Below are 56,882 nucleotides of genomic sequence, written 5' to 3'. Positions count from 1 at the left end.
GTTAGTTCGAAAGAAATAGCCCAGGCCACCGGAAAGAAAAACATGGCGTCTCATTGGTTCGGGGCTAGCCAGTGGCAGTTGCCGAACGAAGTTGATTACCAAAAGCTGCAGGCGTTGTTCACGCGGATTGCTATTCAAAAGCATCAGCAGCAAAAATTAGAGCATCCTCATCATCAGTTGGTCGCCACCTACCAGTCATTGAATCGTAAATATTCGGAATTGCTGGAAGAATATAAAACGCTTCGCCGCTGCTTCTCTGTTTCTGCCGCCGTTCCGTATACCGACGTATGGACTCACAAGCCGGTGCAGTTTTACCCGGGCAAACATCCATGCGAAAAGCCAGCCGACATGCTGAAGCAAATTATCAGCGCCAGCAGCAGGCCGGGCGATATTGTTGCTGATTTCTTTATGGGCTCAGGTTCGTCGGTGAAAGCCGCTATAGAGCTAGGGCGTCGCGCGATCGGCGTTGAGCTTGAAACAGAGCGATTTACACAGACGGTCAATGAAATTCAGCAGCTCAACAGAACATAACGGACACCTGGCGTTTAGCTGCTGTGGTGTCTTTCAAATTCAGGCTCCGGTAACCCTCACCGATGAGCTTCATCGTTAAATTCACACCGAGAGCCTGAAACTCACAGCCGCAGAAGCGGCATTTCTTCCCCTCATCTTTGAGAGGAGTTACATCGATAAGAGGGGGCTAAATGTCCGCAGAACCGATATCTGCAACAATCACTGCTGGCGTCGCAGCGGGAACTACAGGTGTCACTTTCGCTACTTTATTTCCGGAGGCAACGCCCGCGGTAATGATCTGTTCTCTTGCCGGAGCCGCACTCTATATCCTCAGTTCCGAGGACCACAGAATCTGGAAGCAACTTCTGTTTGCGCTGATTTCATTCATTGGTGGAATTTATTGCGCTGGTACTGCATCCGAGATTATTGCTGCGCTTATCAATGCAGGCCTGAACAAACTCAGCCCGCCGGTAACTATTCAGGTGTCTCCTGCAATTGGCGCGCTGGCAGCCTCCACGGTTTCCGTCACCATTCTGCTGCGCGTTCTCGCCCGGTCAAAGACGGGGAGTTTGCCCGGACTGAAGGAGGAAAAATGACGTGGCTATTGCAGAACCTGACCTGGTTCCTGCTTCAACTTAACGCGGTCGCTTGCATCATGATTTCGCTGCGACTGATGTTTTTCCGTAAACGTAGTATGCGCCGCCGGCGTTTAATGGAATTGCTGGCCTACGGGCTAATACTCGCTCCGGCATATACAGCTTTTCGTATCTGGCATGGCGACTATGCCCAATTAGATTACGGAGAGCTGATTATCAACGTCGTCCTGTGCATCGCTATATGGCGAGCTCGCGGCAATATTTCTCGGATTGCTGGAGAGACTACAGCTTGAAACAATCACAATTTCAACAGGCGGCTGGTATTAGCGCCGGACTGGCTGCGCGCTGGTTTCCGCATATTGATGCGGAGATGAAAAAATTCGGCATTAACGCGCCTCTGGATCAGGCGATGTTCATCGCTCAGATGGGGCACGAAAGTACCGGATTCACCCGGGTGGTGGAAAACCTCAACTATGCCGCTGAAAACCTTGTTCCCTTCTTTGGTATGCATCGTATCACTGCGCAGCAGGCTGCAGCCCTCGGCAGAACGGCGACGCACCCGGCAAACCAGCAGGCTATCGCAAATCTCGTCTACGGCGGTGAGTGGGGCAAAAAGAACCTCGGCAATCAGGTAGCAGGCGATGGCTGGAAATATCGCGGTCGCGGGCTGAAGCAGGTTACCGGCCTGAGTAATTACCGAAGTTGCGGACAGGCATTGAAGCTGGATCTTGTTACACATCCTGAGCTGCTGGAACAGGATGAATACGCTGCGCGTTCCGCCGCATGGTTTTACGTCTCCCGCGGCTGCTTGCTTTATTCCGGTGACGTTGAACGCGTCACGTTGATCATCAACGGCGGGCGGAATGGGCTGGATAAGCGCCGTGCGCTGTTTAATCAGGCTAAATCTGTGCTGGTGTGAGACGTTTATGGGCGTAATCGAATTAATCATTGGCGCGGTTTGCGCGGTGCTGGCTGCCGCAGTTGGTGGCTTTGGTATTGGGCATATTCGCGGAACCAGCAAAGCCGAAGCGAAGGCAGACCAGCAGCGCACCGAAGAGAACGCAGCGGCAACCGTTGCGGTAGCAGAACGTAAAGCTGAAGTCACTAAAGAGGCCAGTAATGTTCAGCAGACTGTTAATCACATGCCTAATGACGATGTTGATCGCGAGCTGCGCGAAAACTTCACCCGCCCCGGTCGTGGTTGATACGGGCTGTTTGTGGACACGGATTATCTATCTGACCAACAACGATATCGACGTGCTGGATAAGCAGACGAAGCGCGACATCCTGGCGCATAACAAAGCGTGGCAGGCGAACTGCCAGAAGGAGAAAGCCGATTTGAAGTAGCAAAGCGGTTAGACCGCAGTCGAAAGGCAATGTAGCAGTTATGATGCTGCCCCGAGTCGCGTAATGGCGAGCCTGTGCAGTGATGGGTAAGGGTCATAGATCAAAATAAGCTCCGGTAAAGCAGCGTGAACGCCAGACACGCACCGGTTATCAGCGGCAATGATGCGCCAGCACCTCAAGGGCATGAGCGTGGCCACTACGGTTAGTGGCAGCCATTACAAAGCTCATCTGCTGGTGGGCTTGAAAATGGTTACCCCCGCAAGAGGATAAGGGAAGACTAATACCCCGTATGGGATAAGTGAGTGATTGAGTACAAAAAAAGCCCCACAGAGGGTGGGGCGAGAACGTCTATGCTTACGTTGTTATTGTCAAAAAATCCTTCCATCCTGGAGGAGACTTTTTGGCTTTGGACACCATAGCATTGTTATGGTAGTTAGCCATACGTAATGCATCGATAGGAAAGAGTTTTACGCTTGATATAAAATTATTGACTATTACACAATTTAAAATGAAATATCATGATTGATTTTTATACAGATACATGGCCAGTCTTGTGCATACTGTTATTAGGGCTGGCGATGATTACTTACGGGAATGGTTATAAAAAAACTATGTGGATGGTTATATTCTCCGCAATAGTGGTTTTTGTAACAGGTTACGCAATAACGTAAAGAGTTCATGCTAGACATAGCCTCGCAATCGCGGGGCTTTTTTATGCGCATCGCACGCGCACATCGTAGAAAGTCTTTCAGTTGTGAGCCTGGACAAACCGTTAACTTTCGGCGGCTTTGCCGTGCGACAGGCTCACGTCTAAAAGGAAATACAATGTCCAATACCTATCAAATTTGTGAGGTAACAGTAACGCTTCCTTCTTTAGGAACCATCACTACTGACATCTCCGGTAACCAGATTAAGCATGGCGACAAATGCCGTGTGTACCTTTATGCGGTTCAGCCTGATTGGCGTTCTGGCGGAACCTTTGAGGGGTTTACTGTTGGGTGGTTAACGTATGAGGGGTATAGCGAATCGCCCTTAAATCGGAGCCAAAAAATCATTATGCCAGATGGCTACAAATTGATTGCTCTGCGCGTTGATGAGTGTGGAATCCCGACGTCGTGGGACAGTCTGCCAGTACATTTCTCCGGCGGTTACATCAGTAAGGGGCTCGCTGATTTATCTCCATTTGCCATGAATGACGGACAGGTATTTATCAAGGATGCTTTTATTGATAAGTCCATAGCATCTGCGGACTACAGCATGAAGGTGGGCGTGAAGCGTAATGGCGAGAAGTATGTTGCTGGTATGCCTTTAAGCGTTGAAAAACATTCAACTGAGCGCGAAAAGGTTCAAGCGGTCGTTTCCAAATATCTCAAGGGTGAAGCTACTGAATACACTGATGAGCTGGTGGATGAATTAATGAGCCTATGTCGTTCAGCTATCAGCATAGAGCATGAAGTTAAGCCATCCTCTGTAGAGTTCAATGCAGACGTAATCGCAAAAACGATCAAGGACGAGATAGCTCGACAGTTGCGTCCTGGCGGGCTTATCTGGCGTCAGATTGGCAACCAATACGGTATCTGAAAATGACCTTCATTCTTATTTTCTCATTGTATGCGTCAGCATGGGCTGATAACGATTTTGCAAGTATTCGCTCTCAGGAGTTTTCGTCGTTTGAAACGTGCGAAGCTGCAAAAGCTGAATTTCTCAAGAATTTTGAAACTGCTCGATCCACAAACACCCAGGCTATCTGTGTGAAAAAATAAAAGGCGGCCACAATGGCAAAACCGGACTGGGGCGAGCTTCAGAAGCGGTTCCTGTCCGAGCATGCCAAATCAGGCGTATCACCGAAAGACTGGTGTGAAGCGCAGGGACTGAACTACGCCACCGCCCGCCGATATATCAAAAAACCAACTGCGCAAAGTGCGCAAAAATCTGCGCAGAAGAAAGTGCGCACTGCGCAAGTTGAAAAGAGCGCCGAAGAGCTGGTGGACAGTAAGCTGAGTCCAAAGATAAAGCTCTTCATCGCTGAATATCTGAAAGACCAGAATGCGACTGCCGCCGCAGAGCGTGCAGGATATAGCGATTCGAATTATGGTCGTCAGCTCATAGCGAATCCTAACGTTGCGCAGGCTATTGCGCAGCAGCAGAAAGCCTCCATTGCACGCACGCTGGCAGATGCCGATGAAGTGCTGGCGCAGATGTGGCAGCTCGCCACCTTCGATGCAAACCAACTCTCACAATACCGCCGGGGCGCTTGTCGTTACTGCTGGGGCTTCGGTCATCATTACCAGTGGCGCGATGCGGTCGAGTTCGATGAGGAAACGGCAAAGGTTGAGGGGCGAGAAGGGGCCAAACAACCCGAAGACACTGGCGGCTATGGCTACGATCACAACAGGGAGCCAAATCCAGAATGCCCTCGCTGCAATGGCGATGGGATAGGTCGTCCTCACTTTCCTGATTCACGATTCCTTCCTCCGACTGCCGCGCTGGCATATTCCGGCGTGAAGGTGGGTAAGAACGGCGTGGAAATCACTTCAATCAGCAGAGAGAAGATGTTCGAGGCGGTAATGAAGCGGCTTGGCCTGGCTGATAGTGAGTTCGCGCAGCGTCTGCAGCAGATTGAAATTGACCGCCGCCGGCTGGAGGTTGAGAAACTCCGTAAAGAGCTGGCCGGTGATGGCGAGGATGACGAACCAACGCCAGTTGCAATCAATATCAACGTAGTAGACGCGAGGGCGGACGATGGGGATCAGCCCGACACTTAACATCCCGCAGGCGCGCTTCCTCGCGATGCAGCACAAGTTCAAAGCCTATGTTGCCGGGTTCGGTTCCGGTAAGACGTGGGTAGGTTGTGGCGGTATCTGTAAAGGGATGTGGGAGCACCCGAAAATAAATCAGGGGTACTTTGCGCCGACGTATCCGCAGATTCGCGACATCTTCTATCCGACGATTGAAGAGGTGGCCTTCGACTGGGGCCTGAGCGTCAAAATCAACGAGGGGAACAAAGAGGTTCACTTCTACGAGGGGCGACGTTACCGCGGGACAACCATCTGCCGCTCGATGGAGAAGCCCGGCTCTATAGTCGGGTTCAAAATTGGCAATGCAATGGTCGATGAGCTTGATGTGATGGCGGCAGCCAAAGCGCAGCAGGCATGGCGAAAAATCATCGCCCGTATGCGTTACAAGGTTGACGGGCTGCGTAACGGTATCGATGTCACCACGACGCCGGAAGGCTTCAAGTTCGTTTATCAGCAGTTTGTGAAGGCTGTGCGTGAAAAGCCTGAACTGGCGACGCTGTACGGTTTAATTCAGGCCAGTACGTTTGACAACGCGAAGAACCTGCCTGCCGATTACATTCCCTCGCTTCTGAGTTCTTACCCTGATGAACTGATTCAGGCATATCTGCGCGGGAAGTTCACCAACCTTAACAGCGGCACGATTTATCACACCTTCAACCGCAAGCTGAATAACTGTACTGACGAGATTCAGGACAATGACGCCCTGTTTATAGGCATGGACTTTAACGTGGGGAAAATGGCCGCGATTGTTCACGTAAAACGTAATGGCTTGCCGCGTGCTGTTCGCGAACTGGTCAAGGTTTACGACACTCCGGCGATGATTAAGCGAATTCAGGAGGAGTTCTGGCGCTATGAAGATGGTCGCTATGTGAAAAACCGTGAGATTTACATCTATCCAGATGCTTCCGGCGATTCACGTAAATCCCAGAACGCCAGCAAGACCGATATCGCGCAACTGAGCGATGCCGGATTCAGCGTTATTGTTGATGACGCTAACCCGCCAGTTAAAGACCGTATCAACTCGATGAACGCTATGTTCTGCAACGCCAACGGCGAGCGCCGCTATCTGGTGAACGTGCAGAACTGCCCGGTTTATACAGAAAGCCTCGAACAACAAATCTGGGCGGCCAACGGCGAACCGGATAAATCAGCGGACAACGATCACCCCAATGATGCTGGTGGGTACTTCATCGTGAAGGATTACCCCATCGTGAAGCCGGCATACTCAATCACCATGGATACCACTTTCTGATATGGCAAACGACGACATCACCTGGGTTCGACCAGAACACCGGGCGGCTTCTGCTGCCTGGAAGAAATACCGGGATTTCTGCAAAGGAGTGGAGGCCGTGAAGGCTGCGGGTAATAAATACCTGCCTTTACTCGACCCTACCGATAAATCCACACGCAACCGCAAACGCAATGAGGACTATCTAAGCCGCGCAATTTTCTACGCCATTGCCGGTAATACGAAGATTGGCATGCTTGGCATGGCGTATCGAAAAGACCCCACGTTCAATGGACCGGAGAAGCTGAAATACCTGTTAGATAATGCAGACGGAGCCGGTACCAGTATCTATCAGCAGTCGCAGCTTGTGGCAGAGAACGTGTTGGAGGTTGCGCGAGAAGGCATTTATGTCGATTACGCTGAAGTGACCAGCGAAGCGATCATCCTCCGCTATCCGGCAGAGAATGTCATCAACTGGCGAACAAAGCGCATTAACGGACGCGATCAACTGGTGCTGGTGGTGCTGCGCGAATGTGTGGAAGAGCCGGACGGTTATGCTTACAAGGACGAGATTCAGTATCGTGAGCTGGCGCTGGAGGACGGTAAATTTGTTTGCCGTGTATGGCGCCGTTCAGGAGGAACGGAAAGCGGAACCTATACCGTCGATAGCGAATACCATCCTAAGCCAAAAGGAATGGATTACTGGGACGAAATCCCGTTCACGTTTGTAGGCGCCCAAAACAACGATCCGACAATTGATGATTCACCACTGGCTGCGCTGGTGGAAATTAACCATGGGCATTACCGCAACAGCGCAGATTATGAAGATAGCGTCTGGTTCTGCGGACAGGTCCAGCCCTACATAACCGGTCTTGATACCAACTGGCGCGATCACCTCGAAAAGAAAGGCGTCAAAATCGGTTCCCGCTCACCACTTCTATTGCCTAAAGAGGGCTCTTTTGGCTATGCCCAGGCGCAGCCGAACATGCTGGCTAAAGAGGCAATGGACAGTAAGCGCGACTACATGGTGCAGCTTGGCGCGCGGCTGATTGAGCAGAACGCCACGGCGAAAACGGCGACGCAGGCCAGCGGTGAGCAGAGCGCATCAACGTCAGTACTGGGTATCTGCGTTTCCAACGTTTCCGAGGCTTACACGCTGGCACTGGGCTGGTGCGCAAAGTACCTGGGGATTAAAGGCGATGAACCTGCCTACACCATCAACCAGGAATTCATCGCTAAAGTTGCCGAATCTGGCATGGTAACCGCTATTGTGAACGCCTGGCAGTCCGGCGCGCTGCGCGATAGTGACTTGATTCGGGCGCTGCAGAAGCTCGACCTCATCGACCCGGCAGACAGACCGGATGATGTGATTGATGAGCTTCGCAATCAGGCTCCCACGCTGACCGGGGGCTGATATGGCAACCGTAAACGAAAGCCTGCGGGACGAGGCCATTGCGCATTCCGTCTGGATTAGCCGTTATGCGACGGGCGTGGCTAACCGGATGGTTAAGCTGCTGAACGAAACAGACGCTGACCTGTCGGCGCGTCTGCTGGATGCGCTGGACAAGTTGCCGCCTGAAAGCTTCACCGTTACGCGTCTTGAAAGTCTGCTGGGCAGCGTGCGCGAGCTTAACCAGCAGGCCGTTGCATCGATGCACACTGGTTTACAGGATGAGCTGCTGACGCTGGCAAAGAACGAGGCCAGTTATCAGATGAGCCTGTTCGACTCCCTTCTGCCATCACAGGTTCTTTCCCGCTATCCGATGCAGGGAATTACCGCCGATATGGTTTACGCCGCCGCGATGTCTCAGCCCTTTCAGGGGCGACTGCTGAGTGAGTGGGCGAGTAATCTGGAGTCGGACAGGCTGGCGCGCATCACGAACGCCATACGCCGCGGATATCTGGCCGGCGATACGGTGGAAGCCATCGCGCGCAATGTGCGAGGGCACGCCAACAAAGATTACCGTGACGGCGCGCTGCAAATGAGCAGGGCCAACGCGGCGAGCATTGCAAAGACGGCTGTGAATCATCTGGCCGCTACCGCGCGGAACAGCTTCACTGCCTCCAACAGCGATATTGTGAAGGGTAAACAGTGGCTGTCTACGCTGGACAACAAAACCAGCCACGACTGCATTATCCGCGACCTGCTGCGCTACACGCTGGAGAACAAGCCGATAGGGCACAAGGTGCCGTATTTGCAGGGCCCCGGAAAAATTCATTTCTGCTGTCGCTCAACCGAAACGCTGATTTTGAAGTCGTGGCGGGAACTGGGCATCGATATTGATGAGATGGACGAAGGCACGCGCGCCAGCATGGACGGACAGGTTCCGGCGAAGACAACGTATCTCGAATGGCTGAGGCGCCAGTCGCCGCAGCGTCAGGATCAGGTTCTGGGCTCTGAGCGTGGCCGGATGTTCCGCGCAGGGGAAATCGACCTGGGGGAAATGTTCACGGATAAAGGCGAGTGGCTCTCACTCGAGGAACTCAGACAGCTATCAGCGACTGACAGCTAATATTCATCACCTGATTCACGCCCTGGCAACCGCCGGGGCTTTTTTATGGGCGAGGCCCGACAAAATCCCGAGGGGAAATTATGTTAATTCGACAAATGCTTCTGAAATATTACGCGCCTGAAGGCAATGGCGAAGGTGCTGGTGGCGGTGGTGATATTGAAATCACCCCTGAAATCCAGAAGCTGATTGATGAGCGCGTGAACAGCGAAGTCACGGGCCTGAAAACGAAAAATAGCGAACTGCTGGGCACCATTAAACAGCAGAAAGAAAACCTTTCCCGCTATGACGGTATCGACCCGGACGCTGTTCGCGGCATTCTCCAGCGTTTTTCTGACGACGAAGAGGTAAAGCTTATCGCAGCCGGAAAAATTGACGAGGTGCTGGATAAGCGCACCGAGCGCATGCGTGCTGATGTCGATAAGCAAATCAAAGCAGCAAATGAACGCGCGGATAAAGCCGAAGCGTTCTCCAATAAATTCCGGGATCGCGTCCTGGGTGATGCAATCCGAGCAGCCGCCGCGAAGACGGGCGCGCTGCCGGAAGCATCTGACGATCTGATTTTACGTGCCAAAGGCACATTCCAGCTCAACGACGAAGGCGAGGCCGTAGCAGTTGATGCAAATGGCGATGTTCTGTTCGGCAAAGATGGCAAAACCCCACTTAGCCCCCTCGAATGGGCGGAGTCTCTTAAGGAGACGGCTCCGCACCTGTTCCCGCGCGCCGAAGGTACTGGCGCTGGTGGACATAAGCCGGGTGGCGGTGGCGGCAACCTGAAACGTTCCGAAATGAGCGCCAGCGATAAAGCGGATTACCTCCGCAAACACGGCCAGAAGGCCTTCCTCAAACTTCCGAAATAAGGGATTTAAACCATGGCTACGACTGTTAATACCGACCTGGTTATTTATGACGACCTGGCGCAGACCTCGTTCCTCGAGCGTCGTCAGGACAATCTGGATGTGTTCAACGCTTCCTCCAATGGTGCGATTCTGCTGGATAACGAACTGATTGAGGGCGACTTCCGTAAGCGCGCCTTCTACAAAGTCGGCGGCTCCATCGAATCGCGTGATGTGAACTCTGTCGATAAAGTTACAGGGAAAAAAATCGGTGCCGGTGAAGCGGTATCCGTTAAAGCGCCGTGGAAATACGGTCCGTATGAAACCACGGAAGAGGCCTTCAAACGTCGTGGTCGCTCCGTTGATGAATTCTCCGAAGTGATCGGCGTTGATGTGGCAGATGCCACCCTGGAAGGCTACGTGAAATATGGCCTGAAAGCGCTGACTGCGGCGATTGGTGCTAATGCCGACATGGTGGTAACCGCCGACATTGAGACCGACGGTAAAAAGACGCTGACGCGTGGCCTGCGCAAATACGGCGACAAGTTTAACCGCGTGGTTCTGTTCGTGATGCACTCCGCGACCTACTTCGACATTGTGGATGAGGCGATTGCCAACAAAATCTACGAAGAAGCGGGCGTGGTGGTTTACGGCGGGCAGCCGGGCACGCTGGGTAAACCAGTGCTGGTGACCGATACCATGGATGCTGATGCCATCCTTGGGCTGGTGGCCGGTGCTGTAACCGTCACTGAGTCTCAGGCTCCGGGCTTCCGTTCCTACGATATCAACGACCAGGAAAACCTTGCGGTTGGCTATCGCGCTGAAGGCGTGGTGAACGTTGATTTGCTGGGTTATAGCTGGGATACCGCCAAAGGTGATAACCCTGACCTGACCGCGATCGGCACTGCGGGCAACTGGAAGAAGCACTTCACCAGTAACAAATCCACGGCTGGCGTGCTGATCAAACTGGAATCTGCGGTGGGGGAGTAACGCTGTCAGCGGATAAAACGTCCGCAACTGCTGACAGCACTGACGCGGTAACGGTGTCCCTGAAGTACACGCTGAACGGTTCCGGTGTATCCGGTAAAACTGTCGCGTGGACCTCCACAGGCGGCACGCTCAGCACGGCCAGTTCTCAAACCGGCTCTGCTGGTGGTGCAACGGTGAAACTCACATCAGACGCGGCTGGCACCTTCACGGTAACCGGTACGGTTGATGGTGTGGCTAAAACCACTGAAGACATCACCTTCACAGCGCCTTCCGGTGATTAACGCATGGGGCGAAAGCCCCATAACTGGATGACTCGATGATCAATACCGATATCACTTCCCCGGATGCCAACAGCTATGCCACTGAAGCCGATTTAACCGCATTCGGCGCGCTACGCGGCATAACGTTGCCGGACAGCCTTATACCGCTGCTGATTAAAGCGATGGACTACCTGGAAGGGCTGGACTGGATTGGTTCAAAAACTGACCCAAGCCAGCCGCTGGCATGGCCACGCGTAAATGTCATTCTGGACGATCATGATTTTCCGCCGGATGAAGTCCCGCGGCAGGTGATTACCGCGCAGTGCATGCTGGCAGTAGAGGCAATCGACGGCGATTTACTTTCCAGCGTGCGCGAGGCTGCGGTGAAAACTGAGCGTGTGGAAGGCGCTGTCACTATGACCTATGCGGTCGCAGATGGCGAAGTCTTCACCCCGTCTTATCCTGCTGTCATGGCGCTGCTGGGCGACCTCGCTGGTGGTCGTGGCTACGCCATCAATGCATTTGCTGAGAGGGCATGATATGCCGGACCTGAAAGTTATTAACCTGACGAGCAGAAAAGATGCCGGTCTGGAACATAACCGAGCCGAGGTTATAAGGCTTCTGGAAGAGGCACTTCATGCTGCTCGCGAAGGCAACTATCGCAGCATGGCGATTTTGCTCATTGAAGATGGTGGTGCGGTTATGGATGCCTGGCATAGCGGTGGTTTGCCGTACGTTATGGTGGGCGCTATCGAATCACTCAAATCTGACTTTATAAATCTGCAAATCGAGAGGCGCTGACAAATGCCTATTGATTACCAACGTATGCAGGCCAGAACAACCCGCATGCTCAGGCAGAACGGAGCATCATACAACGTCACCCGCAAGGGCTCAGTAACGGTTGTCGGCGGCGTTGAGCATAAAACTGATGCGGTACAGTTCTTCGCAGTGGGCGTGAAGACCGAATACGCGCCGGGCGAAATTGATGGAACGGTCATCGTTAACGGCGACGTACGGATCGTTTTTACGGCAGAGCAGGAAATTAAAATCGGCGATGTTGTCGATATTGACGGCACCGCATACCGTGTTGTCAAACCGAACCCGGCAAAACCTGCTGCTCTGGTGCTCTGCTACAAAGCGCAACTGAGGGCATAACATGGGCGAGAACGCCGCTTTCGTGGCTGAAATCACGGCTTTCGTGAATAAGGCCAAAGCCAATCAGGAAGCAGTGGTGCGTGCTGTCGGCATTAAAATACTTAACCAACTGGTGATGATGTCGCCTGTAGGCAATCCGGAGTTGTGGGAAGTTAACCAGACAGCCGTTTCCTATAATCGTGCTGTTTACGACCATAACGAGGCGCAACGCGCGAACCCTGACAACCTCACCAAAACCGGGCGACTGAAGAAAAAGGCCCGGCTGGTGGATGGTATGGATATCTCTGCGCCACCAGGTTACACCGGCGGGCGTTTTCGCGGTAACTGGCAGGTATCGTTTGATGCACCGACAACAGACGAAACCGGGCGAATTGATAAGACCGGCGACCTGACAAAAGCAGCTGGCAACTATACGCTGTCACTGTTCAAGGTCGGCATGAAATCCATCTACTTCTGCAACAACGTCCCGTATGCATACCCGCTTGAAATGGGGCACTCCACGCAGGCACCCGGTGGGATGGTGCGGATCACCGCAGCAGAATTCCAGCGTTTCTTTGAAGAAGCTGTCAGGGAGGTGCCGAAGTGATTCCTGATATTGCGTCGGCAATGGCCGCCAGGCTGGGAAACTGGGCAGATGCATCGAACATCACCGTCGCGTGGGAAAATATCGAATTCACGCCGCCAGCTACCGGAATTTATCTTGCGGTTCACGATATGCCAGCAACGCCCCGGACACTTGATCTTGGCCTGAATTGCCGGGTTTATTCCGGTGTGTACCAGATTAATGTTGTGACCCCCGCCGGAACCGGGCGAACGGATGCTGTAGCGCTGGCGCGTCAGGTTGCAGCGCTATTTCCTGAAGGGCAGGAGATAGCGGGCGATGGCTTTACCTGTTGGCTCACCAGCGCGCCCGCAATCTTTCGCGGCATCCCGACCGATGTTTCCTACTCCATCCCCGTCAGCCTGAACTACCGGGCTGACATCATTAACTGACCCCAGTCAAAACCACCGGCCATCGTGCCGGTTTTCTTATTTCACAGGAGTAACCATTATGGGCTTCGCACTGCCTAACGGCGCACACGTCTATCTGGCGTCGGGCTATGGCTCCGCCATCCCCTTCACTGGCGCAACGAATGCAGAGCACGCGGTGATCACCGTCAGCGCGGCGGACGAAATCGCAGTTGGTGATATTGTTCACGTGAGCTGCGACTGGACGGGTATAGATAACGTCATCGCGAAAATCGATGCGATTGCGCAGAACGCTGTCACCCTTCGCAACATCAATACCACGAACAAAAACAAATACGCCGCGGGCGGCGGTTCTGGCTCTATTCGCAAGATTGAGGAGTGGACCGAGCTTCCGCAAATCACAGAGGTATCGAAATCCGGTGGTGACCAGAACACCACGCAGATTCAGTTTCTCAGCGACGATCGGCAGCGCAACCTGAATACCTACAAATCTGCGGTCTCCCAGACCTACTCTATCGCGCATGATTCCACGCTTCCGGTCTATCCGCTGCTGCGCCAGCTGGACGAAGACGAAGAGACCGTGGCGGCTTATATGTACGTGCCGAAAGCGAAAGAAAATCGCTACTGGGCGGCTACGGCGTCGTTTGACGACACGCCGACCACGGCGGTGAACGAAGTCGAAACAGTAAGCGTTGTGCTGAACCTGCAATCGCCAGCTATGACCTTCTACAAGGTCACTGATGCCGCGGCGTAAGCCGGGGATAACAATAATCCAGGCCTCCCATGTGGAGGCTTATTCGCTAAGAGGCAATGATGGCGACTAAATTCACTCTCCAGCCCAAACCGATTTTCAAGGCCAACGTCACTATCCCGCGCGCCGGTGATGAAGATGGCGTGTTGACCTTTACGTTCAACCATAAGCCCCTAAAGGAACTGGCAGACCTGGAAAAACTTGAAGGTAAAACCGCGACCGATTTCCTGCTGGAAATTATCGCCGGCTGGGCTCTGCCAGATAAATTTAACGCCGATAACCTGGCTGAACTCATCGAAAACTACCCGGCGGCTATGAAGTCCATCACCGAGACCTACTATCGCGAACTGCTGGGCCAGCGTGAAAAAAACTGATAGCGGTTGCCTCGGCGTTTTATACGCCTGAACCCACGGCGGAAGACATGGCGCCCTATGGACTCACGCCGGATGACTACGACGATAAAATTGTGGATGTCTGGCCCGATGTCTGGCCTGCGTTCCGTGTCTTTCAGGCAGTCAGCACGCAGTGGCGTACAGGCATGGGGGGCGCAACCGGGATTGATTACAACGTCCTGCCCTGGGTAATGCGACTCCATACCGTCGACGACGAGGCAACCGCACTTTCCGATCTCCAGATAATGGAGCGAACCGCGCTTAAAATAATGCATAAAGAGAGGACCGGATGAGTAACGACATCGCCACTATTTCTCTGCGAGTGAATACCGGCGAACTGGAGCGCGGTAACCAGGAACTGGACCGTTTCCAGCGTACTGCTACCGGGGCGGCAGAGAAAGCGGACGATTTAAACAGTACGTTCCGAACCGGTATCGACAACCAGAAGAAAAATACCGAGAGCCTGAAGCAGCAGCGCCAGGAGCTTCAGACTCTGCTCAACAAGATCAGCCCGGTTAACAAAGCGCTGGATGAACTCGATACCATTCAGGAGAGCCTGTCTAAGTTTCGTGGTAAAGGGCTGGTGGATGATGAAGACTTTACGCGTTACAACAGCGTGCTGGAGACAACCCGCGCTAAATTAGCCCAGGTTATGGAGTCAGAAACAGCAGAAGGCCGGGCCCGTCTTGAACAGGCGCAGGCAGCACAGCGCGCTGCGGCTTCGGCGAAAACATTCATTTCTTCACTGGAGGACCAAACCGCGGCGATTGGTAAAACCCGTGCCGAACTGCTTGAATTGAAGGCTGCCCAGCTTGGTGTTTCAGACCAGGCCGCCCCGATGATTGCAAAGCTCAAAGAGCAGGAAAACGCCTGGAAGACAGGTTCTATCAGTGCCGGACAATATCGCAACGCCATGCGTTACCTGCCAATGCAAATGACGGATATTGTGACATCCCTGGCATCGGGCATGCCTGTATACATGGTTGCCATTCAGCAGGGTGGTCAGCTGCGCGACTCGTTCGGTGGTATTGGTAATGCCATGAAAGCGATGCTGTCGATGGTGACGCCTGCGCGCGTTGCGATTGGAGGCCTGGCCGGTGCAGCTCTCCTTGCCGCGAAGGCAGGATCTGATTACTTCACAGCCTATGACGAAATCAATAAAGCTATCATCCGCACCGGGAACATTGCCGGCACGTCAGCGTTACAGATTATGGCTTCGTCCCAGACAATCTCTGATTCAACCGGGGCCACGGTGGGCACTGTCCAGGGGCTTATGACAGAGCTGGTTGGTATCGGCTCAATGACTCAGCAACAGCTTGAGAAAGCCACCAAAGCGACAGTGCTGGCTGTCGAGACCGGCATAGTCTCCGCACAGGACATTACAAAGGCGTATCAGGATATTGAAAAAGATCCGGTAAAGGCGCTTCAGACCCTGAACGAACAGTATAACTTCCTGACGGTGTCGCAGCTTAAGCACATCGATGATCTGGTGAAGCAGAAGGACCAGACGGCAGCGGTCACGCAGGCCATGGATTTGTTTGGCAGCACAATGGCGGAGCGTGGAGAGCAGGCATATGACTCCCTGACGCCGTTTGGGCGTCTTTGGCTTGATATCAAAGGTTGGGCTTCAGATGCAATGCAGAGTATAGGCCAGTGGGTGGCTGAACTTGCATCGAACACCCTGAAAGAATTCAACGCTATTTACTACAGCGTTGCTATGGTCTTTCAGAAACTGAACCAGATCATCTCATCGTCGATTGCCACTGCGATTAACCTGATCCCCGACTGGGCGAAAACGGACACGCTCAAGGGATGGCAGGATTACAACGAACAGATGGCTGGCGCGTATGGCGACAGCGTGGAACAGCTTAAAAAAGACTGGGACGCAGCGGACATCAGCGCATCTAAGTATCTGGACACAACGCGCAAGGTTGGGAGTTCAACGACGCAGAAAGACAGGGCTGAAGTTGCGGCCTTCGGTAAAAAAGGCACAGGTGGAAAACAACCGAAAACTGCTGTCTCAACTGGAGACCGTACAGCCGATTCGGAGCAGGCAGAACTGCTGGCGCTTCAGTCTCAGCTTCGCGCTCTCCAGCAGCATAAAGATTTGAACGATACCATCAGCCAGCAACGGAAGGCGCTATGGACTACAGAGGCGAAGTTCCAGGTGCTGGAGGAGGCATCGAGAACCCGCTCACTGACAAAACAAGAGCAATCATTGCTGGCAAGCAAGGATCAGGTTCTGCAACTGGCTAGGCAGAAAGCACTACTGGGTGACCAGATTACCGCGCAGGAACAACTGAATAAGCGGATGGATACCGCTCAGAAGTATGTTACCCAGATGTCAGAGAAACAGGCTGCGCTTAATAGCGGTGCTGGTATGAGTGATCGACAGGCGCAGCGTGAACTGGCAAAGAGCCAGCTTGCTTCTGGATGGATTAACTCCGGCGGTACGCTTGCCGATGAGGGCTATCAGAAGCAGCTTAAAGCAGCGAATGATTATTATGATGCTGAAGACCGCCTGCGCGGTGACTGGCTTACCGGCGCGCAAAAGGGATGGGCCGAGTTTGAAGACAGTGCGACTGATGTTTATGGCCAGATGCAAAGCTTGTCGACCAATGCGTTTACGGGAATGGCTTCGACGCTCACCGATTATTTTACAACTGGCAAAGCCAGCTTCACTGAATTCCTGACAACGTTCCTGAAGGGCACCGCCCAAATGCTTACACAGTTGGCATTGGTAAACGGAATGAAATCGGCGTTCGGTGGTACGGCGGTCGGGAATTTCTTCGGCATACAGGCATGGTCTGGTGGTTATATTCCTGAATTTGATGTCGGTGGATATACCGGGGACGGCGGCAAATACCAGCCGAAAGGCGTAGTGCATGGTGGCGAATTTGTTTTCACCAAAGAAGCTACCAGCGCGCTGGGGATTGGCAACCTTTACGCTTTAATGCGAGGTGCGCAGGGTTACGCAAACGGCGGATATGTTGGTACCGCGCCAATGTATGGATTGCAATCCGCTGGCGCAGGCAATGTTACTGTTCAAACTTCTGTTATGGTGCATAACCAGAACTCTCAGCAACAATCGACGGCTGGTAGCGATGCGATGTCCAGAGCCTATAAACAAACCATCGACCAATCTGTACGCGAAGGAATTGCAAAGCAATTGAGTCCTGGAGGACTGATCTGGAACGCAACAAAATCACGATGATCTTGCCAGATTGTTTTGTCATCCCTCCATCCCTGATAGGATTGTTCTGAACAATTACAGAGGGATCAGTATGAGAAAGCTAGCCGTTGTGTGTTTTGTTTCTACATTATTTCTCGGGGGGTGCGGGCCTCAGGAACTTACTTCAGAACAAAAACAGCAAGTGGAAGATTTAAAAACAGAATTATCACAGGTAAAAGTTGATATTGATAATGCAAAAAGTGAGGACCAGAAGTACACATCAGGCCTAATTAAAAGCTTAATTAAAGCAAAGCTTGAGGTTTTGGAAACTAACAAGGCTCTTTTACAACAGAGAGTAAATGCGATTGAATCCGGCGCTAAAATTGACACAGTCGTTTCAGCAGTAAAGCCTGATTTGAATAATGCGGCCTCCTTACTAAAAGAGATTGAAAGTCTTAAATCGGAAATTTCTTCAGCAAAACAAGATGCTTCACAGTATAGTGGAGGGTTGGTTCTTTCAATGAAACTTGTTGCCATAGCCACACAAGAACAAACCCTTGCATTATTACAACAAAAATATCTCTCAGCTAAGTATGGGCTGGCAGAAGTTAAAGCTCCCCCTTTATCAGATTTAAATGTTAAGAAGGAAAATTCGGATCCAAGTGTAAAACAACCGTCTTCAAATTTACTGCTGCCACCTGCGGATGGGCCATTTGGCTTACAAGCTGGACTGACTAAGAAGAATATTGAGGATATGACTGGTGAGACACTTAAACCGGTTGAAGGGCAGGTGGACTTGTTTGTATTAAACTCTGCGCCTAAGAAAAACCCTGATTTTGAAAGTTTTGGATTGCTAATTTCACCAAAGGTTGGTTTATGCCAAATACGTGCCTTGGGTAAAGATATTAAAACTGACTCTTACGGTATATCTCTTAAAAGTAAGTTCCAAGAGATTGCTGATACTTTAAGTTCTATATATGGTGAAGGAAAGAAAACAGATTCGCTTCTATCTGGCTCAATCTGGAAAGAACCAAATGATTGGATGATGGCCTTGAATAAAGGTGAGCGTGTTCTAATTATTGAATGGAAAGATGTCAATGATGCAATGCAAAAAAACAAACTGAGTGAAGTTGGAATGGCTGCGAGAACAAATAATATATCATCTGGTTATGTGCTCCTCCAATATACATTTTCAAACAACTCTGTTTGCGAAGCAGAAATAAAAAGTGAAAAGAAAAGTTCATTATAAGTAGACACTTTGAATTGTAATCTTAACCCGCTTCGGCGGGTTTTTTATGCCCGGAGAAAGCATGACAATCGAAACATTCACCTGGCGAACGCAGATTCAGGCGGGAATGGAGGGAACGTTCAGCCATAAAACCCGCACCGCAACCTTTGGCGACGGCTATGAGCAAATAGCCGGGGAAGGCATCAACCCTGAAAAACAGTCATGGCCCGTCACACTGACAGGGAAGAAAGCGGACATGCTTAAGGCACTGAAATTCTTTCGTTCTCACGTCACGAAGTCATTCATCTGGACATCCCCACCTGGCGAAACCGGACTCTACAGGATTGAGGCCGAATCAATTAAGTCGCAGCCCTTATCCAGCAAAGTCATGACCATTTCCGCAACATTCAAACAGGCGTATGCACCATGATCACAGCTGACTATCAAAGCCTTGAACCCGGTAATAAAGTTCGGCTTATCGAAGTGGATGGCTCCACATTCGGCGTGGATGATGTGCTGCGATTCCACGCCTACAACCTTCCGCACACGGAAGTAGAAATCGCCGCTGCTGGTGGCGATGAATCAAAGCTGAAGGCGAAAAGCATCTGGTGGCAGGGGGAAGAATATGCCTCCTGGCCGTATCAAATTGAAGGGCTGGAAGCCTCAACTGACGGCAGCAGCGCCCAGCCAACGCTGACCGTTGCCAATATCGATAGTTCAATTACGGCTTTGTGCCTGGCCTATGACGACATGTTGCAGGCGAAAGTCACTATCCATGATACCTACTCGCATTATCTCGACGCGAAGAACTTCCCGGAAGGTAATGCAGCAGCTGATCCAACGCAGGTCAGAAAGCGCGTTTTCTACATTGATGGGAAAAATAGTGAACTTCCTGGCGAGAGTATCGAATTCGTGCTCGATAGCCCAATGTCGTTACAGGGTAAAATGATCCCCACACGCCAGCTTCATTCCCTGTGTACATGGTGCATGCGCAATAAGTACCGAACCGGTGACGGTTGCGATTATGCCGGAACCAGATACTTCGATAACAACAATAACCCTGTCGATGATCCCTCGCTCGATGTCTGTAACGGCACGCTCACGGCGTGCAAGTTGCGCTTCGGTGAGAATGAAGAACTGCCGTTCGGTGGTTTCCCTGGTACTTCACTAATCAGGAGCTGATATGCGCCAGAAAATTATCGACGCCATCATGGCGCATGCCGCCGCAGAGTCCCCGAAAGAGTGCTGCGGTGTACTGGCGCAGAAGGGCCGAGTTCAACGCTATTTCCCATGCCGTAATCAGGCAGGGGAACCGACCGAGCAGTTCCAGCTGGCGCCAGAAGATTATGCATGCGCTGAAGACTGGGGATCGATAACCGCCATTGTGCATAGCCATCCTGACGCCACCACACAGCCCAGCGAACTGGATAAAGCGCAATGCGACGCCACGCTTTTACCCTGGCATATTGTGAGCTGGCCGGAAGGTGATCTGCGCACTATCCAGCCACGGGGAGAGTTACCGCTGATAGGCCGCCCGTTTGTTCTCGGCGTTTACGATTGCTGGGGGCTGGTGATGAGCTATTACCGCCAAACGCACGGGATCGAGTTACATGATTATCGCGTTAACTATCCATGGTGGGAGAACGACCACCCGGACAACTTCTATCAGGATTGCTGGTATGAATGCGGATTCCGTGAATTCGACGGGACACCGAAACCGGGCGATATGGTGATCATGCAGGTCCAGGCTGATAAGTGGAATCATGCCGGCATCCTGCTGGAAGGCAACATGCTACTGCATCACCTTTATGGACACCTGAGCCAGCGCGTACCTTACGGCGGTTACTGGCGTGAGCGCACAATGAAAATACTTCGCTTTAAAGACTGTTTTTGATAACCGCCGTGGCGGTTTTTTTATGGGGGGAATATGGCTGCATTACTCAACATGGAGCCGGTCCGTACTGTTCGATTATACGGCGTGCTTGGAGCTACCTTCGGGCGTGAATATCGTTTATCAGTCGACTCGCCCAAAGAGGCAATTCGCGCACTGAGCGTTATTGTGCCGGGATTTGAGCGTTTCATGAATACCAGTAAACAACGTGGATTAACGTATGCGGTTTTCAGCGGAAAACGGAATCTTTGTGATGACGAACTCAGCATGGATAGAGGCGCAGAAGATATTCGCATAGCGCCGGTGATCATCGGCAGTAAACGAGCCGGCGTTTTTCAGACAATCCTCGGCGTTGCTCTTGTAGCCGTTGCTGCATTCATGACGGGCGGGGCGGCGATAGGGATCGGCGGTACAGCGTTTGCTGGTGGCTGGGGGGCGGTAGCGGGCGTCGGGGCTTCAATGGCTATCGGCGGTGTTGTTCAGATGCTTTCCCCACAGACTACCGGGCTTGCCAGCAAGCAATCTGCAGATAACCAGGCCAGTTATGCCTTCGGTGGTGTCACGAACACAACCTCTCAGGGAAACCCTGTACCCGTTCTCTATGGTAAGCGGCGAATAGGCGGTGCTGTTGCCTCTGCCGGGATTTACGTAGAAGACCAGCAATAAAAACCATTAATTAACCAGGCCACCTTCGGGTGGCTTTTTTTATGGGTGCGATATGGCGAAAACAATTACCGGACGTAAAGGCGGTAGCTCGAGTTCCCGCACACCTGTTGAGCAGCCCGACGACCTCCAGTCCGTGGCGAAAGCGAAAATCCTGATGGTTCTCGGTGAAGGGGAATTTGCGGGTGGGCTTACCGCGAAGGATATCTATCTGGACGGCACGCCATTACAAAATTCTGATGGTTCCGAGAACTTCAGCGGTGTCGTGTGGGAGTTTCGCTCGGGTACGCAGGCGCAGGACTACATTCAGGGGATACCTGGTACAGAAAATGAAATAAGCGTTGGTACCGAAGTATCCAGCGACACAGCATGGACGCATACCTTCACCAACACGCAGCTGTCGGCGGTTCGCCTGCGTCTGAAGTGGCCGTCGCTTTTCAAACAGCAGGATAACGGGGATTTGGTGGGATACTCCATCAACTATGTGGTGGAGCTTCAGACGGACGGCGGTAGCTGGCAAAAGGTCCTTGATACCAATGTGACCGGGAAAACCACATCGGGTTATGAACGCAGCCACCGCATCGATTTACCGAAAGCCGGCAGCACCTGGACAATCCGTCTGCGAAAAATCACTGCTGACGCAAACAGTGCCAAAATCGGCGACACGATGACGCTTCAAAGTTACACGGAGGTCATTGACGCCAAACTGCGCTACCCAAACACAGCGCTGTTGTACATTGAGTTTGATTCCAGCCAGTTCAATGGTTCTATACCGCAGATTGCCTGTGAACCACGTGGACGAGTCATCCGCGTGCCAGATACTTACGATCCGGAAACAAGGACTTATAGCGGTACGTGGACCGGGACATTCAAATGGGCATGGACAGATAACCCAGCGTGGATTTTCTATGATCTGGTGATTAGCGACCGCTTCGGGCTGGGCGATCGTCTCACAACAGCGAACATAGACAAATGGACGCTCTACCAGGTTGCACAGTACTGTGATCAGATGGTACCAGACGGCAAAGGGGGCAACGGTACCGAACCACGTTATACTTGCAACGTGTACATTCAGGACCGGAACGACGCCTACACAGTCCTGCGTGATTTCGCTGCCATCTTCCGTGGTATGACCTACTGGGGAGACGATCAGATTGTGGCGCTGGCGGATATGCCGCGGGATGTCGATTTCACATACACGCATGCGAACGTTATTGATGGCCGGTTTTCCTATTCGAGCAGCACCACAAAGAATCGTTATACCAATGCGCTGGTGTCATGGTCCGATCCTGATAACGCTTATTCTGACGCCATGGAGCCTGTTTTTGAGCAGGCGCTGGTGGCGCGCTATGGCTTTAACCAGCTTGAGATAACCGCGATTGGTTGTACCCGGCAGTCGGAGGCGAACCGAAAAGGGCGCTGGGGCATTCTTACCAATAACAAAGATCGCGTTGTTACTTTCGATGTAGGGGAAGACGGTAACATTCCACAGCCTGGCTATGTCATTGCGGTCGCTGACCGTAATCTCTCAGGGCGCGACCTTGGAGGTCGTATCTCTGCTGTGAATGGTCGTGTCGTGACGCTGGACAGGTCACCCGGCGCATCAGCAGGCGACAGGATGATTGTCAATCTACCTTCCGGTGTCGCGCTGTCACGTACCATTCAGGCGGTAACCGGCAACAAGGTAACCGTCACGACCGCATATAGCGAAACGCCAGCGGTTCAGGCTGTATGGGTAATCGAATCCGATGAACTTTATGCGCAGCAGTATCGTGTTATTACAGTGACGGATAACAACGACGGCACGTTCACAATCACTGGCGCAAATCACGACCCGGATAAATATGCCCGTATCGATACCGGAGCCATCATTGACCAGCGGCCAGTGAGCGTGATCCCGTCCGGCAATCAGTCGCCGCCCGCCAACATCGTTATCAGTTCTTTTTCAGTTGTTCAGCAGAACATCAGCGTCGAAACAATGCGCGTGAGCTGGGACCAGGCGCAGAACGCTATCGCCTATGAAGCGCAATGGCGCCGCAACGACGGGAACTGGATTAACGTGCCGCGCAGCTCCACCACGTCATTCGACGTTCAGGGTATTTATGCCGGACGCTACCTGGTGCGCGTACGCGCTATCAATGCCGCAGAAATATCGTCCGGATGGGGCTATTCGGAAGAGAAAACGCTGACGGGGAAGGTAGGCAATCCACCGAAGCCAGTTGGCTTCACCGCTTCTGAAAACGTGGTATTCGGTATTGAGTTGAACTGGGGATACCCGGAGAACACCGATGACACGCTGAAGACGGAAATTCAGTACAGCCTGACCGGAACAGAAGACGATGCGATGCTTCTGGCCGACGTGCCTTACCCGCAGCGCAAGTATCAGCAGATGGGCCTGAAGGCGGGGCAAATATTCTGGTACCGCGCGCAGCTGGTAGATCGAACAGGCAATGAGTCTGGCTTTACGGATTTTGTCCGCGGGCAGGCGAGCGTCGATGTTTCCGATATCACGGATTCCATCCTGGAGGATATGAAAGACTCCGAGGTGTTTAAGGACCTGATTGAGAATGCCGTCGACACCAGTGAGAAAGTCGCTGGCATGGCTGATGATATTAAACAGGCTGTCGATGACCTTGAGCAACAGGCCAAAGATATTCAGGAGAACGCTGACGGGCTGGCGCAAGCCACAGTTAAAATCGATGAAATCGCGCTAAGTATGGACGGCGTGACCGGGCAGGTGAAGAACTCCTCCATCGCGATTATTCAGAGCAATCTGGCGCAGGTCGCCACGCGGAAAACGCTCTCAGCGACGGTTGCCGGAAACAGTGCGCAACTGGACCGCATCGATCAGGTTATCGTCGATGAGAAGCAGGCTACTGCTGAATCTCTGCTGAGCCTGGAGACGGACGTCGCTGGTAACAAAGCTTCCATTAACAGCCTGAGCCAGACGGTATCGAATTACCAGCAGGCGACGGCGACACAAATCAACGCCATCACCGCAACGGTGGAAGGGCATACGTCCTCCATTACTACAAACGCTAATGCGATTGCTGATGTGAACGGCAAAATGTCTGCGATGTATTCAATCAAAGTTGGTCTGGCCAGCAACGGACAATACTACGCGGCGGGTATGGGGATAGGCGTTGAGAATACGCCCAGCGGCATGCAGTCGCAGGTTGTTTTCCTCGCGGATCGCTTTGCAGTGACCACTGCTGTAGGCGGCGTGACGACGTTACCGTTCGTTATTCAGAATGGGCAGACGATAATCCGGGATACGGTAATCGGTGATGGAACTATCAGCAATGCCAAAATCGGTAACTACATTCAGTCCAATAACTATGTCGCGAACACCACCGGCTGGCACATCAATAAAGCCGGAACATTTTATATAAATGGCAGCGCGGGAACCGGTCGGATGGTTATCAGTAATACATTGATTCAGATTTACGATAACAACAACGTGCTGCGCGTTCGTATGGGCTTATGGTAAGGAGTTGATTATGCCTCAAGGGGTACAATGCTGGGATGCATCAGGCAATCTTGTCGCTGACATTGGAGATTATAATTGTCGTTATGTGGGCTCTCTGGTTATTTCAGTCCCTGCAAGTGCGACGGTCGTTACCACAAGTTATGCAGGTGCAACAGCAGCTGGTTACTTTGCGGTGCCAGTATCGGTATCAGCGGGCCGTGAAATTGGATATTACTACTGTCGGGCATACGATGGAGGGATAAGAACATTTATTCTTTTAAAATATGCTTATGCCCATACAGTGACTGTTAATGTGTACGCATTCATATGAGCGGATTCCAGTCCTTTAATACAGCAGGTGCGAAGGTGGTCGACTCTGACTTTTACGGTACTTATTATCGTGATTCAAAAGTTTACTCGACCATTTCCGATACTGGCTATTTCGAAATTTCAACGCCACTTGGAAACGGTACGGATATGGGGTTTGCAATAAATCCATTTCCTTACAATAACGATTTGCAGTGGTTCAAGTTCAATAACAATGCGAAGGTTATCTTCGGTTATCCCTACATGACGGCTAATGCGGGAACAATGGCTCGTACTGGCTATGATGTCACAACCACAAGTGGCTATGTCGATGTGTTCAACGCACAGGGAAAGCTTGTCTGGTCAGCCGTGACAGCTGCAAAAATACCGCGCGTGACAGGCTTCTTTGAAATACCTGCAAATTATGATTTAGATAACACAGCCTATTCACAGAGCATTGGAACGAACAGCTGGTTACTGGCCAGCGATTGTCCGGGGAATCTCAATACTGACGGTACAGTTTCAGGGTATTCAGGTTTATTTTTTAAATTCTCGGGAGGAACATTGCAGGCTGTCTGGATAAATCGAAATCAGGTGTCGTGGGCAAATACCTTAAAGCCATACGGCCTAAAGATCCCATTCGCTATTCTACCGAATCTTTAACGATATAGTCAGTTCATACATTTATTAAACTTCAAACCCGCTCCGGCGGGTTTTTTTATGCCTGGAGTAAATATGATTTATAACACCGGAACCATCAGCATCAACGGGAATACCGCAATCGGCACCGGAACGAACTGGACAGCAGCGGCGAGCCAGATTCGCGTGAGTCAGACCATTATTGTGCTTTCAAACCCGGTGCAGATGTTCCAGATTACCGCTATCAACAGTGGCACATCATTAACCGTTACCCCGGCTGCGTCACCGGCACTGAGTGGACAGAAGTACGGCATCCTCGTAACAGACAGCCTCTCAGTCGATGGCCTGGCGCAGAGTATGTCTCAGCTCATTAATGAGTACGACGAGAATATCGGAGCATGGGAGACTTTCGCCAGCACCTCAGCGAACCAGCTGGTCACTGTGACAATCAACGGCACCAGCCTCAGCATTCCGGCTATTGGTGGTCTCGCCCGGAAAGGGGCAAATAGCGATATCACAGAGCTGAAAGGACTGACGACCCCGTTAAGTTTGAAGCAGGGAGGGCTCGGCGCAAACAACGCCGCAGACGCTCGCACAAACCTCGGTTTAGGAAGTAGCGACTCTGTAGCCTTCAAAACGATCACAGTATCCGGGCGAGTTGAAACCTCTGTAGGTAATCCTGGCTTCCAGATATCCACAGCAGCAAACCAGTCGGGTTTCGTTAGGCACATGGTCGATGGGGTATCTCACTGGTATGTTGGGAAAGGAGACCCAAGCAGTGATAATATCTATTTCTCATTGCAGAAAATAGGGAACTTCATCTCACTGGGATCTGATGGAGGTATTAATTTATATAGTCAGGCAGCAAGCAAGCCTGTAAATATTAGTTCTCCCACAGTTAATATCAATGCTTCTTCTGGGCCATCATTATCATTATCAAATACGGGGACAGCATCTAGTAATCTGGTAACCCGTCTTTGGGGGCAAAGTAGCCGACCAACCGTAATCGAGTATGGAACACCTAACGGTTATATTTTTTATGCACAAGAAAATACCGATGGTTCAAGGGTTGTTAATGTAAACGGAACCATAGTCGCATCAAATGTGACAGGCTCAGACAGAGATTTGAAAGATAAAATAGAACCAATTACTAATGCTCTTGAAAAGATTGGAAAAATTAACGGTTGCACTTACGTTATGAAAGATACGTTGATGCCAGATGCCGGCGTTATTGCACAAGAAATCCTAGAGGTTCTTCCAGAGGCCGTATCCTCATTCGTAAAATTGCCTGAAGGTGTCGAGTTAGGGTCACTGAGTGCAGATGAAGAAAATAAATATCGTTTCTATGCCGTGAACTATGACGCAGTGACGGGCCTTGCCATTCAGGCAATTAAAGAGCTATCTATTCAACTTAATGAATTAATTACTGATATTAATCATTTGAGGGAGCAAGTTATTTCATTTTCTAATGAGGAAGCGAAAAGTTCATGATTCATTTGTACGCGTACTGAAATATACTGATCCCCTGGAATATCAACAGGGTCACCATCCAGCAGACCGGGAATTTCATTACGAGCGAACGCTGGTGCTGTCTGGTGCGTTCGGTGATATGTTTTTACCAGAATTGATCCCTCGGCATTTACTTCATAATCAAGCCAAACCAGTGGCTGTTTGTTACGGTCTGTAGGAATATCAAAGCCACCTCCGATGCCGCCCCATGCAGCATCGGCATTTAATCCCATACAACCTTCAATGAGGTATTCTCCGACGCTCAGGCGCGTTACAGTACAGCCTTTTGATTCATCGTTTAACTGGTAATCACCGTCTTTAAATATCTGAACAATAGGTGATGCTGCTTTCAGAGTACCGTCGCTGGCTTTTGTGGTATTTCCTGTGCTGTAAAATTCGATAAGTTGCCCATTATAAGTCGCATCACTACTCAACGTTCTTAAGTACAACTTGGGCTTTGTGGCGATAATAGTTGGGATGATTAACTGATACATGGTGTTGGCATCATACGGCACTTCGATCAACGAAACGTTATTGCCTACGCCACCAAGTAACATTAATGCTCGATAGAACCCAGCCCCTACGCGGTCATCTTGACTAATCCTATTCATACCATTGCTGCCGACCCCGAAATCTCCGACTGCGAGCATTGAACCAGAAGTGCTATACGCGTCACGAGTAGCGCTACTTCCTAAACCGACCTTTCTTCACCTTCATCGGTAGCCATGGCATTCTCGCCAGCTCTCATTCTTTGGCTGTATAAAGAATCGGCAGGCATTTCGACACGAACGGATAAAAACTGGTCATCCGAAATGTCTACGGGGTCGCCTTCATTTACACCCTGAAGCTCATTTCTGGCGAAGGCCGGAGCCATTGGATGTGTGCGATGATACGTTTTTACCAGCACCGAGCCGTCAGCATTCACTTCATAATCCAACCAGATCAATGGTTGTTTATTGCGATCAGTCGGAATGTCAAAGCCACCGTCTATGCCACCCCATGCAGCATCGGCATTGAGTCCTGTACAGCCCTCAATAAGATATTCTCCAGTTCCCAGTCGTGTAACGATACAACCTTCTGATTCATCATTTAATTCATATGAGCCATCAGCAAATATTTGCACTATTGGAGATGCCGCTTTCAGCGTTCCATCGCTAGTTTTTGTTGTATTTGCAGCCGTATACAATTCAGTCCAGCCACCGCTACTGGTGCCATAACGATTCAGGATAAATGCCCTTGGTTTTCCCTCGGAATATTTAAGCGAAAGTTGTGCTCGATAATAACTGGAAGCAGCAAGAACCAAATGACACCACCCTGAATCAGAAGTCGGCTGAGATACTCCCGCATTTCCCGGTGTATAAAACATATTTGTAATCGTGTCTGAATAAGGTGCTGTTGGCAGCGTGGAACCTAGCCCAAAATCCCCCACCGATAGGATATAGCCGGAAGCGCTTAAGACATCTCTTGTAGCACTACTTCCTAAACCGACCTTTGAAAGCAACCGCCTACCTTACTGATTTAACAGCTCACGCAATTCTTTAATCTCGTTTTTGATGTTCAATATTTCCTCACTTTTTGATTCATCTCTCACCCGCAAAGCCTTGATTGCTGCCAGTGCGTCCAGTAGCAAAGGGGTTTGATCGAGGTGCAATAAATCACCAATCTTTTTCACATACTGCCGATCAATAGTCATAATTTGCTGTGACATTACACCTCGGCGTTTTGGCGCTTCCTGTGCTATAGATTCACCAGTTTCGCGGTCTATTCTGGTTTTATCCCCATTGAAAATAAAATTCCAGAATTCCATATTATTTATATTTCCGAGAGCAACTTCTAAGTCTAATTTACCTTCCTTAGTTTTTACCGTTTCATCCGATACGGCAGAAGTAGTGATTTCTTTCCATGGGCTAAAGACATTAGCAACAGTGCATCTTAAAAATGCTCTGCCATTCCCTGAGTCAGTCGTGGCAATCTGCCCCCTATAGTTCCAGCTATTGCCCGGCATCTGAATTATCCCCATGCCTGCCCCAGAACTTGCCGGATTACCAACATTGTCTGAAGTCGCCCAATAGCACCCCGTTTTAAGCTGCGTACCGTTATTGTTACCTGCGGGCATTTCGCTAACTTGATTTGCTCCCCAGCCACTATTTGCAGGGGTGGTAACTTCCTCAACATATGCAACGTTTCGGCTAACTCCAGCAGGTGGCATTAGTACAGTGACTGTGGCTTGGCCTGTGGTAACTGCTCTTTGTCTCCATATAAAAGTAAAATTTTTATTGGTTGGGTTTGTTTCGAGGTTAATCCTTGCCCCATTCTCTGTATCAGGAACCGCGGTATTAAATAGAGCCAGTCCTGGGTATCCACCCGATTCAACGTTGATAAGTTTAAATGTTGGTGTAGCACTACTTCCTAAACCGACGTTTTATAGGTTGCCGATTTGGAGCATGATCGATACCGTCGCAAGATTTTTGGAAGAAAAAAAGCGGTGAAAAAACATGCAAATTGGCTATGTCAGGGTGTCAACAAATGACCAAAACACAGACCTTCAAAGAAATGCTTTAGAACGAGCAGGATGTGAGCAGATATTTGAAGAAAAAATGAGCGGAACGGTCGCTAACCGACCTGCACTGAAAAAGCTACTACGAACCCTCAGTGAGGGTGATACCCTGGTGGTGTGGAAACTTGACCGCCTGGGGCGGAGCATGCGGAACCTGGTACTGCTGGTAGACGAACTGCGCCAGCGCGGGATTCACTTTAAGAGCCTAACAGACAGCATTGATACCTCTAGCCCGATGGGGCGGTTTATCTTCCACATAATGTCTGCGCTGGCCGAAATGGAGCGTGAACTAATTGTAGAGCGCACCCGCGCAGGATTAGCAGCGGCGAGAGCGAAAGGGCGTATCGGTGGGCGCAGACCGAAGCTATCGGCGGAGCAATGGGCTCAGGCCGGACGTTTGATTGAGAATGGCCTCGACCGCAAGCAGGTGGCGATAATCTATGATGTTGCGGTTTGCACGCTATATAAAAAATTCCCTGTAGGGGGGCCTCATAGTTTATGAGTTTTGGTTGTGCCATAAACGTGACACACCTATGACAGCAAACTACAGTAAGTTACTTTTTGTGCCATCAGCATTGGCTGTGTGAATGCGGTCAATGCTATTTAAAACAGTAAGTTATAGACGGTGCTTCTGATTCGTAATGCGAAGGTCGTAGGTTCGACTCCTATTATCGGCACCATTTCAAAGTATTCCTAAGTCTACCGAAACCAACTTAAAGCCTGTACACTGCGGTTTCTGGCGTTATTGCTGTTTGGTATCACATACCTATTGGGCTTGCATGGAAAGCGCATAAAGTCATGAAAGGCCGGTAGATGTCTCACAGCGTTTTTGTCACGTTGCCACTGATTAAAAGTATGCCCACGCTTGGCATCTTTAATTGCCTGGGTTGTCAGACTAATGGTATTAATCTTTCTCATCGTGAAACCCCAGGGTGTTTCACGATGAGCGTACTCCCACACAAGCCCACACCGGGCCGTACAGCACATCACATCACTGCTTCAGCAAACGCGGCAGCTGGTTATCCTGCTCAAGCAGGCAGTTCTTCATAAAGCTTTCGGTTTGAGTGGTCACTTTTTGGTAATTATTTGCACTCCAGTCGCTCAGTGGCGCTTCAACAGGCGTAGGGGCGCATTCCGCAACCGTGAATGCAGAGAACATATTTCCGCTTTCCGGGCGTTTATAGAATAGGACTTTATATTTCAGCTGAAAGAGAGGTGGGGTCGCGATGGCGTCTTTATAGATCAGCGCCCAGGTTGCTTTACCAATATAGAGTGGCTGTTTGTAAACGTGGCCATTGCCCTTTTCGTTCAGCCATTTGCTGATGGTTTGTTTTGCTTTAGGGACAAACCAGCTGTTCGCTGGATTTTGCAGGGTTTCAATGGATGTCCCTTTATAGTTCTCTTTATCAAAGTCACCAGAGCTAATGTTACCGGTTAACGCGCCAGGAACGGCAAGCCCCATACCTGTTGTGGCATGCGTCGGGGTCACTTCACGTAGTGTGTTATCGGCAATACGGTTGTCATTCAGTTCCGGTAGTGCAGAAACGCTTTAAATCTCAATTCCCAGAAGACGAACTTTCATTTTCTCTCCATGAGACAATTTTACTCAGGTGGCCGCGTGGATGACCCTGAGCAAAAAGGGCCGTTAATATTGCCCGGAGTTGTTGCCAGCCTGCGAAACAGGCTGACAAGTATCCTGATAAACATCGACCACATAGCCCTGTTCTTTAGTCAGCCAGCCATCTTCCTTTGACCCGCATCAATAATGTTGTCCTCTTCAGGGTTTCTGAGGCGGCTTACCGCCTTTCGCCATGCTGGCAAAAACCGCGTCCCGGTAGATCCATGCATGAACGAGTGCAGCAGAAAGATGGACCAGCACCACCGCAAAAAGTACCCAGGCCAGAAGACTATGGGCGTCATGGCACCACGCATAAACAGCAGGACTGGCTGGAACGATAGGCGGCAGGTTGAATCCCTCAAACATCACGATGGGGACTCCCGCTGCCGACAGCTGTGCCCAGCCCAGTAGCGGCATGGTCAGCATTAACGCGTACAGCACCCAGTGCGACGCTTTGGCTGCAAAGACCTGCCATACGGTCAAATCGGCCGGGAGAGGGGGCGTCCGGCTAAACACACGGTTGACCAGACGAATCACCGCCAGCAGTAAAATGGCGATACCCAGGGGCCGGTGCAGGTCAATTAACCAAATCCGATGATGTAATGACGTCATCATGGCGGCGCCGATGAACAGCATGGCCAGGATCATCGCCGCCATCAGCCAGTGCAGGCTTCGTGCCAGGGTGTTGAAATGCTGTGGCGCGTGCTCTCGCATACCTTTATTTGTGTTCATTTAACCTCCTGCTTTTGCACGGCTTCGGTTGCTTTGCCGTAGCCGATTTCCCGCTCACGGCGACTAAATGAGTGCGAATAGGCAGCGGAACGCGCGTTTAAGATGGGATCATTCGATACCGCCACACCCGCAGGAACGATCGAGGGGTCAAAGTTAACGTCGCGGCACGCACCCTGGGATTGCGCTTCAACGCGAGTCACTTCCAGCGTGCCGGCCACGAGCTGCTTACGATCGTTCGGCCAGGGCTGTGAAGGGTCATCCACCGGATCGCCCGGTTGCGCGAGCTGTAGAACGTAATCCCAGTAAAGGGGCTTCTGATCCAGCCTCTGTTGCAGGTTTTCAAACAGGAAGTTGTCATCGGCTTTCTGCCGTTGTTCATCGCTCAACGACATGAAAGGATCGTGCGGGCGCATCATCCAGCGAACCGGTTGTCGATCCCCCTGCGAGTTCACCAGGTAGAAGGCGTTGATGCTGTAAAATGTCGCACCGGCGAAGCTGCCGGGTACGGGTTTTTGTGCCGCCCATTTAAGGTATTTTTCCGCTTCCGGGTACGCTTGCAAAAAGTCTGCGATACGTTTCGGATCCGGCTTGCCGGTGGCCGCGTCAACAGCGGTTGCTTTGCGCAAGGCAAGGAATCCTTCCGGGTTGTGGGTGGCGAAGTAAGGCTCGTTGTTCATCGCCATCCGCCATTGCTGTTTATCGTCCGTCTTCAGCAGCAGTGCCATGCTCAGGGTTTTCGTCGTGCTATCCGGAGCATGGGGATCGCCAGTACCAATGGAGAATCGTCCCACCACGGGAACTTCCTGCTGCGAGAAGAGGCGAGAGGATGACAGCGAAACTGCGGAACCATTCGGAACGAACGTTCCGGCAAAACAGATACCTTTGCCATGTGCGCGGCGAAAGCCTGGCGGAAATGGCGTTGGTGTTTCACCGACCAGTGCCTGACTGACAGTACGTGATCCAAACCATCCTGCTGTCCACGCAAATGCGCCTGCCAGTGTGCCAGCGACAACGGCGATCGACGCCAACGCTCCCCAGGTTTTTTTGGACTTCAAATCCAGTTTCGACATAGACGTTTTCCATTGCAAAACAGTAATGCACGCCACGCGCATATTACGTGTGTGCGCAACAGTAATTAAATTAAGGATGAAAGATGAGACGATTATTTTTATCTCATCGCGGCAGGACTAACCCAGTATTAATACCCGTCATGGAGGGTAATGGATTTAACGCGTGCGTCAGACCAGGTTAATTTGATTATATAAGACGTGTGCGTTAACAAAAGAATATCACGAAAAGTTTATCTTTTTTGCCTGGCTTCCGATATAGCGGCCTCACGGCACACATCCTGGACGGTCCGTCCGGCTTCGACGGACTTCAGACGGCAATGATCTGGTGTTCAGTGAATCGGATCTTGCGCATAGCGATAACCTCGGAGGGCAGGGGCAGGATTCTTCGAGAGGATTTAGGGAGCAGGCCAGGATATGTGCGGCAGTAAATTGACGCTGCCGTGTAAGGAAGCCTGCATCCCAGTGAATCACACATCTTGTATAAGCTCAAAACTGCATATGGCTGATAAGTCCCCTTTTGCGAGTTTATGCTTACCTTTGTAGAAAAGATGTGTCGATTGTCTCCTCGATAATCGTTTCGTAGTTTATTTTTGCATCATGCCGTCATGTTTCATTGCGTCTTTCTGCATCATGCCGTCATGTTTCATTGCGTCTTTCTGCATCATGCCGTCGTGTTTCATTGCATCTTTCTGCATCATGCCGTCATGTTTCATTGCGTCTTTTTTCATCATGCCGTCATGTTTCATTGCGTCTTTCTTCATCATACCGTCATGTTTCATTGCGTCTTTCTGCATCATGCCGTCGTGTTTTATTGCGTCTTTCTGCATCATACTGTCGTGTTTCATAGCATCTTTCTGCATCATGCCGTCATGTGACATGGTATCAGCCGCAAATGCGGAGCCTGCCATAATGAACATAGAGCTAGCCAGTACTGCGATGATGTGTTTTTTCATTATTTTCTCCTGAATATTACGAGTAGTGTTGATAAGTCAAAGTATGTGAAGCTATTTAGCTACCACCAAACCAGTTATATCCCTGGTCCTCCCAATAACCACCAGGAAAGCGGTTTGTAACCTCTATCACTCTGATGTGTTTTGGATTTTTATAGCCTAGCTTTGTGGGGATACGTAATTTAATGGGATAGCCATATTGTGGCGGTAATGTTTTTCCGTCATAACCAAGTGCAAGTAATGTTTGTGGATGAAGGGCTGTTGCCATATCGATGCTAGTGTAATAGTCATCTGCACATTTAAAACTTATATATTTAGCTGAAAGATCGGCACCTATCGCCTTAAGGAAATCCTTGAAGGGCACCCCATCCCAGCGCCCAATAGCACTCCAGCCTTCTACACATATATGCCGTGTTATCTGGCTGACCTGTTTCAAATTATGCAACTGTGGCAACGTCCATGGGCGCTTATCCTGGATTAACCCGGACAATTCCAGTTGATAACTATCACCATTTATATCCGGAATTTCATCCTCGCCATAAAAAGCATTAAAAGGAAATGGACGGGTAATCTGGCTCTCGTTATAAACGGGAGCTAATCGGGTTTGACTAAACAGCATCCCCTGAAGACGATCATTCATTCGCGACATGCGATTAAGTACTTCCTCCGCCTGACTGTTGTCGCTGAGATCGCAACCGGTCAACAGCGCGATTCCTCCCAACGTCAGCCCCATTTTAATAAAATGTCGACGACTTTCACCTGTCAGGCGATGCTCAAGAATATTTGTTGCTTCGTTTAACAAGTCACTTTTTTCGACTTGAGTGATGCTTTTTTTAATTCTGGACATGATCATCCCTCAGCGACCGCGAATCATAGCAATTAACGTTTTGGGTACCAGCACCACCATCAACAAGTGGATGGCAATAAAGAACAGAACTAATGACATACAGCTAAAATGAATAAGGCGCGCCTGTTCATACCCGCCCATTAATTCGCGTAACAGAGGGAATTGTACCGACTTCCATATTACCAGCCCTGACAAGACCGTCAAAATACAGAGCAATATGACACCAGAATAAGCGAATTTTTGTATCATGTTGTATTGACTTAATTCCTGGTGACTCAATTTGCCCCGCAGCGTTAGAGTTATATCCTGTAATAATGATTTCAGGGAAAGTGGCCAATACATCCGGTATAGACGGCCCGTAAAAATATTACAGGTTAAATAGAAGATGCCATTCAATACAAACAGCCACATCGCCGCGAAATGCCATTGCAATGCTCCGCCAAGCCATCCACCCAGGGTTAAATCATCAGGAAAAACAAAATGAAACAGTGGCGATGCATTGTAAATTCGCCACCCACTGGTGATCATAATCAGCATAGCTAATGCGTTGATCCAATGAGAGATTCTCAGCCATAGCGGATGAATGATTTTCAACGGATTCTCTTTAGAATTTGTCATCTCATTCTTGCCTTAATTTTCCGGTCTCTGATCTGCCCAATGGCACAATTAACACTTGCTAACCTACCATCTGGTAGGTAGGATGTTTGAATCCTAGTCTGCCTGTCACAGGGTGTCAAGAAAGAAAATGGATAGCGCAGAGATATTCACCGTTAAAATCGGGTGCCTCTATCAGAGATTGATTGATGGAATGTGGTTCGAAGGAAGATGCTGGTAAAGTACAAGCGCACGTTTAACAAGGGCTAACTGCGAGTTGATATATGACGACATACGATAAACTTATCCAACTGGCTGATACCTGTATTCAGCGAGATGGGTTTCATGGCTTCAGCTTTTCTGACCTTGCAGAGGGTGTCGGTATCAGAAAGGCCAGTATTCATCATCACTTCCCGACCAAAATAGACCTTGGGATAGCGTATTGTGAGTATAAAAACGCGCTCTTTATGCAGTTGAATGAACACTTGCAGACGATCCCAGCGGGTAAGCAAAGGCTCACGGGTTATCTTGAGGCCTTTTCAAACTGTGCGAAGCAGGGAGAAATGTGCGGTATCTATGCCATGCTTTCAGACAGCCACACTTTTCCTCCTGAACTACAGCAGGCGGTTGGTCGACTGGTACAAACTGAACTGGATATCCTTGAAGCTTTGCTTCTCTCCGGCGTGAAATGCGGCGACTTAACGTTAAACCGTCTTTCGGCCCAGGAGCAAGCCATCATTGTCAGCACAACGCTCAAAGGTGCATTAATGCTTAATCGCTTACCTCCTCATGATGCATACAGGAAAACGTCAGCCGCCTTGCTAAAAACATTAAGCGCAGGTTCTGAGTAACACGTTGTTCGTTCAGAAGAATATTTTATTGTCAGCCATAGTAAGGGGATTTAGCGTGAACACCGATAACTTTTATGCGGATCTTTATCGCGATTTTAAGGCCCTGATGTCAGGTGAAACCGATTTTCTCGTCATGATGGCGAATACCAGCGCATTGCTCAATGAGCGCCTCAATGACATTAACTGGATTGGATTTTACCTCGTTAAAGGAGACAGGCTTACTCTGGGTCCTTTCCAGGGGAAAATCGCCTGTACGCAAATTCCCTGGGGCGTTGGTGTTTGCGGTAGCGCCATAGCGCAAAACAAAATTCAGCGTATAGATGATGTTCATACCTTCGATGGGCATATTGCCTGCGACACAGCAAGTAATTCGGAACTGGTTCTGCCTATCATTGTTAAGAATCAAAAAGTGGGCGTTTTGGATATCGACAGCCCATCGTTTTCACGTTTTAAAGAAGAAGATGAACAGGGGATGTCTCTGTTAGTGAAGGCGTTTTCAGCATTAGCTGAAGAAACAGATTACATTAAATATTTTAGCACTCACGTAAGCTAAATCACGAAGAGCATTATATTTTATCCTGAAAGTGTAATTATAAGGCTATAACATTCGAGGAACCTAAGATGAAAAATGTAAAAGTCGTTCTTATTACCGGCGCATTATCAGGTATCGGTAAAGCAACTGCGGAACTCTTTGCAAATAAAGGGTATAAGCTGGTTATTTCTGGCAGGCGTCAATCAGCTGGAGAAGAGCTTGAAAAGCAACTGCAAAAAATTAATCCACTTACGCGATATAAAAACGCGGATATGAGCAATGAAGAAGATATCAAAGCGCTTATCGACTTTACTGTTGCTGAGTTCGGCTCATTGGATATCGCCATAAATGCTGCAGGTTTAGAAGGTATTCAGCAGAGTATTGTTGACGTGACTATGGATAATATTAAGTCAGTTTTCGATACCAATGTCTATGGTGTGGCAATTGCTATGAAGTATGAAGTTGCCGCAATGCTATCTGCCAGGAGTGGCAGCATTGTTAACGTTTCCTCTGTCGCTGGACACAAAGGCATGCCGAATTCCAGTGTTTATGCTGCGAGTAAACATGCTGTTGAAGGATTCACAAAATCTGTTGCACTTGAGGTTGCTGCGCAAGGTATTCGAATCAACGCTGTTGCACCAGGGCCGGTTGAAACGCCGATGCTGGATCGTTTTGTCGGGAATGACAAAGAAGCGAAAAATGCATTTATCCAAAGTTTACCCTTTAAAAAGGCTTCTACGACTGAAGAGATCGCGAAGACGATTTTATTTATCGCAGATAGCGAAGTGGATACTCTGGTTGGCCAAATCGTCACTGTCGATAGTGGGTTCACAGCTTAATATTAGAAATATCGTTAAAGCTAAGACGTTGCTTCTTAAGCATTTGATATCATGAAGGCAGAGTAAAGCCTTTAGACCCGATTTCCCGGTGTAGGGCGTGCGTATGACACCGGGAAATAATCGTTACGCGCCTTCTTTGTCGCGTCAGAAATGCGTCCCTCAGCCCTGTATAGTCATCTTCGCCTGAAGATATCACCTACCCGGCAGACGCCGGGCAGGCAAAAATTGACTTAAAATAGTAGCGAATAACTCACACCAAACGTCCGCCCACGACCTTTATAATCGTAGAGTGACGCCGGGCCATATCCCGGGCTGTAGTAGAGTGGCGCGCGCTGACCCCAAACGGTGGTGTAATCACGATCGAAAAGATTCTCTACGCTGAAACTGAGTTTACCCAACGGGAGTTCATAACTACCGAGCAGATCAACGGTGGTGTAACCCTCAATTTTTTCTCCCTGATCGTCGCTCACGTCAAAGGAGGTGGTGCTTTGAACTCGCACGCTCCAGGGTTCGGGGGCCCAACCAATGTAGGCTGTCGCTTTTGATGGACTTGCGACTTTAACATCGTACTTTTCCCAACTCCCGTTTACTTTGGACTCCGTTTTCAGCACGTTGAAGTTCGCGCCAGTACTCCAGTCGGAATTCGGGATAAAGTAGTCGATCGCGCCTTCTACACCGTAAATACGGCGTTTGTCATCGACCACGCTTATGGTCAGATCCTTATTCGCCTGCACGCTCTTATCAGAAATCGAGTAGTAAGCCGCAATTTGCGTGCGCAGGTTATCGCCCGTAAAGCGCCAGCCCAGTTCATAGGAGTCGACCTTCACGCCTTCCAGTTCACTGTCGTCCACATTCACGCTATTGATAAGCGGAAGATGCCCGTCTACTGCGGTTCCATAAGTACCGCGCCCGTAATATTTACCGGGATCAGGCAGTTCCACGCCCTGAGAGAAGTTAAACCACGCCTGCTGCCGTTCGGTCAGGTGAACCAGCAGACCCGCATTAAACAGGAAGTTGTCATAATCCACCGAGCCGCCGGGGATCGCATCGGCAGACTGTGCCTTCCCGGCAGCAATCTGCTGCTGCTGTGCATAGCCGATGAAATCATCAATCTTATTCTCCGTATACTGATAGCGAACGCCGCCGCTGAGTGTGAAGATATCGTTGATGTCGTAGCTCGATTGCAGGAAGGCTGCCAGGTTGGTGATGTCATACCCAGGATAGCGTCCGGTTGTATAAATACGGTTATTATTCATCCCGCCAGACGCATTTGCCTGTGCCAGATCGAAAAACATCTGGTTAGAAGTAAAGCGTTCGTGATCCGCATCCAGCCCGTAGGTGAGCTGCAATCCGTCCAGCGGTTGGCTGTTCAGCGTAAGCTTTGCACCGTACTGGTCCGTGTCCTGCTGCGATGAAGAGAACGCGGTCGCCTGTTTATTGGCATTTACGGTCGGGAAAGGATAGAACTTCAGCGACTCATCGCGATAATAGACCTGGCCGACTAACTCCTGACCGAGGAAGTCGCTGTTGGAATATTGCAGACTAATAAGGTGACGTTCTGTTCCAGGAATACGATCTGAACTCAGGCCGCTGCTGACGTAAGGTTTACTGGTGCCGCTAATTGCTGAAAAATCTTTGCCGAGATTCAACCCATAATCGTCGTCACCCTGGCTTTTATAATATTGAGTGATCAACTGAAGTTGTTGGGTATCGTCTATGCTCAGCGTACCGGTGCCCATCACATCCAGTCGGTCAGAATATTGCAGCCCTGTTTGGGTGTTATCGAGTAATGTCGCGTCGCCATTGCCATCAAACCAGCCGCCAAATTTTTGCCAGGCCACCGAGGCGCGCCCCGAGATGCGATCGTTCCCGCCCGAAATAGCGCTGGCAATACGTTCATCGTGATCTTTACTGCTGTTAAAGCCGCTCTTTATCCCGGTCTCAAACTCCATTTGTGTTTCCGGTTGGCCTTTCTTCGTTACGATATTAATAAGGCCGCCAGTACTGCCGCCCCCATAGAGCGCGGTGGCGCCGGAGATGACTTCAACGTGGTCGATATTGAAAGGATCAATTGAATCCAGCTGGCGGCTGTCAGTGCGCGATGAGTTTAAACGTACGCCATCAACCAGCACGACCAGTGGGCGGCCACGCACATTCATACCGTAATTGGTACGACTCTGGCTGCTCACGTCCAGCCCGGGGATCAACTGCGCCAGCGCATCTTTCAGTTCTTTACCGCCCTGAATCTGTTGCTCGAGTTCGGCGTTTTCAATCACCCAGGTCGTTTGGGCCATTTCCGCGACTGTTCGGTTCGCGCGGTTGGCGGAAACGACTAACGTGTCGTCGGTAGTCTGTTGTGCTACAGCGGGGGCCATGATGGCGAGCAGCAGCGGGTTGAGGGTCCAGAGTATCTGTTTTTTGGCTATCATCATTATTCCTTCACGCGGGCAAAAATACCTGCCCAAAGAGACCAGTAGCGAGTGGATGGTGCAGTTGATGGCTGCGGTTTTTGCCTGTTAACGCTGCGTCATGGGAGAAGCCCAGGCAATGTATGAGAATGAGTAAATCGCGTAGGCTGGCGAGGGTTCGAGCGGAACGCCATGCCCTGATACCGGACGGAAGCAGGCCAATAACCCGGCGACGCCGTTGGGCATTTATCGTTTGTAATAATCAGTAGGGAAGGGGAGCGTTCGCTGAAGTGCGATGTTGTCGTTTCACCAACAGCCCCGTTCAGAGAGCGCTGTAAAACGTTTCTCCGTGTGAGCATGTTCATGGGCAAAGTCATCATCAGGCAGATTCCATATCATGTGATAATGCGAATTTTGCCGATAGCGTTTCTCATTATCAATACCAATTGTTAGTATTGGTAAAAATAATTTTACAAATAAACACAATATGCGAACGTTTACGCAATGTTTCGCGGCGGAGAGTATTGCCGCTCGGTTAAAGAGACTGTCAGATGATCGTCAGGGGGGGGACGTCTTAAAGGGAGGGTGTAAGCACGTCCTTGTGCTCAGGTCTCAGGCAAATGAGCGTTTCACTGGCATTCCATTCGCCACAAAATACGCCGCCAGACTCTTCGGCAACGCTTCTCGTCCGCGAATCATATCCGCCATTTTCTCACCGATCATAATGGTCGTGGCGTTCAGATTGCCGGTGATAATCTGCGGCATAATTGACGCATCGACTACGCGTAATCCTTCCAGCCCGTGCACGCGGCCTTCGCCATCCACAACGGACATCTCGTCGTACCCCATTTTGCACGTACCGCATGGGTGGAAGGCGGTTTCGGCGTGATTACGCACAAACTCATCGAGCTGCTCATCTGTCTGGCATTCCGCGCCGGGGCTGATTTCGCGGCCACGGTATTGATCCAGCGCCGGTTGATGCATGATCTCGCGGGTGATGCGAATCGCGTCGCGGAACTCCTGCCAGTCCTGTTCGTGCGACATGTAGTTAAACAAAATCGCCGGATGCTGGTGCGGGTCGCGGGATTTAATCCGCACATGCCCACGGCTTGGCGAGCGCATCGATCCGACATGGCACTGGAAGCCGTGCTCTTTCACCGCATTCGAGCCGTTATAGTTAATCGCCACTGGCAGGAAATGGTACTGAATATTCGGCCACTCAAATTCCTCACGGCTGCGAATAAATCCGCCTGCTTCAAAGTGGTTGCTGGCACCCACGCCGGTGCCGCCAAACAGCCACTCCGCACCGATTTTCGGCTGATTCCACCACTGCAGGGCAGGGTAGAGGGAAACCGGTTCTTTGCACTCATATTGCAGATACATCTCCAGGTGATCCTGAAGATTTTCGCCGACGCCTGGTAATTCATGCACCAGCGGAATATCAAATTCGGCCAGCAGTTCAGCGTTGCCGACGCCGGAGCGTTGCAGGATTTGTGGTGAGGCAATCGCGCCTGCACATAACAGCACTTCTTTATTCGCCGTTGCGCGGGTTGGGATGGTGCTGTCGCCTTCCAGCCACTCGACGCCCACCGCGCGTTTGCCGTCAAAGATAATGTGATCGGTCATGGCGTGAGTTCGAATAGTCAGGTTCGGGCGCGATTTGGCCTGATCGAGATAACCCCGCGCGGTGCTGGCGCGACGGCCCTGTGGCGTGACGGTGCGGTCCATCGGGCCGAAACCTTCCTGCTGATACCCGTTAAGGTCGTCCGTGCGCGGATAGCCCGCCTGCACGCCCGCCTCAATCATTGCTTCAAACAGCGGATTGACACCCGGTTTTGAGGTGGTCACGCTTACCGGGCCATCACCGCCGTGGTAGTCGTTCTCGCCCACATCGCGCGTCTCGGCCTTGCGGTAGTAGGGCAGGCAGTCGAGGTAGCTCCAGTTCTCCAGACCGGGTTCTTTCGCCCAGTTATCGAGATCCAGTGCGTTACCACGGATGTAACACATGCCGTTGATCAGTGATGATCCACCAAGCCCCTTACCGCGTCCGCACTCCATGCGACGGTTGTTCATAAATGGTTCGGGTTCTGTCTCATAGGCCCAGTTATAGCGTTTACCCTGTAGCGGGAACGCCAGCGCAGCGGGCATTTGGGTACGGAAGTCAAAGCGATAGTCCGGGCCGCCCGCTTCAAGCAGCAGCACGGTAGTGTTCGGATCTTCAGTCAGACGTGTCGCGAGGACGTTGCCGGCAGAGCCGGCGCCAATAATGATGTAGTCAAATTGCAAATAAACCTCCTGGTTAGAATATGGACTGGAATTTAGCCATCTCAACCTGGATGGACTTCACCTGGGTATAACTCTGGAGCGTCATCACGCCGTTCTCGCGGCCAATGCCGGAGTGTTTGTAACCGCCAACGGGCATCTCCGCCGGGGATTCACCCCAGGTGTTGATCCAGCAAATGCCGGCTTCCAGCTGATGAATGACGCGATGCGCGCGGTTCAGATCCGCCGTGACGATACCCGCCGCCAGACCGTAGTCGGTATCATTGGCGCGGCGAATCACTTCGTCTTCAGACTCATACGTGAGGAGCGACATCACCGGGCCGAAGATCTCTTCGCGCACGATAGTCATTTCGTCGTTGCAATCGGTGAATACGGTCGGAGCAACCCATGCGCCGTTATCGAAGCCATCGCCTTTCAATACATCGCCGCCGCACAGTACGCGCGCGCCTTCCTCTTTGCCTTTGGCGATGTAACGCAGCACGTTATCGCGATGCGGGAAGCTGACCAGCGGGCCGAAGTTAGTTTGCGGATCGAAAACGTCGCCCGCGCGAATGCGTTCAACGCGCGCCAGTATTTTCTGCTCAAACGCGGCTTTGCATTTCGCCGGAATAAACACACGGGTGCCGTTGGTACACACCTGACCGGAGCTGAAGAAGTTCGCCATCATGGCGATATCAGCGGCGAGATCGAGATCCGCATCGTCGAAAACGATCAGTGGTGATTTACCGCCCAGCTCCATGGTCACTTCTTTCAGGGAGGAAGCCGCCGAGTTAGCCATCACTTTTTTGCCGCTGGCGACACCGCCGGTAAATGACACTTTGGCAATGCCCGGATGCTCGGTCAGATACTGCCCGGTTTCCGCGCCGATGCCAGGCAACACGTTAAATACGCCGTCCGGCAGGCCCGCTTCGCTGTAGATTTCAGCCAGCTTTAACGCGGTAAGCGGGGTAACTTCGCTCGGTTTGAATATCATCGCGTTGCCTGCGGCCAGTGCCGGAGCGGATTTCCACAAAGCAATCTGAATCGGGTAGTTCCATGCGCCAATTCCGGCGACCACGCCCAGCGGTTCACGGCGGGTATAAACAAACGACGTCTCGCGTAGCGGGATCTGGCTGCCTTCCAGCGACGGGATCAGCCCGGAGTAGTACTCGAGTACGTCCGCACCGGTAACGATATCGACGGTTGAGGTTTCCGAATACGCCTTCCCGGTGTCGAGGGTTTCCAGTTTAGCGAGTTCGTCATTGCGCTCGCGCAGAATATCAACGGCCCGACGCAGAATGCGCGAGCGTTCCATGGCGCTCATCGCCGCCCAGATTTTTTGCCCTTGTTGGGCACTCTTCACGGCGCGATCGACATCCTCACGCCCGGCGGCCTGCACGGTCGCCAGCACGTTACCGTTGGCCGGGTTAATGGTCTCGAAGGTGCGACCGCTGGTGGCGGAGGTATAACCACCATGTATATAAAGTTGCTGTTCTGCCATTCGGGACATCACGTCTCCTCGGTTAATCGGTGGGTAAATGCTGAGTGATAAAGTGGCGGGTGAGCGAGTGTGCGAGAGTTTTATTCAGCGGTTTACCGCTCAATGCCGCGCGCAGCCATAAACCGTCAATCAGCGCGGCCAGGCCATAACCTGCCTCCTGTGCCTCTTTGCGCGGTAACTCGCGGTGAAATTCGCTCACCAGATTCGACAACAAGCGGCGGCTGCTCACCTGCTGCAAACGGTAAAGCATCGGCTGATGCATACTGCTGGCCCAAAACGCCAGCCAGGCTTTCATCGCAGCATTACTGACCTGCGTCTCATCGAAATTCCCGTCAACAATCGCCTGTAATCGCTGCTCAGGGCTGCCATCCGGTAGCGCGTGTAAGCGGTTCAAGACCGCGTCACGCAGCTGGCTGGTGATATCACGCATGGTTGCTTCCAGCAGACCATTTTTATCTTTGAAATAGTGGCTAATGATCCCGGTGGAAACGCCCGCCCGGCGGGCGATCTGCGCGATCGTCGCATCGTGCATACCGACTTCATTTATTGCTTCCAGCGTGGCGTCGATCAGTTGTCTGCGCCGGATCGACTGCATCCCCAATTTGGGCATTTTTGCCACTCCATTCATCAGCGTTGTTTATACATTAAAGCGGTTTTTGATTGGACGTTCAATATAAAATGTGTCTTAATTGTTGCGGATTTTGTTTTTAATAGTTACAAAAACAGTGGGGATACTGGATGACAGACCTTTCACACAGCAGAGAAAAGGACAAAATCAATCCGGTGGTGTTTTACACCTCCGCCGGACTGATTTTGTTGTTTTCCCTGTCGACGATCCTGTTTCGCGACTTCTCGGCCTTGTGGATTGGCCGCACGCTGGACTGGGTTTCTAAAACTTTTGGTTGGTACTATCTGTTAGCGGCAACGCTCTATATTGTCTTTGTGGTCTGCATTGCCTGTTCGCGCTTTGGTTCGGTAAAACTTGGGCCTGAGCAGTCTAAGCCAGAGTTCAGTTTACTGAGCTGGGCGGCGATGCTGTTCGCCGCCGGGATTGGTATTGATCTGATGTTCTTCTCCGTTGCTGAGCCGGTCACGCAGTATATGCAGCCGCCGGAAGGGGCAGGGCAGACGATGGAAGCGGCGCGTCAGGCGATGGTCTGGACGCTGTTCCACTACGGTTTAACCGGCTGGTCGATGTATGCGCTGATGGGCATGGCGCTCGGATACTTCAGCTATCGTTATAATTTGCCGCTCACGATCCGCTCGGCGCTGTATCCGATTTTCGGTAAACGGATCAACGGGCCGATTGGTCACTCGGTGGATATTGCAGCGGTGATCGGCACCATCTTCGGGATTGCCACCACGCTCGGCATTGGCGTGGTGCAGCTTAACTATGGCCTGAGCGTACTGTTTGATATTCCGGATTCAATGGCGGCGAAAGCGGCGCTGATCGCGCTGTCGGTGATCATCGCGACTATCTCGGTGACATCCGGTGTCGACAAAGGCATTCGCGTATTGTCTGAACTCAATGTCGCACTGGCGCTGGGGCTGATTCTGTTCGTGCTGTTTATGGGCGACACCTCGTTCCTGCTCAATGCGCTGGTGCTGAACGTCGGCGATTACGTCAACCGCTTTATGGGCATGACGCTCAACAGTTTCGCCTTTGACCGCCCGGTTGAGTGGATGAATAACTGGACGCTCTTTTTCTGGGCATGGTGGGTGGCCTGGTCGCCGTTTGTCGGCCTGTTCCTGGCGCGTATCTCACGTGGGCGCACCATTCGCCAGTTCGTGCTGGGGACGTTGATTATTCCGTTTACCTTCACGCTGTTATGGCTCTCGGTGTTCGGCAATAGCGCGCTGTATGAAATCATCCACGGCGGCGCGGCATTTGCCCAGGAAGCGATGGTCCATCCGGAGCGCGGCTTCTACAGCCTGTTGGCGCAGTATCCGGCATTTACCTTTAGCGCCTCGGTTGCCACCATTACGGGTCTGCTGTTCTATGTAACTTCGGCAGATTCCGGGGCGCTGGTGCTGGGGAATTTCACCTCGCAGCTTAAAGATATCAACAGCGATGCGCCGGGCTGGCTGCGTGTATTCTGGTCGGTTGCCATTGGTCTGCTGACGCTCGGTATGTTAATGACCAACGGGATATCCGCGCTGCAAAACACCACGGTCATCATGGGGCTGCCGTTTAGTTTTGTGATTTTCTTCGTCATGGCGGGATTGTATAAGTCACTGAAAGTTGAAGATTATCGCCGGGAAAGTGCGAGTCGTGATACTGCACCGCGGCCATTGAGCGTTCAGGATCGCCTGAGCTGGAAAAAGCGTCTCTCGCGCCTGATGAACTACCCTGGAACGCGTTACACCAAACAGATGATGGAAACAGTCTGTTATCCAGCGATGGGAGAAGTGGCGCAGGAACTGCGACTGCGCGGTGCGTACGTCGAGCTAAAAAGCCTGCCGCCGGAAGAGGGCGAACATCTGGGGCATCTGGATTTGCTGGTGCATATGGGTGAAGAGCAAAACTTTGTCTATCAGATTTGGCCACGGCAATACTCAGTGCCGGGCTTTACCTACCGCGCACGTAGCGGAAAATCGACCTACTACCGGCTGGAAACGTTCTTACTGGAAGGCAGCCAGGGTAACGATCTGATGGACTACAGTAAAGAGCAGGTGATCACCGATATTCTCGATCAGTACGAGCGGCACCTGAACTTTATCCATCTCCATCGTGAAGCGCCGGGCCATAGCGTGATGTTCCCGGACGTTTAAACAAAAAAGCAGGATCATCACGATCCTGCTTTCCGTTTTATTTCTGAATCATATCTACTCGCACAACCGGCGGATCGACTTTTTTATCCAGGCTTCCGTTAATGCTGATCATATTATCGGGTTTCACTGTCCGTCCATCAAAAACCGATTGTGGAATGATGGTGTCAATAGTCCCTGTTTTATCGCGGAACACAAATTTGTCATTACCCTGATCATCAATAAGATTCCCGCGTAGTGAAATCGTTGCGCCGTCGTGCATTGTCCTGGCATGATCGACGGTCATGATCCGTGCATTTTCAGTCCCACGATATCCCTCTTCCAGCGCATGGGGGGCGGGAGGTGCGGCATCTTTTTCCAGTCCACCTTTTTCGTCGGCGAAGGCGGTTGGAATCAATAACGTGCAAACAAGAGGAACAACACATATTTTCATACAACACTCCCAGCGTGTGATTGGCTTGACTTATTAAGCGTGGTTGCTATTCCTTAATATGACAACGCGATGAATCTTAAAAAGGGTTTTCTTTAAAAAACATCGATCTGCTAAATATAAGCGAAACGGTGAGGTGTGAAGTGTCGAAAGAAAAACTACCACTGCCAGGCATTCAGGAGAGTGAACGGGCGTTAAATTTCGAAGCGGCTTGCCGAAAAAAAGGGTTATTTATTCTATTGATTATTATTTTTCTGGCTATTGGCGGCTTGTTTTCTAACGGTTATTTAAGTCAAGCGGTAAGGAAATCACCTGACCAGAAATTGCAGGTTGAATATGAACGTTTCGGTAGATTGCAAATGGAATTCGCATTGAAAGTATCAGCGCAACCTGAACGGTCGGGGTTATTCATTTTCAGTCTGCATGGCAACTATAACCAATACTTTGAAATCGGCAATGTTTGGCCGAAGCCAGATAAAATGTATAGTCACGATGACACGCTATTTTTAGTTTATCAAGTCGTAGAGCAGACACATCCATTTACTGTCTGGTTATACGCCACCCCACAGAAATTCGGCTATGTCCATAACTCGCTTGGGTTAAATACCGGGTCAAAAGTAGACTTCTGGCAATTTATCTATCCTTAGGAGAAAAAACATGGAGATGATATTTCGCGCACTTGCAATCTATCTTATTTTACTTATTGTCTTTAAGATTGCCGGGCGCCGGGCCCTGTTGCAGATGACCAGTTTTGATCTTATTTTATTACTGATTATCAGCGAGGCAACTCAACAAGCGTTATTGGGAAATGATTTTTCTGTCACCGGTGCGATGTTGACAATAATTACGCTGGTCGTGGTGGATATGCTTTTTGGTATGATGAAAAAATATTTCTCTGGCGCAGAGTCAGTGCTCGATGGTTCACCTGTTATCCTGGTTGAAAACGGTATATTGTTAACGGAAAAGCTAAAGAAAGTGGATGTATCTTGTGATGATATACTTGTAGCGGCACGTCAAAATCAAGGGATTACAGAGTTAGAAAAAATAAAATATGCCATACTTGAACGCAATGGGCATATCTCGATTATCCCGTTAGAAAAATAAGGTGCATCTGATGGAAGAAACCTTTTATAAAAACTCAAAAACCACTGGTGAGCTCACCAAACTGGTCGCAACGGCTCTTCTGAATTGTGGTTGGCGTTTAACAACCGCTGAGTCATGCACGGGGGGAAACCTCGCGACTGCACTTTGTGCAGAGGAGAATACCTCGGCATTTTATGATATTGGCGTGGTGACTTTCAGCGATGCCGCAAAGAAAAAAATGTTGAATGTTCAGGGCGAGACATTAGAAAAATACAGTGCTGTCAGCGAACAATGCGTGCGGGAAATGTCTGCTGGCGCGTTGGCGCAGGCCGGGGCTGATGTGAGTATCGCTATTAGCGGCTATGCCGGTCCGGATGGGGGAGACGATGGTACCCCTGCGGGGACAGTCTGGTTTGCATGGAACCTTCAAGGGAGAATTGAAACTGAACGGACAAGATTTTCTGGCGAGTGCCAGGATGTCGTCGAAAAAGCGGTTCGCTACGCTCTGGCCATTTTGGTTGAACAACTCTCCCTTTCGACATCATCCCAGCGATGACGCAATTAAGCGCCTGTTTTCTCTGCCTGGGAATTAATGTTCCCAACGGCAAGATCGGTCAATTTGAGATCGGTTTTCTTCTCTTCTTCCAGCGTGGTCGTGAACAGTTTTAACGCATTTTTATACCCTAACTGCTGCGCCAGTGTGGCGAGAGTCCCGTAACTGGCAATTTCATAATGTTCGACTTTTTGAGCTGCCGCGATAAGCGCAGCATCCCGAACATTGTTTTTTTCGGTACTTTCAATGACTTCATTGGCTTCTTCGATAAGCCCTTCCATCGCGACACATTTTATGCGCTTAATTTTTATACCGGACTCTTGTTCTACAATCTGGTCGATACGCTCAATATGCCCATGCGTTTCCTCAAGGTGTGCGCTAAATGCGGCACTGAGTTTTTCACTGGCGGTGGAACGCGATAGTTTGGCTAATGCCGGGATTAACTGCTTTTCTGCGCTGTAGGTATCGGATAACAAGTGAATAAAAACATCGTCAAGCGTTTTAATATTCATGATTTCACTCCAGATGATAATAAGCCACGAGGCCGAAGACTCGCAGCTTATTCATGTATTCTCTTAATTCAACGGCTATTTGTCGGCCTTTCGGCCACCGCTATGACTATTCTGACCACCTTTTTTACCCGCTTCAGATGCCCGTTGTGGGTCATTTTTGAAGTTACCGCCGCTATGCTGGCCACCTTTACGACCTGCGTCAGAAGCTTTGTCTCGATCTTCGGCGAAATTACCGGAACCACCACGATGCTCTGCCATATTTATAACCTCATATTTACGCTATCAGGATGATGCAAATATATTTCACATCTCATGTCGTTCAGGAATTAACTCTAGCGGTTATTGAGGGAAATGCGAATTGCATTCTGTGGATGTAACTAAATATTCCAGTTTAATACGTAGCCCTACACGCTTCGCTTCAGAAAAATTAATTATGAGGAAATGGGAGTAAATTAAGTGCATAGCAGTAGAGCGTAAAATAATTTTTTATTATTGGTCTCTACCGTGGCTGGTGATATTTTTACGGTTCTTTACTTTTTATTTTTCTTGCACAGGCATTTGCTAAAATAATATAAGATTTTTCCAGGATGCGGCGAGTAAAAAACATACAAGTATGTTTTTTCATATGTGTTATTGATTTTCTCTCCATTAAGCGTAGGCTATCGCGCATCTGACAGGAGGACGAATGCCTTTAAACGCGCTGAAATTATTCAAAATACTTTCCGACGAAACGCGGCTGAGTATTGTTTTGTTACTCAGAGAGTCAGGCGAGCTCTGCGTCTGCGATCTATGCACAACGCTGAAACAATCACAGCCGAAAATCTCCCGTCATCTGGCTATGCTGCGTGAAAGCGGTTTGTTGCTGGACCGCAAACAGGGGAAATGGGTGCACTATCGTCTCTCGCCCCATATTCCCGCGTGGGCGGCGCAGGTGATTGAGCATGCCTGGTCAAGCCAGCGCGACGACCTACAACGCATGGCTCAAAAGCTGGATGCTAACGGCAATAAGGCAAGCTGTTGCTAAAAATTTAACTTAACATATCTGTTTTTTCATACGTATTTATTCAGGGAGGTTGTATGTTACTGGCGGGAGCGATTTTTGTCCTGACCATTATTTTGGTTATCTGGCAGCCGAAAGGGTTGGGCATTGGCTGGAGCGCAACGCTTGGTGCGGTGCTGGCGCTGGGGTTTGGCGTGGTGCATTTTGATGATATTCCGGTGGTATGGAATATCGTCTGGAACGCGACGGCGACCTTTATCGCAGTGATTATCATCAGCCTGCTGCTGGATGAGTCGGGCTTCTTTGAATGGGCCGCACTGCATGTATCGCGCTGGGGCAAGGGGCGCGGGCGTCTGTTATTCACCTATATCGTGCTGCTCGGCGCGGCGGTGGCGGCGCTATTCGCCAATGATGGCGCGGCATTAATACTCACGCCTATCGTTATTGCTATGTTGCTGGCGCTCGGGTTCAGCAAAAGTACGACACTGGCATTTGTGATGGCTGCAGGATTTATCGCTGATACCGCCAGTTTGCCGTTGATCGTCTCTAATCTGGTCAACATCGTTTCCGCCGATTTCTTCCACCTGGGCTTTAGCGACTATGCTTCGGTGATGGTACCGGTCGATATCGCCGCCATTGCCGCCACGCTTGTGATGCTACATCTGTTCTTTCGCAAAGATATTCCGGCTAACTATGATCTTGAACGCCTGAAAGAACCCGCGAAAGCGATTAAAGACGTCGCGACGTTCCGCACGGGGTGGGTCGTTCTGCTTTTGCTGCTGGCGGGTTTTTTTGTGCTGGATCCGATGGGCATTCCCGTCAGCGCCATTGCGGCCGTTGGGGCGTTAATTCTTCTCGCGGTGGCGAAAAAGGGCCATGCGATTAATACCGGTAAAGTTTTGCGCGGCGCGCCGTGGCAAATTGTTATCTTCTCGCTGGGCATGTATCTGGTGGTCTACGGCTTACGTAACGCGGGGCTGACGGAATACCTTTCTGGCGTATTGAATGTGCTGGCGAATAATGGCCTTTGGGCGGCAACGCTTGGAACAGGTTTTCTGACCGCGTTCCTCTCCTCGGTGATGAACAATATGCCGACGGTGCTGGTCGGTGCGCTTTCTATTGATGGCAGTAGCGCATCCGGTGTCATTAAAGAGGCGATGATTTACGCCAACGTCATTGGTTGCGATCTGGGGCCAAAAATTACCCCCATTGGCAGCCTGGCGACGCTGCTTTGGCTGCACGTTCTTTCGCAAAAAAATATGACGATTAGCTGGGGCTATTATTTCCGCGTCGGGATTATCATGACGTTGCCAGTGCTGTTTGTTACCTTGTCCGCATTGGCATTACGTCTCTCACTCACACTGTAACGAGATACTGAAATGAGCAATATCATCATTTATCACAACCCGGTCTGCGGCACGTCGCGTAATACGCTGGAGATGATCCGTAATAGCGGCACAGAGCCAACCGTTATTCTTTATCTCGAGAATCCCCCTTCGCGTGATGAGCTGAGCAAACTGATTGCCAATATGGGTATCTCCGCGCGGGCGCTGCTACGCCAAAATGTGGAGCCGTATGAAACGTTGGGTTTGGCAGATGAAAGCTTTACTGATGCTGAACTTATGACGTTCATGCTGCAATACCCTATTTTAATCAATCGCCCGATCGTGGTGACTCCGCTGGGAACGCGCCTGTGCCGCCCGTCCGAAACGGTTCTGGATATTTTGCCGGATGCGCAGAAACACGCATTCACTAAAGAGGATGGTGAAAAGGTAGTGGATGAACAGGGTAAGCGCCTTAACCCCTGATCGTCCGGTTGTGTCGGGTGGCGCTGCGCTTACCCGACCTACAGGTTATCTGCGGTACGTAGACCTGATAAGCGCAGCGCCATCAGGCAACGGCGCTTGTTGTCGTGTGGCGCTGCGCTTACTCGACCTACGAATTATCTGCGGTCTGTAGGCCTGATAAGCACAGCGCCATCAGGCAATTACAGTGTGCCGGTGCCGCCATCTGAACACCAAACTTGCCCGGAAGCATACGAACACTCGTCGGATGCAAACAACACATACAGCGGCGCAATTTCCACCGGCTGCCCCGGGCGGCCCAGCGGAGAGTCTGCACCGAACTGCTCGACTTTTTCCTGCGGCTGCCCGCCGCTGGTTTGCAATACAGACCAGTACGGCCCGGGTGCTACCGCATTAACCCGTATCCCACGAGGCCCTAATTGCTTAGCCAGCGATTTGGTCAGTGCCACCAGGCACGCTTTGGTTTGCGCATAATCAACCAGGATTGGGCTGGGTTTGAACGCCTGGACAGATGTGGTATTGATGATAGACGCGCCCGCCTTCAGGTGACGAAGTGCGGCTTTGGTCAGCCAGAAAGCCGCGTAAACGTTGGTCTTGAATGTGGCGTCAAACGCTTCGGTGGTGAGATCTTCCAGCGATTCACAATACTGCTGTCGCCCGGCGTTGTTCACCAGAATATCCAGTTTACCCAGTTGCTCTACCGTCTGTTCGATCAGCGAATGACAGAAATTTTCATCCCGCAAATCACCCGGGATCGCCACCGCATTAACCCCTTCGGCTTTCATGACCTCAATGACGCTTTTGGCATCAGACTCTTCTTCCGGCAGATAGTTAATCGCGACGTTCGCCCCTTCTCGGGCGTAAGCAATGGCTACCGCGCGTCCAATCCCGGAATCACCCCCGGTGATTAAGGCACATTTACCCTTCAGACGACCGCTGCCGCGATAACTCTTTTCGCCATGATCGGGCTCCGGGAGCATTTTTGAATCCAGACCAGGCGGCTGCTGAGTTTGCGTCTTAAAAGGAGGACGTGGGAATTGAGGGTTGAGTGTGTCGCGATCGGCCATAAATATCTCCTCGCATAATACTTCATGAATGATGTATGTGAGCTGCTCCTTGATAGCAGTACATAAATAACCAGAACTATTAAGCCTATATTGAAATCGTTTCAGCAGATATTTAATTGAGATTTTTCTTTGAATCGCAGGTGATATTTAAGCCCCTGCCAGAGGGGCTTAAGAAGATTAATGTGTGCTTACTGGAGCGGCATCGATTTTAATTCTTAACAGCGAATAGGGTTTCTGGCGCATATCTTTACCCTGATGGAATCCGGGTTGACGATGCAATTGGTTTACCGTGAAGTAGAGATAGCCATCATGCCCGACAGAAAGCGTATCCGGCCACAGAATTTGCGGGCCATGGGCGATGGTTTGCCAGGTACCGTCTTTATCCATTTTACGGATGGCGTTGCGTTCATAATCGCCAGCATAAACCGCCCCGTTAGCATCGCTTTCGAGACCATCTGACGCGCCTTTTTCACCCAGATCCTGCACTGCTGCGGATAATTGCGCCTCGGTAATAGTCGGGTCGCGCAGTAATTCTGTTGAAATGGCATACAGATGGCGCCCTGACAGCGGGCAGTAATAAAGTGTTTTTCCATCCGCGGAAAGGGCAATACCATCCGACGCTACGCTAAATGGCGCGGTAGTACCGTCCGGATGACGCTGAAGCAGCGTTTCACCCTCAACAACCGGCACGAAACCTTTTTCAGGGGAGGTTGAACGATCGCCCGTTAAACGGCGCATCGCTTTGCCGGAATCCAGGTCCACGATAATAATCCCCCCCGTTCCGGATAACGAAGAGTCAGTAATATAAGCGACGCCTGCCTTACCAACACGATAATCAAAACGTACATCATTGATATAGGTTGCGGGCAGAATGACATCAGAATGCAAGACGATCGTTTTAACAATTTTATTGCTCTGTAAATCAATCGCGACAAGTTTCGCACCGCCTTCAACCGGTTTTGAAAATCCGGGGGCGGCTGTATCCAGGACCCACAGTTTTCCCTGACCATCGGCCACGACGCTCTGCACACTCAAGAAATGCTCACCAGGGCGGGCATTATCCGCTTTATTTACTGCGGCATCCGGATAAGCAACCGCTTTGCCGTTTTTGATTTCGGCAACGGTGAAGGGCACATCGTCTCCCCAGCGCGGGAAATTGACAAAAATACGCCCGGTTTCGGTCACGGTGACGCCTGTGGGCATTGCGCCTGTGAATGTTGCGACGACCTCAGGGTTTCCAATAGCGCGATCGGAAGGGAGTTGCGCCAGAGACGTTGATACCGGTACAGACGCGGCGGATGTGCCGAAGGGGGCTGTAACGGAGGCAAAGGTGATTGCCAGTGCGATGAGGGTTTTACGTGATTGAAGGTTATTCATTTTTCCTGCCTGCATAGATTCAGTTGTGACATAACAAACAGGAGAGTAGAGCGTTATTGAAGGAAGAAAAATCCCTCGAAACGAACAGGACTTACATTAAAAAAGCGAAAATACCCGGAATAATCACCCGGAAAATGGATGTACCCCGGCGGTTTATCCCAGACGATGTCAATAAAATAACGATATGTCGTGACATAAAATCTTTAAAACTAGACAGTTGTCGAGTTTTTATCTTAAAGTTTTGTGTTCTCAGCCGGACAAAATTAGTATCCGGTTGCTAAATGGTTAAATAATATTTTGCCTTATGTAAATGACTGACCCGTCTGATAAAGGGCCAGCGTGCATGACGGCGCTTGCAAGCAAGACAACACACCTCTTTTGGGAGAATCTATGCGTTCCTCTGTGAATAATACTGAAAGCCGAACTTTCTTCGGTCATCCTTATCCGCTCGGCTCACTCTTCTTTACGGAGATGTGGGAGCGTTTCTCGTTTTACGGTATTCGCCCGCTGCTGATTCTGTTTATGGCGGCAACCGTTTATGACGGCGGGATGGGGCTGGCGCGTGAAAACGCTTCCGCTATTGTGGGGATCTTCGCCGGGACCATGTACCTGGCGGCACTGCCGGGCGGCTGGCTGGCGGATAACTGGCTTGGTCAGCAAAAAGCAGTCTGGTATGGCTCGATTCTGATCGCGCTGGGTCACCTCTCCATCGCGCTGTCGGCGTTTATGGGGAACAACCTGTTCTTTATCGGCCTGATGTTTATCGTACTGGGTTCCGGCCTGTTCAAAACCTGTATCTCGGTGATGGTCGGCACGCTGTATAAAAAAGGTGATGCGCGTCGTGACGGCGGCTTCTCGCTGTTTTATATGGGCATCAACATGGGCTCGTTTATCGCGCCGCTGATTTCCGGCTGGCTGATTAAGTCACACGGCTGGCACTGGGGCTTTGGTATCGGGGGCATCGGGATGCTGGTGGCGCTGATTATCTTCCGCGTCTTTGCGGTTCCGTCGATGAAGCGTTATGACAGCGAAGTGGGTCTCGACTCCACCTGGAATAGCCCGGTGGCGAAGAAAAATGGTGTAGGCGCGTGGCTGCTGGCGCTGGCTGTTGGTGTGGCAATTATCATCACCCTGATTGCGCAAGGCGTCATTGTTATAAATCCGGTCGCGGTCGCCAGCGTGCTGGTGTACGTCATTGCCGCGTCGGTCGCACTCTACTTTATCTATCTGTTTGTCTTTGCCGGCCTGAACCGTAAAGAGCGCGCGCGTCTGCTGGTGTGCTTTATTCTGCTGGTTTCCGCCGCGTTCTTCTGGTCAGCCTTCGAGCAGAAACCGACCTCGTTCAACCTGTTTGCCAACGACTACACCAACCGCATGATCGGCGATTTTGAAATCCCGGCGGTTTGGTTCCAGTCAATCAATGCCCTGTTTATCATCCTGCTGGCTCCGGTATTTAGCTGGGCATGGCCGATGCTGGCGCGCAAAAACATCCGTCCGGGCAGTATCACCAAGTTTGTGATTGGTATTCTGTGTGCGGCTGCAGGTTTTGGCCTGATGATGCTGGCGGCGCAGAACGTGCTGAGCAACGGCGGGGCGGGTGTATCGCCTTTCTGGCTGGTAGGCAGTATTCTGATGCTGACGCTGGGTGAACTGTGTCTGAGCCCGATTGGCCTTGCGACCATGACTCTGCTGGCACCGGAAAGAATGCGTGGCCAGATGATGGGCCTGTGGTTTTGTGCCAGTGCGCTGGGTAACCTCGCGGCGGGGCTGATTGGCGGTCACGTGAAGGCCGACCAGCTCGATATGCTGCCAGATCTCTTTGCGCGCTGCTCGATTGCGCTGCTGATTTGTGCGGCGGTACTGATGGTGCTGATCGTGCCGGTACGCCGTATGCTGGCGAATACTCAAACGCCAAATGAGCAGAAACCAGTTACCAACGCGTAAATATGTCTCTTTGAAAATCGGCGTGTAAGCGCCGATTTTTTTATTGCGGATGAAAGAACAGTTGCGTCCGTTTACATTGTTGCTTCTTCGCAGGGAAGAACATTCTCGCAGTAAAGCAGAAGATTGTCCTTCGACCAGTAAAAACGCCTGTTTTCATTTAAATCCACAATCCATTTAAATACCCCCGCGTTCGCTAACTCTAAACAATACTGCTCATACGATGTTTTACCCGCGAAGTGTCTTTTCGCCGCCACGCGCGTTAAAAATTTACTGGCGTTGGCGCTTATTTTTATAATCCTCCGGCCTCCTTCAACGGAAACGTAATTATCGGATGTTGTTATCACTTTAACGTTTCCTGTTGC

61 protein-coding genes and 3 pseudogenes (1 of these 64 running past the window's edge) are annotated in these 56,882 nt (G+C 50.8%); 44 read left to right on the top strand and 20 right to left on the bottom strand.

The genetic code is table 11. From position 1 onward, the window contains the following. From NMC31_RS18920 to NMC31_RS18765, 32 genes are all read left to right on the top strand, one after another. On the top strand, positions 1–531 hold the 3' portion of the coding sequence (locus NMC31_RS18920; protein ID WP_253898835.1) for a DNA-methyltransferase. Its footprint begins 522 nt before the window's first position; the window shows 531 of its 1,053 coding nt (coding positions 523–1,053); the start codon falls outside the window, past its left edge; it ends in the stop codon at positions 529–531. Positions 532–701: 170 nt separating this feature from the next. Beyond that, complete coding sequence (locus NMC31_RS18915) at positions 702–1,106, top strand: putative holin (RefSeq protein ID WP_253898834.1); 405 nt, start codon at positions 702–704, stop codon at positions 1,104–1,106. Beyond that, positions 1,103–1,399 carry a phage holin family protein gene (locus tag NMC31_RS18910; RefSeq protein ID WP_253898833.1) on the top strand — a complete coding sequence of 99 codons (297 nt, stop codon included), beginning with the start codon at positions 1,103–1,105 and terminating at the stop codon, positions 1,397–1,399. The genes NMC31_RS18915 and NMC31_RS18910 overlap by 4 nt, the downstream gene beginning before the upstream one ends. Next, positions 1,396–2,025 (top strand): glycoside hydrolase family 19 protein, encoded by a 630-nt coding sequence (locus tag NMC31_RS18905; protein ID WP_253898832.1) that lies wholly within the window; start codon positions 1,396–1,398, stop codon positions 2,023–2,025. The genes NMC31_RS18910 and NMC31_RS18905 overlap by 4 nt, the downstream gene beginning before the upstream one ends. A 7-nt stretch (positions 2,026–2,032) precedes the next feature. Continuing rightward, positions 2,033–2,311 (top strand): hypothetical protein, encoded by a 279-nt coding sequence (locus tag NMC31_RS18900; RefSeq protein WP_253898831.1) that lies wholly within the window; start codon positions 2,033–2,035, stop codon positions 2,309–2,311. After that, a complete protein-coding gene (locus tag NMC31_RS18895) occupies positions 2,262–2,453 on the top strand; it encodes a hypothetical protein (RefSeq protein ID WP_253898830.1) in 192 nt (63 codons plus the stop codon). The genes NMC31_RS18900 and NMC31_RS18895 overlap by 50 nt, the downstream gene beginning before the upstream one ends. Positions 2,454–3,278: 825 nt before the next feature. Then, positions 3,279–4,034 carry a phage tail tip fiber protein gene (locus NMC31_RS18890; protein ID WP_253898829.1) on the top strand — a complete coding sequence of 252 codons (756 nt, stop codon included), beginning with the start codon at positions 3,279–3,281 and terminating at the stop codon, positions 4,032–4,034. Positions 4,035–4,228: 194 nt separating this feature from the next. After that, positions 4,229–5,218 carry a terminase small subunit gene (locus NMC31_RS18885; protein ID WP_253898828.1) on the top strand — a complete coding sequence of 330 codons (990 nt, stop codon included), beginning with the start codon at positions 4,229–4,231 and terminating at the stop codon, positions 5,216–5,218. Beyond that, positions 5,196–6,503: a terminase large subunit domain-containing protein gene (locus tag NMC31_RS18880; RefSeq protein ID WP_253898827.1), complete on the top strand. Its 1,308-nt coding sequence runs from the start codon at positions 5,196–5,198 to the stop codon at positions 6,501–6,503. The genes NMC31_RS18885 and NMC31_RS18880 overlap by 23 nt, the downstream gene beginning before the upstream one ends. Before the next feature lies 1 nt (position 6,504). Further along, the gene (locus NMC31_RS18875; RefSeq protein ID WP_253898826.1) at positions 6,505–7,893 is read left to right on the top strand and encodes a DUF4055 domain-containing protein; all 1,389 of its coding nucleotides are present in this window, start codon (positions 6,505–6,507) and stop codon (positions 7,891–7,893) included. Position 7,894: 1 nt separating this feature from the next. Further along, a complete protein-coding gene (locus NMC31_RS18870) occupies positions 7,895–8,992 on the top strand; it encodes a structural protein (protein WP_253898825.1) in 1,098 nt (365 codons plus the stop codon). A gap of 80 nt (positions 8,993–9,072) precedes the next feature. Further along, positions 9,073–9,849, top strand: a complete 777-nt coding sequence (locus tag NMC31_RS18865; RefSeq protein ID WP_253898824.1) for a hypothetical protein — start codon at positions 9,073–9,075, stop codon at positions 9,847–9,849. Between the two features lie 12 nt (positions 9,850–9,861). Then, positions 9,862–10,815, top strand: a complete 954-nt coding sequence (locus NMC31_RS18860) for a major capsid protein (protein ID WP_253898823.1) — start codon at positions 9,862–9,864, stop codon at positions 10,813–10,815. Positions 10,816–10,868: 53 nt separating this feature from the next. Further along, on the top strand, positions 10,869–11,096 hold the full coding sequence (locus NMC31_RS18855) for an Ig-like domain-containing protein (RefSeq protein WP_041686256.1): 228 nt from the start codon (positions 10,869–10,871) through the stop codon (positions 11,094–11,096). Between the two features lie 35 nt (positions 11,097–11,131). Further along, positions 11,132–11,614: a DnaT-like ssDNA-binding protein gene (locus NMC31_RS18850; protein WP_253898822.1), complete on the top strand. Its 483-nt coding sequence runs from the start codon at positions 11,132–11,134 to the stop codon at positions 11,612–11,614. Position 11,615: 1 nt separating this feature from the next. Beyond that, positions 11,616–11,876, top strand: a complete 261-nt coding sequence (locus NMC31_RS18845; RefSeq protein WP_253898821.1) for a hypothetical protein — start codon at positions 11,616–11,618, stop codon at positions 11,874–11,876. A gap of 3 nt (positions 11,877–11,879) precedes the next feature. Beyond that, entirely contained in the window at positions 11,880–12,230 is a 351-nt protein-coding gene (locus tag NMC31_RS18840; RefSeq protein ID WP_015964688.1) for a hypothetical protein, read from the top strand. Between the two features lies 1 nt (position 12,231). Continuing rightward, entirely contained in the window at positions 12,232–12,816 is a 585-nt protein-coding gene (locus NMC31_RS18835; protein ID WP_253898820.1) for a hypothetical protein, read from the top strand. Next, on the top strand, positions 12,813–13,223 hold the full coding sequence (locus tag NMC31_RS18830) for a DUF4128 domain-containing protein (RefSeq protein WP_253898819.1): 411 nt from the start codon (positions 12,813–12,815) through the stop codon (positions 13,221–13,223). Before NMC31_RS18835 ends, NMC31_RS18830 begins: the two co-directional genes overlap by 4 nt. Before the next feature lie 58 nt (positions 13,224–13,281). Then, the gene (locus NMC31_RS18825; protein ID WP_253898818.1) at positions 13,282–13,953 is read left to right on the top strand and encodes a phage tail protein; all 672 of its coding nucleotides are present in this window, start codon (positions 13,282–13,284) and stop codon (positions 13,951–13,953) included. Positions 13,954–14,012: 59 nt separating this feature from the next. Further along, positions 14,013–14,324 carry a phage tail assembly chaperone gene (locus tag NMC31_RS18820; protein ID WP_253898862.1) on the top strand — a complete coding sequence of 104 codons (312 nt, stop codon included), beginning with the start codon at positions 14,013–14,015 and terminating at the stop codon, positions 14,322–14,324. A gap of 47 nt (positions 14,325–14,371) precedes the next feature. Further along, positions 14,372–14,635 carry a DUF1799 domain-containing protein gene (locus tag NMC31_RS18815; RefSeq protein ID WP_253898817.1) on the top strand — a complete coding sequence of 88 codons (264 nt, stop codon included), beginning with the start codon at positions 14,372–14,374 and terminating at the stop codon, positions 14,633–14,635. Next, positions 14,632–17,556 carry a phage tail tape measure protein gene (locus NMC31_RS18810; protein WP_253898816.1) on the top strand — a complete coding sequence of 975 codons (2,925 nt, stop codon included), beginning with the start codon at positions 14,632–14,634 and terminating at the stop codon, positions 17,554–17,556. The genes NMC31_RS18815 and NMC31_RS18810 overlap by 4 nt, the downstream gene beginning before the upstream one ends. Before the next feature lie 70 nt (positions 17,557–17,626). Then, positions 17,627–18,763 (top strand): AAA family ATPase, encoded by a 1,137-nt coding sequence (locus NMC31_RS18805; protein WP_253898815.1) that lies wholly within the window; start codon positions 17,627–17,629, stop codon positions 18,761–18,763. A gap of 61 nt (positions 18,764–18,824) precedes the next feature. Beyond that, the gene (locus NMC31_RS18800; protein ID WP_253898814.1) at positions 18,825–19,172 is read left to right on the top strand and encodes a phage tail protein; all 348 of its coding nucleotides are present in this window, start codon (positions 18,825–18,827) and stop codon (positions 19,170–19,172) included. Further along, positions 19,169–19,924, top strand: coding sequence for a phage minor tail protein L (locus tag NMC31_RS18795; RefSeq protein ID WP_253898813.1), 756 nt, complete (start codon positions 19,169–19,171; stop codon positions 19,922–19,924). Before NMC31_RS18800 ends, NMC31_RS18795 begins: the two co-directional genes overlap by 4 nt. 1 nt (position 19,925) lies before the next feature. Next, on the top strand, positions 19,926–20,636 hold the full coding sequence (locus tag NMC31_RS18790; RefSeq protein WP_253898812.1) for a C40 family peptidase: 711 nt from the start codon (positions 19,926–19,928) through the stop codon (positions 20,634–20,636). Between the two features lie 33 nt (positions 20,637–20,669). After that, complete coding sequence (locus NMC31_RS18785; protein WP_253898811.1) at positions 20,670–21,299, top strand: tail assembly protein; 630 nt, start codon at positions 20,670–20,672, stop codon at positions 21,297–21,299. A 52-nt stretch (positions 21,300–21,351) separates the two neighbouring features. Then, entirely contained in the window at positions 21,352–24,786 is a 3,435-nt protein-coding gene (locus NMC31_RS18780) for a TipJ family phage tail tip protein (protein ID WP_253898810.1), read from the top strand. A gap of 10 nt (positions 24,787–24,796) precedes the next feature. Then, entirely contained in the window at positions 24,797–25,096 is a 300-nt protein-coding gene (locus tag NMC31_RS18775; RefSeq protein WP_147251875.1) for a hypothetical protein, read from the top strand. Positions 25,097–25,131: 35 nt separating this feature from the next. Then, positions 25,132–25,734 (top strand): DUF8377 family phage-derived protein, encoded by a 603-nt coding sequence (locus NMC31_RS18770; protein ID WP_253898809.1) that lies wholly within the window; start codon positions 25,132–25,134, stop codon positions 25,732–25,734. 72 nt (positions 25,735–25,806) lie between these two features. After that, positions 25,807–27,201 carry a tail fiber domain-containing protein gene (locus NMC31_RS18765; RefSeq protein ID WP_253898808.1) on the top strand — a complete coding sequence of 465 codons (1,395 nt, stop codon included), beginning with the start codon at positions 25,807–25,809 and terminating at the stop codon, positions 27,199–27,201. Here NMC31_RS18765 and NMC31_RS26190 read toward each other — a convergent pair. The 3 genes and pseudogenes from NMC31_RS26190 to NMC31_RS18750 all read right to left on the bottom strand — a co-directional run. After that, positions 27,147–27,611: pseudogene (locus NMC31_RS26190) on the bottom strand (phage tail fiber protein); the annotation flags it as partial. The gene NMC31_RS18765 and the pseudogene NMC31_RS26190 overlap by 55 nt on opposite strands. Before the next feature lie 299 nt (positions 27,612–27,910). Then, positions 27,911–28,420: pseudogene (locus NMC31_RS18755) on the bottom strand (phage tail fiber protein); the annotation flags it as partial. Between the two features lie 309 nt (positions 28,421–28,729). Continuing rightward, complete coding sequence (locus NMC31_RS18750) at positions 28,730–29,428, bottom strand: pyocin knob domain-containing protein (RefSeq protein WP_253898807.1); 699 nt, start codon at positions 29,426–29,428, stop codon at positions 28,730–28,732. Between the two features lie 286 nt (positions 29,429–29,714). Between NMC31_RS18750 and NMC31_RS18745 the strand changes: the two genes are divergently transcribed. Then, a complete protein-coding gene (locus NMC31_RS18745; protein ID WP_253898806.1) occupies positions 29,715–30,278 on the top strand; it encodes a recombinase family protein in 564 nt (187 codons plus the stop codon). A 489-nt stretch (positions 30,279–30,767) separates the two neighbouring features. Here NMC31_RS18745 and NMC31_RS18740 read toward each other — a convergent pair whose 3' ends face one another. From NMC31_RS18740 to NMC31_RS18710, 7 genes and pseudogenes are all read right to left on the bottom strand, one after another. Continuing rightward, positions 30,768–31,265, bottom strand: coding sequence for a hypothetical protein (locus NMC31_RS18740; RefSeq protein WP_253898805.1), 498 nt, complete (start codon positions 31,263–31,265; stop codon positions 30,768–30,770). Between the two features lie 288 nt (positions 31,266–31,553). Beyond that, positions 31,554–32,126, bottom strand: a complete 573-nt coding sequence (locus tag NMC31_RS18735; RefSeq protein WP_253898804.1) for a cytochrome b — start codon at positions 32,124–32,126, stop codon at positions 31,554–31,556. Next, positions 32,123–33,196, bottom strand: coding sequence for a catalase family peroxidase (locus NMC31_RS18730; protein WP_253898803.1), 1,074 nt, complete (start codon positions 33,194–33,196; stop codon positions 32,123–32,125). The genes NMC31_RS18735 and NMC31_RS18730 overlap by 4 nt, the downstream gene beginning before the upstream one ends. Positions 33,197–33,441: 245 nt before the next feature. Continuing rightward, positions 33,442–33,548, bottom strand: a pseudogene (locus tag NMC31_RS18725) (transposase); the annotation flags it as partial. Positions 33,549–33,780: 232 nt separating this feature from the next. Continuing rightward, a complete protein-coding gene (locus NMC31_RS18720; RefSeq protein WP_253898802.1) occupies positions 33,781–34,149 on the bottom strand; it encodes a pentapeptide MXKDX repeat protein in 369 nt (122 codons plus the stop codon). A gap of 55 nt (positions 34,150–34,204) precedes the next feature. Next, positions 34,205–34,993 (bottom strand): molybdopterin-dependent oxidoreductase, encoded by a 789-nt coding sequence (locus NMC31_RS18715; protein WP_253898801.1) that lies wholly within the window; start codon positions 34,991–34,993, stop codon positions 34,205–34,207. A gap of 9 nt (positions 34,994–35,002) precedes the next feature. After that, the gene (locus tag NMC31_RS18710) at positions 35,003–35,611 is read right to left on the bottom strand and encodes a cytochrome b/b6 domain-containing protein (RefSeq protein ID WP_253898800.1); all 609 of its coding nucleotides are present in this window, start codon (positions 35,609–35,611) and stop codon (positions 35,003–35,005) included. Positions 35,612–35,871: 260 nt separating this feature from the next. Here NMC31_RS18710 and NMC31_RS18705 point away from each other — a divergent pair, with 260 nt between their 5' ends. The 3 genes from NMC31_RS18705 to NMC31_RS18695 all read left to right on the top strand — a co-directional run bounded on the left by NMC31_RS18705 (position 35,872) and on the right by NMC31_RS18695 (position 37,809). Next, complete coding sequence (locus NMC31_RS18705) at positions 35,872–36,438, top strand: TetR/AcrR family transcriptional regulator (protein WP_149463593.1); 567 nt, start codon at positions 35,872–35,874, stop codon at positions 36,436–36,438. Positions 36,439–36,493: 55 nt separating this feature from the next. Continuing rightward, the gene (locus tag NMC31_RS18700) at positions 36,494–36,991 is read left to right on the top strand and encodes a GAF domain-containing protein (protein ID WP_253898799.1); all 498 of its coding nucleotides are present in this window, start codon (positions 36,494–36,496) and stop codon (positions 36,989–36,991) included. 68 nt (positions 36,992–37,059) lie between these two features. Beyond that, entirely contained in the window at positions 37,060–37,809 is a 750-nt protein-coding gene (locus tag NMC31_RS18695; RefSeq protein WP_253898798.1) for an SDR family NAD(P)-dependent oxidoreductase, read from the top strand. 230 nt (positions 37,810–38,039) lie between these two features. Here NMC31_RS18695 and iutA read toward each other — a convergent pair whose 3' ends face one another. The 4 genes from iutA to betI all read right to left on the bottom strand — a co-directional run bounded on the left by iutA (position 38,040) and on the right by betI (position 44,590). Then, entirely contained in the window at positions 38,040–40,241 is a 2,202-nt protein-coding gene (gene iutA / locus NMC31_RS18690) for a ferric aerobactin receptor IutA (protein WP_253898797.1), read from the bottom strand. A gap of 588 nt (positions 40,242–40,829) precedes the next feature. Then, positions 40,830–42,503, bottom strand: coding sequence for a choline dehydrogenase (betA, locus tag NMC31_RS18685; RefSeq protein WP_253898796.1), 1,674 nt, complete (start codon positions 42,501–42,503; stop codon positions 40,830–40,832). Between the two features lie 13 nt (positions 42,504–42,516). After that, positions 42,517–43,989, bottom strand: coding sequence for a betaine-aldehyde dehydrogenase (betB, locus tag NMC31_RS18680; protein ID WP_253898795.1), 1,473 nt, complete (start codon positions 43,987–43,989; stop codon positions 42,517–42,519). A 13-nt stretch (positions 43,990–44,002) separates the two neighbouring features. After that, positions 44,003–44,590 carry a transcriptional regulator BetI gene (gene betI, locus NMC31_RS18675; RefSeq protein WP_176263505.1) on the bottom strand — a complete coding sequence of 196 codons (588 nt, stop codon included), beginning with the start codon at positions 44,588–44,590 and terminating at the stop codon, positions 44,003–44,005. A gap of 128 nt (positions 44,591–44,718) precedes the next feature. Between betI and betT the strand changes: the two genes are divergently transcribed. Then, positions 44,719–46,752 carry a choline BCCT transporter BetT gene (gene betT, locus NMC31_RS18670; protein WP_253898794.1) on the top strand — a complete coding sequence of 678 codons (2,034 nt, stop codon included), beginning with the start codon at positions 44,719–44,721 and terminating at the stop codon, positions 46,750–46,752. 37 nt (positions 46,753–46,789) lie between these two features. Here the strand turns inward: betT and NMC31_RS18665 are convergent, their stop codons facing one another. Beyond that, positions 46,790–47,182 carry a YdeI family stress tolerance OB fold protein gene (locus NMC31_RS18665; RefSeq protein WP_253898793.1) on the bottom strand — a complete coding sequence of 131 codons (393 nt, stop codon included), beginning with the start codon at positions 47,180–47,182 and terminating at the stop codon, positions 46,790–46,792. A gap of 140 nt (positions 47,183–47,322) precedes the next feature. Between NMC31_RS18665 and NMC31_RS18660 the strand changes: the two genes are divergently transcribed. From NMC31_RS18660 to NMC31_RS18650, 3 genes are read left to right on the top strand one after another with little or no spacing between them, the layout of a single operon-like run. Next, positions 47,323–47,826 (top strand): hypothetical protein, encoded by a 504-nt coding sequence (locus tag NMC31_RS18660; RefSeq protein WP_253898792.1) that lies wholly within the window; start codon positions 47,323–47,325, stop codon positions 47,824–47,826. Between the two features lie 10 nt (positions 47,827–47,836). Continuing rightward, the gene (locus NMC31_RS18655; RefSeq protein WP_253898791.1) at positions 47,837–48,283 is read left to right on the top strand and encodes a DUF421 domain-containing protein; all 447 of its coding nucleotides are present in this window, start codon (positions 47,837–47,839) and stop codon (positions 48,281–48,283) included. A gap of 10 nt (positions 48,284–48,293) precedes the next feature. Further along, positions 48,294–48,818, top strand: coding sequence for a 2-oxo-tetronate isomerase (locus NMC31_RS18650; RefSeq protein ID WP_253898790.1), 525 nt, complete (start codon positions 48,294–48,296; stop codon positions 48,816–48,818). A gap of 5 nt (positions 48,819–48,823) precedes the next feature. Here the strand turns inward: NMC31_RS18650 and NMC31_RS18645 are convergent, their stop codons facing one another. Both NMC31_RS18645 and NMC31_RS18640 read right to left on the bottom strand, forming a co-directional pair. Beyond that, the gene (locus tag NMC31_RS18645; protein ID WP_253898789.1) at positions 48,824–49,327 is read right to left on the bottom strand and encodes a YciE/YciF ferroxidase family protein; all 504 of its coding nucleotides are present in this window, start codon (positions 49,325–49,327) and stop codon (positions 48,824–48,826) included. Between the two features lie 75 nt (positions 49,328–49,402). Next, entirely contained in the window at positions 49,403–49,585 is a 183-nt protein-coding gene (locus NMC31_RS18640) for a con-10 family general stress protein (protein WP_253898788.1), read from the bottom strand. Between the two features lie 427 nt (positions 49,586–50,012). Here NMC31_RS18640 and NMC31_RS18635 point away from each other — a divergent pair, with 427 nt between their 5' ends. The 3 genes from NMC31_RS18635 to arsC are packed head-to-tail and all read left to right on the top strand — an operon-like array spanning position 50,013 to position 52,135. Beyond that, complete coding sequence (locus tag NMC31_RS18635; RefSeq protein ID WP_253898787.1) at positions 50,013–50,351, top strand: metalloregulator ArsR/SmtB family transcription factor; 339 nt, start codon at positions 50,013–50,015, stop codon at positions 50,349–50,351. A 53-nt stretch (positions 50,352–50,404) separates the two neighbouring features. Continuing rightward, the gene (locus NMC31_RS18630) at positions 50,405–51,694 is read left to right on the top strand and encodes an arsenic transporter (RefSeq protein WP_253898786.1); all 1,290 of its coding nucleotides are present in this window, start codon (positions 50,405–50,407) and stop codon (positions 51,692–51,694) included. Positions 51,695–51,706: 12 nt separating this feature from the next. Then, entirely contained in the window at positions 51,707–52,135 is a 429-nt protein-coding gene (gene arsC, locus NMC31_RS18625; RefSeq protein WP_253898785.1) for a glutaredoxin-dependent arsenate reductase, read from the top strand. A gap of 179 nt (positions 52,136–52,314) precedes the next feature. Here arsC and NMC31_RS18620 read toward each other — a convergent pair whose 3' ends face one another. Both NMC31_RS18620 and NMC31_RS18615 read right to left on the bottom strand, forming a co-directional pair. After that, positions 52,315–53,199 (bottom strand): SDR family oxidoreductase, encoded by an 885-nt coding sequence (locus tag NMC31_RS18620; RefSeq protein WP_253898784.1) that lies wholly within the window; start codon positions 53,197–53,199, stop codon positions 52,315–52,317. 177 nt (positions 53,200–53,376) lie between these two features. Continuing rightward, positions 53,377–54,576 carry a major royal jelly family protein gene (locus NMC31_RS18615; RefSeq protein WP_253898783.1) on the bottom strand — a complete coding sequence of 400 codons (1,200 nt, stop codon included), beginning with the start codon at positions 54,574–54,576 and terminating at the stop codon, positions 53,377–53,379. A 390-nt stretch (positions 54,577–54,966) separates the two neighbouring features. Here NMC31_RS18615 and NMC31_RS18610 point away from each other — a divergent pair, with 390 nt between their 5' ends. Then, positions 54,967–56,520 carry a peptide MFS transporter gene (locus NMC31_RS18610; protein WP_253898782.1) on the top strand — a complete coding sequence of 518 codons (1,554 nt, stop codon included), beginning with the start codon at positions 54,967–54,969 and terminating at the stop codon, positions 56,518–56,520. A gap of 71 nt (positions 56,521–56,591) precedes the next feature. Here NMC31_RS18610 and NMC31_RS18605 read toward each other — a convergent pair. Then, positions 56,592–56,882 (bottom strand): DUF1398 family protein (locus NMC31_RS18605; RefSeq protein WP_253898781.1); only part of this gene is annotated, 291 nt, incomplete at its 5' end.

The sequence above is a fragment of the Pseudocitrobacter vendiensis genome, from assembly GCF_943590815.1.
In the GTDB taxonomy this organism is placed as follows: domain Bacteria; phylum Pseudomonadota; class Gammaproteobacteria; order Enterobacterales; family Enterobacteriaceae; genus Pseudocitrobacter; species Pseudocitrobacter vendiensis.
Note: the sequence above shows the minus strand (reverse complement) of the source record. Positions and strands in the feature narration are given on the sequence as shown.

Bases quoted from the DNA above. Each gene is read 5' to 3' on its own strand.
- NMC31_RS18915 (WP_253898834.1), top strand. From the start codon at position 702: ATGTCCGCAGAACCGATATCTGCAACAATCACTGCTGGCGTCGCAGCG.
- NMC31_RS18910 (WP_253898833.1), top strand. From the start codon at position 1,103: ATGACGTGGCTATTGCAGAACCTGACCTGGTTCCTGCTTCAACTTAAC.
- NMC31_RS18900 (WP_253898831.1), top strand. From the start codon at position 2,033: ATGGGCGTAATCGAATTAATCATTGGCGCGGTTTGCGCGGTGCTGGCT.
- NMC31_RS18895 (WP_253898830.1), top strand. From the start codon at position 2,262: ATGTTGATCGCGAGCTGCGCGAAAACTTCACCCGCCCCGGTCGTGGTT.
- NMC31_RS18890 (WP_253898829.1), top strand. From the start codon at position 3,279: ATGTCCAATACCTATCAAATTTGTGAGGTAACAGTAACGCTTCCTTCT.
- NMC31_RS18885 (WP_253898828.1), top strand. From the start codon at position 4,229: ATGGCAAAACCGGACTGGGGCGAGCTTCAGAAGCGGTTCCTGTCCGAG.
- NMC31_RS18880 (WP_253898827.1), top strand. From the start codon at position 5,196: ATGGGGATCAGCCCGACACTTAACATCCCGCAGGCGCGCTTCCTCGCG.
- NMC31_RS18875 (WP_253898826.1), top strand. From the start codon at position 6,505: ATGGCAAACGACGACATCACCTGGGTTCGACCAGAACACCGGGCGGCT.
- NMC31_RS18870 (WP_253898825.1), top strand. From the start codon at position 7,895: ATGGCAACCGTAAACGAAAGCCTGCGGGACGAGGCCATTGCGCATTCC.
- NMC31_RS18865 (WP_253898824.1), top strand. From the start codon at position 9,073: ATGTTAATTCGACAAATGCTTCTGAAATATTACGCGCCTGAAGGCAAT.
- NMC31_RS18860 (WP_253898823.1), top strand. From the start codon at position 9,862: ATGGCTACGACTGTTAATACCGACCTGGTTATTTATGACGACCTGGCG.
- NMC31_RS18850 (WP_253898822.1), top strand. From the start codon at position 11,132: ATGATCAATACCGATATCACTTCCCCGGATGCCAACAGCTATGCCACT.
- NMC31_RS18845 (WP_253898821.1), top strand. From the start codon at position 11,616: ATGCCGGACCTGAAAGTTATTAACCTGACGAGCAGAAAAGATGCCGGT.
- NMC31_RS18840 (WP_015964688.1), top strand. From the start codon at position 11,880: ATGCCTATTGATTACCAACGTATGCAGGCCAGAACAACCCGCATGCTC.
- NMC31_RS18835 (WP_253898820.1), top strand. From the start codon at position 12,232: ATGGGCGAGAACGCCGCTTTCGTGGCTGAAATCACGGCTTTCGTGAAT.
- NMC31_RS18825 (WP_253898818.1), top strand. From the start codon at position 13,282: ATGGGCTTCGCACTGCCTAACGGCGCACACGTCTATCTGGCGTCGGGC.
- NMC31_RS18820 (WP_253898862.1), top strand. From the start codon at position 14,013: ATGGCGACTAAATTCACTCTCCAGCCCAAACCGATTTTCAAGGCCAAC.
- NMC31_RS18815 (WP_253898817.1), top strand. From the start codon at position 14,372: ATGGCGCCCTATGGACTCACGCCGGATGACTACGACGATAAAATTGTG.
- NMC31_RS18810 (WP_253898816.1), top strand. From the start codon at position 14,632: ATGAGTAACGACATCGCCACTATTTCTCTGCGAGTGAATACCGGCGAA.
- NMC31_RS18805 (WP_253898815.1), top strand. From the start codon at position 17,627: ATGAGAAAGCTAGCCGTTGTGTGTTTTGTTTCTACATTATTTCTCGGG.
- NMC31_RS18800 (WP_253898814.1), top strand. From the start codon at position 18,825: ATGACAATCGAAACATTCACCTGGCGAACGCAGATTCAGGCGGGAATG.
- NMC31_RS18795 (WP_253898813.1), top strand. From the start codon at position 19,169: ATGATCACAGCTGACTATCAAAGCCTTGAACCCGGTAATAAAGTTCGG.
- NMC31_RS18790 (WP_253898812.1), top strand. From the start codon at position 19,926: ATGCGCCAGAAAATTATCGACGCCATCATGGCGCATGCCGCCGCAGAG.
- NMC31_RS18785 (WP_253898811.1), top strand. From the start codon at position 20,670: ATGGCTGCATTACTCAACATGGAGCCGGTCCGTACTGTTCGATTATAC.
- NMC31_RS18780 (WP_253898810.1), top strand. From the start codon at position 21,352: ATGGCGAAAACAATTACCGGACGTAAAGGCGGTAGCTCGAGTTCCCGC.
- NMC31_RS18775 (WP_147251875.1), top strand. From the start codon at position 24,797: ATGCCTCAAGGGGTACAATGCTGGGATGCATCAGGCAATCTTGTCGCT.
- NMC31_RS18765 (WP_253898808.1), top strand. From the start codon at position 25,807: ATGATTTATAACACCGGAACCATCAGCATCAACGGGAATACCGCAATC.
- NMC31_RS18750 (WP_253898807.1), bottom strand. From the start codon at position 29,428: ATGCCACCTGCTGGAGTTAGCCGAAACGTTGCATATGTTGAGGAAGTT.
- NMC31_RS18745 (WP_253898806.1), top strand. From the start codon at position 29,715: ATGCAAATTGGCTATGTCAGGGTGTCAACAAATGACCAAAACACAGAC.
- NMC31_RS18735 (WP_253898804.1), bottom strand. From the start codon at position 32,126: ATGAACACAAATAAAGGTATGCGAGAGCACGCGCCACAGCATTTCAAC.
- NMC31_RS18730 (WP_253898803.1), bottom strand. From the start codon at position 33,196: ATGTCGAAACTGGATTTGAAGTCCAAAAAAACCTGGGGAGCGTTGGCG.
- NMC31_RS18720 (WP_253898802.1), bottom strand. From the start codon at position 34,149: ATGAAAAAACACATCATCGCAGTACTGGCTAGCTCTATGTTCATTATG.
- NMC31_RS18715 (WP_253898801.1), bottom strand. From the start codon at position 34,993: ATGTCCAGAATTAAAAAAAGCATCACTCAAGTCGAAAAAAGTGACTTG.
- NMC31_RS18710 (WP_253898800.1), bottom strand. From the start codon at position 35,611: ATGACAAATTCTAAAGAGAATCCGTTGAAAATCATTCATCCGCTATGG.
- NMC31_RS18705 (WP_149463593.1), top strand. From the start codon at position 35,872: ATGACGACATACGATAAACTTATCCAACTGGCTGATACCTGTATTCAG.
- NMC31_RS18695 (WP_253898798.1), top strand. From the start codon at position 37,060: ATGAAAAATGTAAAAGTCGTTCTTATTACCGGCGCATTATCAGGTATC.
- iutA (WP_253898797.1), bottom strand. From the start codon at position 40,241: ATGATGATAGCCAAAAAACAGATACTCTGGACCCTCAACCCGCTGCTG.
- betB (WP_253898795.1), bottom strand. From the start codon at position 43,989: ATGTCCCGAATGGCAGAACAGCAACTTTATATACATGGTGGTTATACC.
- betI (WP_176263505.1), bottom strand. From the start codon at position 44,590: ATGCCCAAATTGGGGATGCAGTCGATCCGGCGCAGACAACTGATCGAC.
- betT (WP_253898794.1), top strand. From the start codon at position 44,719: ATGACAGACCTTTCACACAGCAGAGAAAAGGACAAAATCAATCCGGTG.
- NMC31_RS18665 (WP_253898793.1), bottom strand. From the start codon at position 47,182: ATGAAAATATGTGTTGTTCCTCTTGTTTGCACGTTATTGATTCCAACC.
- NMC31_RS18655 (WP_253898791.1), top strand. From the start codon at position 47,837: ATGGAGATGATATTTCGCGCACTTGCAATCTATCTTATTTTACTTATT.
- NMC31_RS18650 (WP_253898790.1), top strand. From the start codon at position 48,294: ATGGAAGAAACCTTTTATAAAAACTCAAAAACCACTGGTGAGCTCACC.
- NMC31_RS18645 (WP_253898789.1), bottom strand. From the start codon at position 49,327: ATGAATATTAAAACGCTTGACGATGTTTTTATTCACTTGTTATCCGAT.
- NMC31_RS18640 (WP_253898788.1), bottom strand. From the start codon at position 49,585: ATGGCAGAGCATCGTGGTGGTTCCGGTAATTTCGCCGAAGATCGAGAC.
- NMC31_RS18635 (WP_253898787.1), top strand. From the start codon at position 50,013: ATGCCTTTAAACGCGCTGAAATTATTCAAAATACTTTCCGACGAAACG.
- NMC31_RS18630 (WP_253898786.1), top strand. From the start codon at position 50,405: ATGTTACTGGCGGGAGCGATTTTTGTCCTGACCATTATTTTGGTTATC.
- arsC (WP_253898785.1), top strand. From the start codon at position 51,707: ATGAGCAATATCATCATTTATCACAACCCGGTCTGCGGCACGTCGCGT.
- NMC31_RS18620 (WP_253898784.1), bottom strand. From the start codon at position 53,199: ATGGCCGATCGCGACACACTCAACCCTCAATTCCCACGTCCTCCTTTT.
- NMC31_RS18615 (WP_253898783.1), bottom strand. From the start codon at position 54,576: ATGAATAACCTTCAATCACGTAAAACCCTCATCGCACTGGCAATCACC.
- NMC31_RS18610 (WP_253898782.1), top strand. From the start codon at position 54,967: ATGCGTTCCTCTGTGAATAATACTGAAAGCCGAACTTTCTTCGGTCAT.